This window comes from Kitasatospora phosalacinea (assembly GCF_000716545.1).
GTDB classification, from domain to species: Bacteria; Actinomycetota; Actinomycetes; order Streptomycetales; family Streptomycetaceae; genus Kitasatospora; species Kitasatospora phosalacinea.
On the sequence record NZ_JNWZ01000059.1, the window covers coordinates 1 to 56221 of the forward strand.

A 56221-nucleotide genomic window follows, 5' to 3' on the forward strand; every position below is an offset into this window, starting at 1 on the left:
CCCCACGCCCGCCCCCGCCCCTGCCGACGCCCGCGCCGAGCTGCTCGCCCGCCGCCTGCGCCGCGCCCGCACCGCCGCCCCCGCGACGGTCGTGCCGCGCCGCCCGGAGGGCACCGCGCCGCCGCTGTCCTTCGCGCAGGAACGCCTGTGGTTCATGGACCAGTTCGTCCCGGACAGCACCGCCTACACCGTGCCGCTGGTGGTGCGGCTGCGCGGCCCGCTCGACCCGGAGCGGCTGTCGGCGTCGCTGGAGCGGCTGGTGGCCCGGCACGAGAGCCTGCGGATGCGCTTCCCGGCGGCGCCCGACGGCACGCCGACCGTGGTGGTCGACCCACCTGGCGGCGTCCGGCTGGAGGTCAGGGCCGTCGCCCCCGACCTGGCCCCGGCCGACCGGGAGGCGCGACTCGACGCCTGGGTGCGGGAGGAGACCGGCCGGCCGTTCGACCTGGCGGCGGGCCCGGTGGTGCGGGCGGCCCTGCTGCGGGCCGGCGAGCGGGACCACGTGCTGGTGGTGGTGCAGCACCACATCGTCTCGGACGGCTGGTCCAGCGAGCTGTTCCTGCGCGAGCTGCTGGCCGGCTGCCAAGGCGGCGAGGACCGCCCTTTGCCCGAACTGGCGGTGCAGTACGGCGACTTCGCCGCCTGGCAGCGCGCCCGCTACCGGGGCGAGGTGCGCCGGGCCGACCTGGACCACTGGCGCGGACGGCTGGCCGGCGTCCCTCCGCTGGACCTGCCCGCCGACCGCCCGCGCCCGGCCGTCCCGACGCTGCGCGGCGCGGGCCACGGCATCGCGCTGGACGCGGAGACCAGCCGGGCGGTGCTGGCGCTGGGCGCGGCGCACGGCGCGACGCCGTACATGACGCTGCTGGCCGCCTACCAGGCGCTGCTGGGCCGCTGGTGCGGGCAGGACGACTTCGCGGTCGGCTCCACCGTCGCGGGCCGGACGCTGCCCGAACTTGAGCCGCTGGTGGGCCTGTTCGCGAACGTGCTGGCGCTGCGCGCGGACCTGTCGGGCGATCCGGGGTTCACCGCCCTGCTGGCGGACGTCCGGGAGCGGTTCGTCGCCGACCTTGCGCACCAGGAGATGCCGTTCGAGCAGCTGGTCGAGGAGCTGGCACTGCCGCGCGACCCGAGCCGGACGCCGGTGTTCCAGACCTCGTTCACGCTGCTCAACTACGAGCGCGCCGAGGCCGGTTCGGCGGACGGCGGCCCGGAGGTCGGCCACCAGCCGTTCACCACCGGCTCCACCCGCTTCGACCTGGAGCTGTACCTGCGGCACACCGACGAGGGCCTGCACGGCTACTTCACCTACAGCTCCGACCTGTTCGAGCCCGGCACGATCGCCCGCCTGGCCGAGCTGTTCCACCGCCTGCTGCGCCAGGTCGTCCTGCACCCCGAACTCCCGATCTCCCGGCTGGACTTGACCGACCCCGGAGAGCTGCGCACCACCCTGGAGGCGTGGAACGACACCGCCCTCCCCCTCGAACCCGGCACCCTGCACGGCCGCTTCGAGGCCCGGGCCGCCGCCACCCCGGACGCCGTCTGCCTGGCCGTCGACGCCACCGGCGAGCGCCTCACCTACCGCCAACTGGACCAGCGGGCCTCGGCGTTGGCCGCGCACCTGGCCGCCGCCGGGGTGGGCCCGGGCAGCGTGGTCGCGGTCTGCGCCGAGCGGTCGGCCGAGCTGGTGGCCGCCCTGCTGGGCGTGCTGAAGGCGGGCGGCGCGTACCTCCCGCTCGACCCGGACCACCCCGCCGAGCGGCTGTCCGGCATGCTCGCCGACGCCGCCCCCCGGGCGCTGCTGGCCCAGGACGCCCTGCGCGACCGCCTGCCGACCGAACTCCCGCGCGGCACCCGGCTGCTGTCCCTCGACGACGCCGCGCTGCGGCGGCCCCCCGCCGAACGCCGGCCGCCGCGCCCGGCCGGTCCGGACGACCCCGCGTACGTGATCTTCACCTCGGGTTCGACCGGCCGGCCCAAGGGCGTGCTCTGCTCGCACCGGGGCATCGACAACCGGCTGGACTGGATGCAGCGCGCCTACCCGATCGGCCCGGCGGACGCGGTGCTGCAGAAGACCCCGGCGGCGTTCGACGTCTCGGTGTGGGAGCTGTTCTGGCCGCTGCGCGAGGGCGCCCGCCTGGTGATGGCCCGCCCCGGCGGCCACCGCGACGGCGCCTACCTGCGCGACGCGATCCGCGAACACGCCGTCACCACCGCGCACTTCGTGCCGTCGATGCTCGCCGTCTTCCTCGCCGAGGAGGGCGTGGAGCGCTGCACGAGCCTGCGCACCCTGGTCTGCAGCGGCGAGGAGCTGCCCGCCGACCTGGCCCGGCAGGCCCTGGAGCGGCTGCCCGCCGCCGGCCTGCACAACCTGTACGGCCCGACCGAGGCGTCCGTCGACTGCACGGCCTGGACGTGCACCCCCGAGAACCTGGCGGGCGCGCGCCGCACCCCGATCGGCCGCCCGATCCAGAACATGCGGGTGTACGTGCTGGACCGGCACGGCCGCCCGGTGCCCGCCGGGCTGCCCGGCGAACTGCACATCGCCGGGCCCGGCGTCGCCCTCGGCTACCTGAACCGGCCCGAGCTGACCGCCGAGCGCTTCCGCGACGACCCGTGGGGCCCGCCCGGCTCCCGGATGTACGCCAGCGGCGACCTGGCCCGGCACCGGCCCGACGGCACGGTCGAGTACCTGGGCCGCACCGACCAGCAGGTCAAGCTGCACGGCCTGCGGATCGAGCCCGGCGAGATCGAGGCCGCGCTGCGCGCCCTGCCGGGCGTCCGGGAGGCGGCCGTGGCGGTCCGCGAGGACCGGCCGGGCGTGCGCCGCCTGGTCGCCTGGACCGTCCCGGACGGCAGCGGCGCCGACACCGCGCCCGCCGCCCTGCGCGCGGGCCTGCGCCGCACCCTGCCCGACTCGATGCTGCCCTCCGCGTACGTCGTCCTGGACGCCCTCCCGGTCGGCGCCACCGGCAAGCTCGACCGCACGGCGCTGCCCTCCCCGGCCCCGGCCGTCCCGGGCGCCGACCGCGCCGAACCGGCCACCGACGCCGAGCGGACCGTCGCCGGGGTCTGGTCCGAGGTGCTCGGCGTCCCGCTACCGGGCCGGGACGACGACTTCTTCGACCTGGGCGGCCACTCGCTGCTCGGCATCAAGGTCGTCGCCAGGCTGCGCACCGCGCTCCCGGACGCCGCCGGGCTGTCCCTGATGGACCTGTTCAAGCACCCCACCGTCCGCGCCCTGGCCGCGCTGGCCGCCACCCCCGCCGCCGACCGCGGCCCGGCCCGCGTCCTGCACGAGCTGACGCCCCGGCAGGCCGCCGACCCGGTGCTGACCCTGGTGTGCGTCCCGTACGGCGGCGGCAGCGCGGCCGTCTACCAGCCGCTCGCCGACGCCCTGCCGCCCGGCCACGCCCTGTTCGCGCTGGCGGGCACCGGCGAGGAGATGGGCCGGGCCGAGGGCCGGGCGGCCTTCCCGGAGCTGGTCGCCGCGGCCGTCGCCGAGATCCGCGAGCACGTCCGCGGCCCGGTCGCGGTGTACGGCCACTGCGGCGTCGGCGGGGCGCTGGCCGTCGCCCTGGCGCTCGCCCTGGAGGCCGACGGCCGGGCCGTCGAGGCGGTGTACACCGGCGCGATCTTCCCGTTCGCCCGCCCGCGCGGGCCCGTGGTGCGGCTGATGGCCCGGATGGAGCGCCTGGCCAGCGACCGCCGCTACCGCGACTGGCTGACCTCGCTGGGCCTGAGCCTGGACGACGTCGACCCGGCCACCGCCCGCCGCCTGGTGCGGGACATGCGCGCCGACAGCGAGCAGGCCGAGGAGTACTTCACCGGACTGCTGGACCGCGGCGTCACCCCGCTGTCGGCGCCGGTGATCTCGGTGGTCGGCGAACGCGACGACATCACCGACTACCACGGGGAGCGCTTCCGCGAGTGGCACTTCCTCTCCGGCACCACCGCCCTGGTGGTGCTCGCCGAGGCCGGCCACTACTTCCTCAAGTACCGCGCGGCGGAGGTCGCCGGGATCCTCACCACCGTCCACCGCGACCTGCCCGCCGGCACCCCGCCCGCCCCCGCCGGCGAGCCCACCTGGCACCTGGCCGACGTCTCCCGCTCCACCGCCGGCGCCCCGCCCGCCGCCGTCGGCCGCCGCTCGGCGCCCGCGCCCGGCATGCCGCGCTTCCTGGCGGTCGCCGCCGGCCAGCTGGTGTCGATGGCGGGCACCGCCACCACCGAGTTCGCGCTGCCGCTGTGGCTCTACCTGAGCAGTGACTCGCTGCTCCAGCTCGCCCTGCTCTCCTCGCTCGCCCTCGTCCCCGGCCTGCTGGTCGCCCCGCTCGCGGGCACCGTCGCCGACCGCTACAGCCGCCGGGCCGTGATGCTCGCCGCCGACACCGCCGCCGGCGCCACCCAGGCCGCGATGCTGGCCCTGCTGCTGGCCGGGGCGCTGCACCGCCCGGCGGTGTACGCCCTGATGACGGTGCTGTCCGTCGCCCTGACCTTCCAGCGGATCGCCTACTCCTCCGCCGTCCCGCAGCTCGTCCCCAAGCGCTTCCTCGGCCACGCCAACGGCCTGGTCCAGGCCGGCACCGGCGTGGTGCAGTTCGCGGTCCCGCTGCTCGCGACGACCGCCCTCGCCACGGTGGGCCTGCGCGGCATCCTGATCGCCGACGTGTGCAGCTACGCGGTGGCGATCGCCGTCACCGCCGCCCTGCGCTTCCCCCGCACTCTGGGCTGGCGCCGCCGGGAGAGCGTGGGCGCCGAGCTGCGGGCCGGGTTCCGCCTCGCCCTCGGCACGCCGGGGCTGCGCGCGATGCTGTTCTTCTTCGCGGGGACGAACCTGCTGGTCGGCCCGCTCTTCATCTTCTTCCAGCCGCTGGTCCTGGGTTTCGGCTCGCTCTCCGACGTCGCCCGGGTCTCCCTGGCGGGCGGCTTCGGCATCGTCCTGGGCGGCGTCCTGATGGCCGTCTGGGGCGGCCCGTCCCGGCACCGGATGCGCGGCGTGCTGGGCGCGTTCCTGCTGATGGCGGTGGGCTGCCTGGTCACCGGCCTGCGTCCGTCGACCGTCGTGGTCGGCGCGGGCGTGTTCGGCATGTTCCTGGGCCTGACCGTGATGAACACGGTGTACGCGACGATCGTGCAGGTCAAGGTCCCGGCGCGCTTCCACGGGCGGGCCTTCGCGGTGAACGCGGTGTTCGCCTGGTGCACGATGCCGATCGGCTTCGTCCTGCTCGGCCCCGGCACCGCGGCCCTGCTCCAGCCCGCCCTGGAACCCGGCGGGGCCCTCGCCCCGACCGTCGGCCACCTGATCGGCACCGGCCCGGGCCGCGGCCTCGGCCTGACCTACGTCCTGTTCGCGCTGGTCCTGATCGGCACCGGCCTGGTGCTGCGCCGCCTCCCGGTCTTCGCCGACTTCGACCAGCGCGTCCCGGACGCCCGCCCGGACGACCTCGTCGGCCTGGAGGCGCTCCACAACCGCGCCTAGGTCCCGTGCGGGTCCGGCGTGCCGTCGACCGGCGGGGCTACTCGGGCCGGTCGGGCCGCGCCGCCCCGTCCGCCGCCAGGCCGGCCAGTTGGTCGCGGAAGGTCGGGCACTCGACGATGTCCGGCTTGCCGCAGCGGAGGGCGTGGGTGAGCAGCTGGTGGGCGTGGTCGAGGTCGGCCCTGCGCCGTTCGATCTCGTCGAGCTTGGCGCGGATCATCACCTGCCGGTGCGGCTGCTCGCGCTGGAACTCCCCGACCTCGGCCAGGCTGAGCCCGGCCCGCTGGAACGTGCGCAGCAGGACGATCCGCTCGGCCGCCTGCGGCGGGTAGCGGCGCTGCCCGCCCTGCCGTTCGGGGGCGGGCAGCAGGCCGTGGCGTTCCCAGAACCGGATCGCGGACGCGGGGACGCCGGTGGCGGCGGCGAGTTGGCCGATCGTCAGGCGCACGGTGCGCTCCTTCCCCCGCCGGTGGACGGCGCTTGACTTGAACCTTAGTTCAAGTCGCAGAGTGGCCGTCAGCTGCGGCGGTGGCGGACCGGCCACCGCCATCGAGGAGTGGGGAGTCGGAAGCGATGGAGAGTACGACGCGGGCGGACGGGCTGGTCGAGGCGGCGCGGCAGCTCTTCGAGGCGGGGGTGATGTCGCACTCCGGGCACGCCAACCTGAGCGCCCGGCTCGACGGCGACCGCTTCCTGCTGACCCCGGGGTTCGTCCGCGGCCTGGCGGCCCACCAGTTGGCGACCGTCGGCCTCGACGGGCGGCTGCTGGAGGGCGAACTGCGGTCGGTCAGCACCGAGATCATCACCATGCACAGCACCGTCTACCGGGCCCGGCCGCAGGTGGGCGCGATCGTCCACACCCACTCGCCCGCCGCGACCGCCTTCGCGGTGGCGCACCGGCCGCTGCCCTGCCGCACCGAGCCGATGCTGCGCTTCGGGCAGCCCGAGGAGGTGCCGGTGGTGCCCTGGGGCCCGCGCGGGTCGGACGTGTCGGTGCGGGGCATCGCGGACGTGCTGGAGCGGCGTCCGACCACGTCCGCCGTGCTGCTGGCCAACCACGGGCTGCTGGTGTTCGGCCCGGACGCGGCGGCGGCCGGGCAGCTCCTGGTGGCGATCGAGGAGAGCGCCGGGGTGGAACTCGCCGCCGCTGCGATCGGCGGCGCGGTGGACTTCCCCCCGGGCGCCCTGGAGGCCGTCCGGGCCTCGATCGCGCGGGTCGCGTCGTGACCGGCCGTACCTCCGCCGAGCGTTCCGAAGCCCTGCGGGAGCGCTACCGGGCGACGCTCGGCACCGTCCCGCCCGCCGTGGAGGACCGGCTGCGGGTGGCCCAGGCGTACGGGCGGCTCCCCACCGAGGAGGCGTTCACGGCCCTGCGCCACGTCGTCCTGGCGGACAGCCCGCTCGGCGGCCGGGTGCAGCAACTGGTCCACTTCGGGCAGCTGCTGGCCCTCGGCCGGACGGAGCCCGCCCGGATCCACGCCCGGGGGGCGCTGCACGCGGGCGCCTCGCTCGCCGACCTGATCGGGGTCGCGGAGACCGCGCTCATCACCGCGGGCACGCCGTCGTACGCGCTCGGCCTGGAGATCGTCGTCGAACTCCTGCCGGACGACCCGGACGACCCGGGCGGCCCGGACGGCTCGGGCGGCCCGGACGGCTGAGCGATCCGCGCTCGTCGTGCCGACCGGGCGGGGAGGCCGGAGGATGGCAGGGTCCGGTGTCCCCGACGGGCCAGGAGGTTCCCGTGAAAGAGCTCGAGTTCACGCAGAAGCGGACGCTGTCGCGGACCGAGGCCGCCGACCAGCTGGAGGCGCTGGCGGCCGCGCTCAGGCGGGGCGGGCAGGCCGAGCTGGAGCTCGGGCCCGGCCGGCTGACCGTGCGCGTCCCCGACGAGCTGCGCACCGAGATCGAGGTCGAGCTGGACGGCGACGAGATCGAGCTGGAGATCGAGATGTCGTGGCGCACCGGGCAGCCGGAGGAGCCCGGGCAGTCGACGGGCTGAGCGCGGGCGGGAGGGGGCGGGCCCGCCCGCGCGGCCACCGCCGCCCGCCGAGCCACCACCGAGCCCTCGCCGACGGCCCCGCGGCCCCGGAGGGCCCCGCTCAGCCGCCGATCGCCGACATCGGCCGCTCCGGCTGGTGGAACTCGGGCTGGTCGATGCCCGCACCCGCCTTCTTGCCCCACATCGCCGCCCGCCACAGCTCGGCCAGTTCGGCGTCGTCCGCGCCGCCGCGCAGCGCGCCCCGCAGGTCGGTCTCCCCGGTCGCGAACAGGCAGTTGCGGACCTGTCCGTCGGCGGTGAGCCGGGTGCGGTCGCAGGCGCGGCAGAACGGGCGGGTGACGGAGGCGATCACGCCGACCGTCGCGGGGCCGCCGTCGACCAGCCAGCGTTCGGCGGGGGCGGCGCCCCGGGCGGCCGACGGTTCGGGGGTCAACTCGAAGCGGGCGCGGAGGAGTTCGAGGATCTCCTCGGCGGTGACCATCTGCGTCCGGTCCCAGCCGTGCTGGGCGTCCAGCGGCATCTGCTCGATGAAGCGCAGCTGGTAGCGGTGGTCGATCGCCCAGGCCAGCAGGTCGGCGGCCTCGTGGTCGTTGACGCCGCGCATCAGGACGGCGTTGAGCTTGACCGGCCGCAGCCCGGCGGCCTCGGCGGCGGCGAGGCCGTCCAGCACGTCCTGGTGGCGCTTGCGGCGGGTGAGCCGGGCGAAGGTGTCGGGGTCGAGGGTGTCCAGCGAGACGTTGACCCGGTCGACGCCGGCGTCCCGCAGCGCCGCCGCGACCCGGGCCAGCCCGATGCCGTTGGTGGTGAGCGAGATCTCGGGGCGGGGCTCCAGCGCGGCGCAGGCGGCGATGATCGGCACCAGCCCGGGCCGCAGCAGCGGCTCCCCGCCGGTGAAGCGGACTTCGCGCACGCCGAGCGTGCCGACCGCGAGGGAGACCAGTCGGACGATCTCCTCGTCGGTGAGCAGTTCGGGCTTGCCGAGCCAGTTCAGGCCCTCTTCGGGCATGCAGTAGGTGCAGCGCAGGTTGCACCGGTCGGTGAGCGAGACCCGCAGGTCGACGGCCTGCCGACCGTAGGTGTCGAGGAGCATCCCGGCCACCCGCCTTCCTGGAAGGAGCCTGCCGGCCCGGCCGCCGCTCGGCGGCCGGGCCAGCTTAGCGCCGCCCCCGGACACCGCCCGGGAGCGGTCCGCTCAGTGGGCGCCCAGACCGGTGAGCGAACGGACCTCCAGTTCAGCGTACTTCGCCGGGTCGGCCTTCTCCCTGGCCAGGTAGGTGCCGATCACGCCGGCCAGGAAGCCGACCGGGATGGAGATCAGGCCGGGGTTCTCCAGCGGGAACCAGTCGAAGGAGGCGCCGGGGACCAGCGCCTTGGCGTTGCCGGAGACCACCGGGGAGAAGACCACCAGGCCGACCGAGGTGATCAGGCCCGCGTAGGTGGAGGCGACCGCGCCGGTGGTGTTGAACCGCTTCCAGAACAGCGAGTACAGCAGGGTGGGCAGGTTGGCGGAGGCCGCGACCGCGAAGGCCAGGGCGACCAGCGCGGCGGCGTTCAGCTTGTCGGCGAAGATCGACAGCAGGATGGCGACCGCGCCGATCGCGACGGCGGCGAGCTTGGCGCTGGCCACCTCCTCCTTCTCGGTGGCCTTGCCGCGCCGGATCACGTTGGCGTACAGGTCGTGGGCGAAGGAGGACGAGGAGGCCAGGGTGAGCCCGGCGACCACGGCCAGGATGGTGGCGAAGGCGACCGCGGAGATCACCGCGAGCAGCACCGCGCCGCCGGTGGTGCCGGCGCCGCCGCCGAGGTGCTCGGCGAGCAGCGGGGCGGCGGTGTTGCCGGACTTGTCGGCGGCCAGCGCCGTGCGGCCGACCAGGGCGGCGGCGCCGAAGCCGAGGGCGAGCGTCATCAGGTAGAAGACGCCGATGATGCCGATCGACCAGAGCACGGACTTCCGGGCGGTGCGCGCGGTGGGCACGGTGTAGAAGCGCACCAGGATGTGCGGCAGCGCGGCGGTGCCGAGCACCAGGGCGATGCCGAGGCTGAGGAAGTTGAGCTTGGTGGTGCCGTTGGTGCCGTACTTGAGGCCCGGTTGCAGGAACTTGTCGCCGCTGCCGCTGGCCTTGGCGGCGGAGCCGAGCAGTTCGGACAGGTTGAAGTGGAACTTGGCGAGCACCAGGACGGTCATCAGCCCGGCGCCGGCGATCAGCAGCACCGCCTTGATGATCTGCACCCAGGTGGTGCCCTTCATGCCGCCGATGACGACGTACAGCACCATCAGCGCGCCGACCGCGACGATGGTCCAGCGCTTGGCGGCGTCGCTCTGCGCGCCGAGCAGCAGGGCGACCAGCGAGCCGGCGCCGACCATCTGCGCCAGCAGGTAGAAGATCGACACCACGATGGTGGAGATGCCGGCGGCGGTGCGGACGGGTCGCTGCCGCATCCGGAAGGCCAGCACGTCGGCCATGGTGTAGCGGCCGGAGTTGCGCAGCGGTTCGGCGACCAGCAGCAGGGCGACCAGCCAGGCGACCAGGAAGCCGATGGAGTAGAGGAAGCCGTCGTAGCCGGAGAGCGCGATGGCGCCGGTGATGCCCAGGAAGGACGCGGCGGACATGTAGTCGCCGGAGATCGCCAGGCCGTTCTGGAAGCCGGTGAAGCCGCGGCCGCCGGCGTAGAAGTCGGCGGCGTCGCGGGTGCTGCGGCCGGCCCACAGGGTGATGCCGAGGGTGGCGAGCACGAAGACCCCGAACAGGGACATGATCAGGGTGCGGTGGTCGCCCGCGGAGGTGGCCAGCTGCGTCATTCGGCGGCCTCCTCGGCCACGGCGGTGTGGTCGACGGACTGCGCGGGCAGCGTGGCGTCGGCGCGGCCCCGGATCACGGCGGCGCGCGGGTCCAGCTGCCGGTCGGCGAACCTGGCGTACCAGGCGGCGATCGCGAAGGTGCTGACGAACTGCAGGAGGCCGAGCACCAGCGCGACGTTGACGTTGCCGGCGACCTTGGTGCTCATGAAACCGGGGGCGTAGCAGCTGAGCAGGACGTACAGCAGGTACCAGAGCACGAATCCGGCCGTGACCGGGAATGCGAAGTTCCGGAAGGAGCTCCTCAGTTGCCGGAACTCTGCGGATTCCTCGATACGTTGGAACGATTCGGGGACTGTCTCGGGCGGGGGTGCCACGCGGGGTCTCCTGACGTCTTCGGTGCGACGGACGATCAGATGGACGTGAGTGACGTCACATTGAGTGCGCTGCATGCTAGATCCAGGAACGGACCCCGAGAAGCTTCCCCACACGATGTGGCCGAAAACTGACCAGAACACGCCACCGGGGCGGCCGCATCGCGGCCGCCCCGGTGTGATTTTCATCCGACCACCGCTGCCCGGCGGGCGGTTCAGAAGGCGATGCGCACCTTGAGCGCCGTGCGCTCGTCCATCGCCCGGTAGCCCTCGGGCACCTCGTCCAGCCCCACCGTGCGGTCGAACACCGCGCCCGGGTCGATCGCCCCGGAGAGCACGTCCGCCAGCAGCTCGGGGATGTACGCCCGGGCCGGGGCGACGCCGCCGCGCAGCTGCACGTTCCGGTTGAACATCTGGCCGATGTCCACGCCGGCGCTGCCGCCGTGCGGCACGCCCACGTAGCCGACCGCGCCGCCGTCCCGGGCGATCGAGATCGCGGTGCGCATCGACTCCTCGGTGCCGACCGCCTCCAGCACCGCGTGCGCGCCCTGCCCGCCGGTCAGCTCGCGCACCGCCTCGATCGCCGCCTCGCCGCGCTCGGGCACCACGTCGGTGGCGCCGAAGGAACGGGCGATCGCGGTGCGGCCCTCGTGCCGGCCGAGCGCGATGATCCGGCCCGCGCCGAGCCGGTGCGCGGCCAGCACCCCGCACAGCCCGACCGCGCCGTCGCCGACCACCGCGACCGTCGCCCCGGGCCGCACGCCGGCCGAGACCGCCGCGTGGTGGCCGGTGGACATCACGTCGGACAGCGCCAGCAGCCCGGGCAGCAGCTTCTCGTCCCCGGCCGCCTCCTTCGGCAGCTTCACCAGCGTCCCGTCCGCGAACGGCACCCGGACGGCCTCGCCCTGCCCGCCGTCCGACCCCGGGGTGCCCCAGAACCCGCCGTGCGGGCAGGAGGTCTGCAGGCCCTCGCGGCAGTACTCGCACACGCCGTCCGACCAGACGAACGGGGCCACCACCAGGTCGCCGACCGCGAAGCCGCGCACCTCGGCGCCGACCTCCTCGACGAAGCCCAGGAACTCGTGCCCGATCCGCTGCCCGGCCTGCCGCTTGGCCACGCCCCGGTACGCCCACAGGTCGCTGCCGCAGATGCAGGCGTTCAGCACCCGCACCACGGCGTCCCCGGGCCGTTCGATCCGCGGGTCCGGCACCTCCTCGATCCGGATGTCCTGGGGGCCGTGGATCACGGTGGCGCGCATGGGGAGAGTCCTTCGGTGTACGGGAGCCCGCGGGTGTCTGCACCCGCGCTTCCCACTGTAAGCCGCCCCTCACCGGTGCTGTTCCGTCCGGAACCGCCCGCCGCTCCCCGTAAAGTGGTGCGTTATGCACGCGCCATTCCCGACCCCGCCGCTCCCGGCACCGCGCACCGGCCCCGGCCAGGGCACCGGGCGCGGCTTCGCGGTCGTCGACGTGGAGACCACCGGTCTCGGCCGCTCCGACCGGGTCATCTCGGCGGGCGTCTACCAGCTCGACCCGGACGGTGAGGTCACCGACCACTGGTACACCCTGGTCAACCCCGAGCGGGATCCGGGACCGGTCTGGATCCACGGCCTGACCAGCGAGGTGCTGGCCGGCGCGCCGACCTTCCCGGAGGTCGCCGCCGAGTTCGCCGAGCGGCTGCGCGAGCGGGTGCTGGTCGCCCACAACGCGCTCTTCGACTGGAACATGATCTCCCGCGAGTTCTCCCGGGCCGGCCTGCGCGCCCCGGTCGAGCAGCGGCTGTGCACCATGGTGCTGGCCCGCGACCTGCGGCTGCCGCTGCCCAACGGCAAGCTCTCCTCGCTGGCCGCGCACTTCGGCGTGCACCAGCGCCAGGCCCACCACGCGCTGGACGACGCCCGGGTGCTGGCCGAGGTGTTCCGCCCCTCGCTGGAGCTGGCCCGCAGCGGCGGCGTCCCGCTGCCGCTGACCGCCTGCGTCGCCGTCACCGACCTCGGCGAGGAGGCCGCCGCCGCGGGCCCGGCCGCGGGACCGGCCCGCGGCTCCTGGAGCTCCTCGTACCGGCCCGGCCGCAAGCGCCCGCCCTGCCCGTACCCGAACCCGGGCCGCTGGACGGACGGCTCGCCGCTGGTGCAGGGCATGCGGGTGGCGATCACCGGCGACACCGCCACCGACCGCGAGCTGCTGGAGGACCGGGCCACCGAGGCCGGCCTGCACATCGCCTCCTCGGTGAGCCGGCTCACCAGCCTGCTGGTCACCAACGAGCCCGGCTCGTGGAGCGGCAAGGCCCGCAAGGCCCGCGAGTACGGCACCCCGGTGGTCGGCGAGGACGCCTTCCTGCAGCTGCTGCGCGAGGTCGCGCCGCACCCCGGTGCCTGACGCGGCGGTAAGGAGGGTTAGCGTGCCGGGTGTGTACCGATTCCTGCTGTCCGTTCGCTGGGCGGTCATCGTCCTGGTGGCCGCGGTGCTGGTCCCGACCATGATCAAGCTGGGCTTCTGGCAGTACCACCGGCACGAGGCCCGGGTGGCCCGCAACGACCTGGTGGCGCGGAACCTGGGCAGCACCCCGGTCGCCTTCGACTCGCTCTCCACCCCCGGCTGGTCCGTCCCGTCCGGCGAGGTGTGGCGCACCGTGACCGCCACCGGCAGCTACGACACCGGGCACGAGGTGGTCATCCGCGGCCGCACCGAGCCCGGCGGCTCCACCATCGGCTACTTCGTGGTCACCCCGCTGGTGCTCTCCGACGGCAAGGGCTCGGTCCTGGTCAACCGCGGCTGGGTGGAGTCCGCCGCGGACGCCGCCAGCATCCCGGAGATCCCCGCCCCGCCGTCCGGCGAGGTCACCGTCACCGGCCGGCTGCGCGCCGACGAGACGTACGCCTCGCTGGGCGTGAAGAACCGCGGCGGCCTGCCGGACCGGATGTTCAAGGTGATCAACACCGCCGAGCAGGCCAAGTACGCGAACGCCACCGTGCTCGGCGGCTACCTGGAACTCGCCTCCTCCCGGCCCGCCGCCGGCCCCTCCCCCGAGCTGCTCGCCGAGCCCGGCCACTCCGACATCGGCCCGCACATGGCGTACGCCGTCCAGTGGTGGCTGTTCACCGCGCTGATCCCGGCCGGGCTGGTGGTGATGGCCCGCCGCGAGGCCGGGCAGAACGCGGCGGAGCGGAAGGCGGCGGTGGCGGCGGAGCCGGTGGGCGCTACCAGCTGAGCGGCGGCGGGTCGAGCGACTGCTCGGCCCAGATGGTCTTGCCGTTGCGGGTGTAGCGGCTGCCCCAGCGCTGGGTCAGCTGGGCGACCAGGTACAGGCCGCGGCCGCCCTCGTCGGTGAGCCGGGCCCGGCGCATCCGCGGCTGGGTGGAGCTGGGGTCGGAGACCTCGCAGGTCAGCACCGAGGAGCGGATCAGCCGCACCATCACCGGCCCGCCCGCGTACCGGATCGCGTTGGTGACCAGTTCGCTCAGCACCAGCTCGGTGGTGAACACCAGCGCGTCCAGCCCCCACTCCTCCAGCATCCGGGTGGCGGCCTCGCGCACCCCGGCGACGGCGGACGGGTCGGCGTCGATGGTCCACGCGGCGGTGTCGGCGGGCGGCACGGGGTGCAGCCGGGCCAGCAGCAGTGTCACGTCGTCGCTCAGCCCGGCGGTGGACATCTCCGCGACGATCGCCCGCCCGGCCGCCGCCAGGTCGCCGCCGAGGTCGGCCTCCCCGAGCCGGGCGGCGAGCTGCGCCATGCCCTCGTCCAGGTCGCCGCCGGTGCCGCCCTCGATCAGGCCGTCGGTGTACAGCGCGAGCACGCTGCCCGCGCGCAGCGCGCACTCGACCGCCTCGAACGGCAGCCCGCCGACGCCGAGCGGCGGCCCGGGATTGACCGGCAGGTACTCGACCCGCCCGTCGGGGTGCACCACCGCGGGCGGCGGGTGCCCGGCGCTGGCGGCCTGGCAGATCCCGGAGACCGGGTCGTAGACGGCGTACACGCAGGTCGCCCCGGACGGGTCGGCGACGCCGCGCTCGCGCTCCTCCTCGCTGCCCTCGACGACCAGCTGGGAGACCAGGTCGTCCAGGTGCACCAGCAGCTCGTCGGGCTCCAGGTCGAGGTCGGCCAGGGTGCGCACGGCGGTGCGCAGCCGGCCCATGGTGGCGCTGGCCTGCAGGCCGTGGCCGACCACGTCGCCGGCCACCAGGGCGACCCGGGCGCCGGAGAGCGGGATGACGTCGAACCAGTCGCCGCCGACGCCGGTCGCGGTGTCGGTGGGCCGGTAGACGCTGGCGGTGGTGGCGGCGGGCACCGCCGTCTCGGCGGGCGGCAGCAGCGAGCGCTGCAGGCCGACGGCGGCCCGGTGCTCGCGGGTGTAGCGGCGGGCGTTGTCCAGGGCGAGCGCGGCCCGGGCGGCGATCTCCCGCAGCAGTTCGAGGTCCTCGCCCCCGTACGGGCCCGCGGCCTCGCCGCGGCGGACGGTCACCCGGCCGAGCGGGCCGCCGCGGGCGTGCAGCGGGGCGCTCATCGACAGCGGTCCGGTGGCGGCGGGGCCGCCGAGCCGTTCGCGGCCGAGCGGTCCGAGCGGGCGGTCGTCGGGGCCGGGCGGCCCGGCGGTGGCGGTGCGGCGGACGGCCACCAGCCCGTCGGCGCCGGGCGCCGGCTCGTCGCCGGTGAAGACGGCTTCGGCGATGTCCACCTCGGCGCGCTCGCCGAGGCCCGGCACCAGGACGCCGGCCAGGTCCTCGGCGGTGCCGGCCACCGAGAGCGAGCCGCCGACGGCGGCGGTGGCCCGGTGCAGCACGTCGGCGCGCCGCCGGTAGCGGTGCAGTTCGGTGACGTCGCCGAACAGCGCGGTCACCCCGATCAGCGCCCCGTCGGGGGCCTGCAGGCGGAACGCCTGCACCTCCATGACCACGGCCGGCCCGGGGTCGTCCAGGGTGCGGATCGGCAGTTCGGCCCGGACCACCGGCTCCCCGGTGGCGATCACGTGCCGCAGGATCGCCTCGGCGGCCTCCGCCTCGGTCGGCTGCAGGAAGTCGCCGAGCCGGTGCCCGGCCAGGTCGGCGGGCAGGCCGGTGTACGGGAGCAGGTGGGTGTTGGTGCGCAGCAGCCGCAGGTCGGTGTCGAAGAAGGCCAGGCCGAGCCGGTCCTGCAGGAACAGCTCCCGGGTGAACGCCTCGTCCTGGCGGCGCCGGGCCACGGTGTCGGCGGGGGTGGCCAGCACCAGGGCGCGGACCTCCCCGTGCTCGCCGGCCAGCGGCAGCACCTGGTAGGCGACCTCCAGCGGGGCGCCGCCGGCGGTGCGCAGCCGGACTTCGCCGGTGCGCTTGCCCAGCGCGTCGGCGTCGGCCGGGCCGTCGACCAGCAGGTCGCGGACCGGGCGGCCGGTGACCTGGGCGGCGGCCAGGCCGAGCAGTTGCTCGGCCGCGGCGGTCCAGCCCACGACGCGTCCGTCGCCGTCGACCAGGGCCGCCGCGACGCCGTCGATGTTCGGCAACCGCCGACTGTTCATGCGTTGCACCTCGGGTGGGTGGTCCGGTCCCCCCATCTTCGGACGGTTCCCGGTCCGGCGCCATTGACGCCCGGTCGGTGCGCACCCATTGACGCCCCGTATTGGTCTAGTCCAAATTGGGCCTGCACCCGCCCCGAACCGCTCTTTCCCCCACCTTGGAGCGAACCTTCATGACGCACCGCATCCACCGCGGCGGCGCCGCGACCGCCGTCCTGGCCCTGGGCACCGCCGTCCTCGCCCTGCTGCCCGCCCGGGCCGGCGCGGCCACCGAACTCCTCGCGAACGGCGGCTTCGAGTCCGCCGCGCTCGCCCCCTGGAGCTGCGCCGGCACCGCCGCCACCACCACCTCGGCCCCGCACTCCGGCACCGCCGCGCTGTCCGCCGCCCCCGGCGCCGCGGACCTCGCCCCCTGCACCCAGAGCGTCACCGTCCAGCCGAACACCGACTACACCCTGACCGCCTGGGTGAAGGGCTCCTACGTCACCCTCGCCGCCTCCGGCACCGGCGTGTCCACCTCCACCTGGGTGAACGCCCCCGGCTGGACCCAGCTCACCCGCACCTTCACCACCGGCCCCGGCACCATCCGGGTCGCCGTCACGCTGAGCGGCTGGTACGGCAGCCCCTACCAGGCCGACGACGTCTCGCTGACCGCCGCCGGCACCGCCCCCGCCTCGCCGCCGCCCTCCTCCGTCCCGCCCGCCTCCGCCTCCCCCACGCCCTCGGCGCCCGTCAGCACCCCCGGCCAGAACGACGCCACCCTCTCCCCGCCCCCGGCGAACACCGTCCGGGTCTCCACCGCCAAGGAGCTCCAGGCCGCGCTGAGCGCCGCCGTCCCCGGGCGCACCATCCAGCTCGCCGACGGCACCTACACCGGCAACTTCAAGATCACCACGCCGGGCACGGCCGCCGCCCGGATCACCCTGACCGGCTCCCCCGGCGCCGTCCTGACCACCTCCACCGGCGGCGGCTACGGCCTCTCGCTGACCGCCGCCCCGTACTGGACCGTCCAGGGCATCACCGTCACCCACGCCCAGAAGGGCATCATGGTCGACGCCTCCGACCACGTGGTGCTCGACGGGGTGACGGTCCACCACACCACCATGGAGGGCGTGCACTTCCGCAACTCCTCCAGCTACGGCGTGCTGCGCGGCTCCACCGTCCACGACACCGGCACCGCCCACGACGGCAAGGGCGAGGGCGTGTACGTCGGCACCGCCAACACGCTCACCGACAGGAGCGACCACGTGCAGATCCTGGACAACACCATCGGCCCCAACATCGGCGGCGAGAACATCGACCTCAAGGAGGGCACCACCGGCGGCCTGGTCTCCGGCAACCGCTTCGACGGCAACGGCCTGACCGACGTCAACTACGACGACTCCTGGGTCGACGTGAAGGGCAACGGCTACGTCATCGAGAACAACACCGGCACGCGCACCATGAACGACGGCTACCAGACCCACACCCAGGTCGCCGGCTGGGGCTGCGGCACCGTCTTCCGCCACAACGCCTCCGACCTGACCGGCGCCACCGGCACCAACCCCGCCAAGTACGCGATCGACGTCACCAACTACGACGCCGCCACCTGCCCCGTCACCGTCACCGCCGACAACACCGTCATCGGCCCCGCCGCCCTCACCAACCCCGGTGTCCCGGTGGGCTGACCCTCCGTCCGGGATCCGTGCCGACCGGCGAGAATGGTCGGCATGGATCTCGGACTCAAGGACAAGGTGTACGTGGTCACCGGCGCGACCCGGGGGCTCGGCCACGCCACCGCACGACAACTCGTCGACGAAGGCGCCAAGGTGGTCGTCACCGGCCGCGCCGGGGCCGCGGCCACCGCCGCCGCGGCCGACCTCGGCGCCAACGCCCACGGCGTCGGCGCGGACAACGCCGACCCGGCCACCCCGCAGCGCCTGATCGACGCCGCCCGCGAGCGCTTCGGCGGCTTCGACGGCATCCTGATCAGCGTCGGCGGCCCCGCCGCCGGGCCGGTCGCCACCACCACCGACGAGGCCTGGCGCACCGCGTTCGACTCGGTCTTCCTCGGCGCCCTGCGCCTGGCCCGCACCGCCGCCGAACAGCTCCCCGCCGGGGGCGTCATCGCCTTCGTGCTGTCCACCTCGGTCCGCCAGCCCATCGCCGGCCTCGGCATCTCCAACGGCCTGCGCCCCGGCCTCGCCATGGCCGCCAAGTCCCTCGCCGACGAACTCGGCCCGCGCGGCATCCGCGTCCTCGGCCTGCTCCCCGGCCGCATCGACACCGACCGCGTCCGCGAACTCGACGCCCTCGCCCCCGACCCCGCCGCCGCCCGCGAGAGCGCCGCCGCCGGCATCCCGCTGCGCCGCTACGGCACCCCCGAGGAGTTCGGCCGCACCGCCGCCTTCCTCCTCTCCCCCGCCGCCTCCTACCTCACCGGCCTGATGCTCCCCGTCGACGGCGGCGCCACCCGCGGCCTGTAACCGCCCGGCGAACGCGGTACCGGGGCCCGGAGGAGAACCTCCGGGCCCCGGTACCGCGCCGTTGCGCTAGCGCACCCGCGGGGCGTTCTTCCGGTTCCGCTCCCGTCGCGGCTTCGCGCCGCGCAGCCGCAGCTGGGCGGGCAGGACGGCCAGGCCCAGCGAGCGGCGGGCGTGTTCGACGGGGCCGGCCCGGTAGGCGGTGACCAGCGCGGCGGTGTCGGCGCCCGGGGCGAGCCGCACGGCGGTGCGCACCTCGGGGCGGCGGGCCGCGCCGGTGACCTTGGCGGTGGCCCGTTCGACGTCCGGGAGGGCGACCGTCTCGGACTCGATCGCCTCCTCGACGGCCCGGCTGCGCACGTGCAGGGCGAAGTGCGCCTGGCCGGACGCGGCGGGCGAGGGCAGGTCGACGCCGGCCGGGCCGCCGCGCCGCAGCTGGGAGAACAGCCACCACAGGCAGCCGGCGACCACCAGCGCGGGGACGCCGATGGCCACCGGCCACCACCAGTCGCGGTCGGTCCAGCGGGTGCGGCTGGCCGTGCTGAGCACGGGCTGGTCGGGCGAGGTGAGCGGCCACCGGTGCGGCGGGGTGACGCCGAAGTGCCGGTAGGCGTCGAGGCCGCCGAGCAGCACCAGCGCCCCACCGGCCAGCAGGACCAGCCCGACGAGGGCCAGGAGGGTGCGGTTGACGACGCGTCGACTCATCGGGGCGGCTCCAACTCGGCGAGTACCCGGCGGTGGTGGCGTTCGTGCACCGGCTTGGTGCGGACGTCCAGCCGGTGCGGTTCGGCCAGCGGGATCCGGGCGAGTTCGGCCCGCAGTTCGCGTTCCGCGCCGGCCGGGTCGGCGGTGCCGGTCAGGGTGACCCGGGTGCGCCGCCGCTTGACCTTCACCCGCCAGGAGTGCACGTCGGAGCGCTGCTGGGCGCGCCGGGCGATCAGCGCGGCGACGGTGCCCCGGTGGATCGCGGCGCCGCGCGGCTCCAGCGCGAGCCAGCCGCGCAGGCCGCGGGCGAGGGCCAGCCAGAGCAGCAGCAGGCCGAGCACGACGGCGCCGCCGGCGATGCCGAGCACCCACGGGTCGTCCAGGTGCCGGGTCGCCAACTGCCGCGACAGCTCCTGCCGCCAGGGCCTGGCCTCGCCGCCGGCCCGCACCGCGATCACGTCGTACAGCAGCGTTCCGGCCGCCACCACCAGCACGGCCACCACCAGCGCGGTCGGCACCGCGCGCTCCGAGCGCAGCCAGCGCCCGGCCCGGCGCCGCCGGGCGTGCACCGGGGTGGCCCCGGCCGGCCCGGCCGACGCCGCGGACTCCGGTTCGACGCCCGTCCCGGGCTCCGGCCCGGTCATCCGGCGGCCGCCGGGTGCAGGCGGTCCACGATCACGTCCGCCCCGGTCACCGGCGTGCCGGTCAGCTCGGCGACGGTGCGGCAGGCGGCGTCGCGCGCCGTCCGGGCCAGCGTGCCGACGTCGGACGGGAACGGCAGTTCCAGGTGCAGCGTGAGCCTGATCCGGCCGTGCGAGAGCAGGGCCGAGACCTTCGGGTACGGGCCCCGGCCGGGCCGGTCCTGCCAGGCCGGGGCGAGCGCGTCGGCGGCGGCCCGGGCCGCGATCCGCCGGTACACCCGGTCCGCGACGCGCTCTCCGCCGCGCTGTGCGATCACCCCCGGATCCGTCATCAGCGCCGCCGGTCCCGGCCGCGCAGCAGGTCGCCGAGGTCACCGAGTTCGATGTCCCCCTCGATCAGCCGCCCGACCACGAAGCCCACCGCCCCGAGCGCCGCCACCAGCAGGAACGCACCGAACCCGCCGAAGTAGCCGGCGAAGCCGAGGGCCATGCCCGCGACCATGCCCATCAACGCCAGGTTCATCCACTGCTCCTTCGCGATCCTGCTCGGCACTCGGGACGGTCACGACTCACTGCCACGATTCACTGCCACGGCTCACTGCACGTCACTGCACGCGGGGGCGCTTGCCGGAGGACTGGGACTCCTCGTCCTCGTCCTCGTCCGGGTCGTCGGGCAGGTGGACGTCGTTCACGGCGATGTTCACCTCGACCACCTCCAGGCCGGTCATCCGCTCGACCGACTCGATGATGTTCGCCCGCACCTCGGCGGCCAGCCTGGGGATCACCACCCCGTACTCGACCACCAGCGCGATGTCGATGGCGGCCTGCTTCTCGCCGACCTCCGCCTTGATCCCGCGCGAGACACCGGACTTCGAGCTCGAACCCGGCACCCGGTCCCGCATCGCGCCGAACGTCCGGGAGAACCCGGACCCCAGGGCGTGGATGCCCGAGACCTCCCGGGCGGCCATGCCGGCGATCTTCTCCACCACTCCGTCGGCGAGGGAGGTGCTCCCGCGCTCGCCGGGCGACCGCTTCTCCGGCGCGTCCTTCTGCAGGTCCGCGGAGGTGGGGGTGTGGGGCTGCGTCATCTCGGTTCTCCTGACGTTCGACACCAGCTATATCGCAAACCATCCCAACCCTGACATTTCGCCACGCGCACCGCACCACAGGCGCGTACAAGCAGGGGGTGCGGCGGAACCCGCCGCACCCCCGTCCGGAATCTCCCGGCTACATCCCCGCGAGGTCGCGGAGCCGGCGCGCCTGCGCCTCGCGCTCGGCGGCGCGCTGCTGGTCGTAGGTGCGGTCGGCGGCGCCGCGCAGGAGCGCCTTGGTCTCGATGACGGCGCCGCGCGGGGCGGCGAGCAGGGCGGCGGCCAGGTCGGCGGCGGCTGCGCCCAGGTCGGCGGCGGGGACGGCGAGGTTGGCGAGGCCGGTGGCGACGGCCTCCTCGGCGCCGACCCGGCGACCGGTGGCGCAGATCTCCAGGGCGCGGGCGTAGCCGACGAGTTCGGTGAGCGGCTTGGTGCCGGCGAGGTCGGGGACCAGGCCGAGCGAGGTCTCCTTCATGGCGAACTGGACGTCCTCGGCGACGATCCGCAGGTCGCAGGCGAGGGCGAGCTGGAAGCCGGCGCCGACCGCGTGGCCCTGGACGGCGGCGATGCTGATCAGGTCGTTGCGGCGCCACCAGGTGAACGCCTCCTGGTAGGAGGCGATGGCGGCGTCGAGTTCGGCGTCGGCGGAGGCGGCGAGCCGCAGGAAGCCGGTCTCGCCGGGGATGCCCTCGGGGGTGAACATGGCGCGGTCGAGGCCGGCCGAGAAGGAACTGCCCTCGCCCCGGAGCAGGACGACCCGGACGCTGCCGGGCAGGGCGCGGCCGACCGCGGCGAGGGCGCGCCACATCGCGGGGGTCTGGGCGTTGCGGCGGCTCGGGTCACAGAGGGTGACGGTGGCGAGTTCGCCGTCCAGGTCGAGGCGGACGCCGGCCTTCTCCCACGCGGTGCGGTCGACGTCGGGGGTGTCGGTGGTCATGGCGGAGCTACCTTCCAGCGGCGGGGCGTGGGACACCCGTCGACCCCGACGGGCTACTGGAGGGTAACAAAGCCCCCGGCGCGCGTACAGCACGTGCGGCCGGGCCGGAAACGGCGGACGGCGGCGCGGGAGGGACCCGGCCGCCGATCCGTGGTGGAACGTCGTGCGTGGCGAGCAGCGCAGTGGTGAAGCGCGGGCGGACGGGGCTGCTCGGGTGCCGCCCGCCCGGATTGACGGACCGTCAGGAACCGGCTGCGGCAGCGGCCTTGCCCTTGCCGCGGGTGGCGCCGCCCCGGCCCCGGAGGTTGACCCCGGACTCGCTGAGCATCCGGTGGACGAAGCCGTAGGACCGGCCCGTCTCCTCCGCGAGGGCGCGGATGCTCGCCCCGGAGTCGTACTTCTTCTTGAGATCGGCCGCGAGCTTCTCACGCGCGGCACCTGTTACCCGGCTGCCCTTTTTCAGAGTCTCGGCCACCCGTGCCTCCTCGTAGAGGTGATCGGTCAGATTCCCATGATCACCCATTGCCCCGTTCCTGGCCACCCATTCGACAAGGTCCGTCACGGGAAAGCGGGCTCGAGTGGTGGTGCGCGCTCCGCACCAGGGCGCTCACGGAGGGTGCGCACGCCCCTCCGGGATTCGCGCCGGTGAGCGAATCCGCTGATCAGCCCGGACCGTCAGCGGGCAAACCGCGCACTCCGGGACGGGGAACGGCGGGCGTCCTCCCGGTGCCCCCGGCGTCGACGCGGGACGAGTTCCCCTCGTACCGGAAACGGACCCCGCGTCTACGCGCGAGGTCCGTGCGGCGGCCCGGAGCGGGCCGGCGGGCGGCCGGACGGGGTCAGGCCAGCGACACCAGGTCGTGGTAGGCGGGGCTCCACAGGTCCTCGACGCCGTCGGGCAGCAGGATGATCCGCTCCGGCTGGAGCGCCTCGACCGCGCCCTCGTCGTGGGTGACCAGGACGACCGCGCCGCTGAACGAGTGCAGCGCGCCGAGGATCTCCTCGCGGCTGGCCGGGTCCAGGTTGTTGGTCGGCTCGTCGAGCAGCAGCACGTTGGCGCTGGAGACCACCAGGGTGGCCAGCGCGAGCCTGGTCTTCTCGCCGCCGGAGAGCACGCCGGCCGGCTTGTCCACGTCGTCCCCGGAGAACAGGAAGGAGCCGAGGATCTTGCGGATCTGCACCAGGTCGGTGTCCGGCGCGGCGGAGCGCATGTTCTCCAGCACGCTGCGCTCGGGGTCGAGCGTCTCGTGCTCCTGCGCGTAGTAGCCGATCTTCAGGCCGTGGCCCGGGATCACCTCGCCGGTGTCCGGCTTCTCCACGCCCGCCAGCATCCGCAGCAGGGTGGTCTTGCCCGCGCCGTTCAGGCCCAGCACCACGACTCGGGAACCGCGGTCGATCGCCAGGTCGACGTCGGTGAAGATCTCCAGCGAGCCGTACGACTTGGACAGGCCGGCCGCCGTCAGCGGGGTCTTGCCGCACGGGGCCGGGTCCGGGAAGCGCAGCTTGGCGACGCGGTCGGACTGGCGGACCTGCTCCAGGCCGGAGAGCAGCTTCTCGGCGCGGCGGGCCATGTTCTGCGCGGCGACCGTCTTGGTCGCCTTGGCGCGCATCTTGTCGGCCTGCGCGTTCAGCGTGGCGGCCTTCTTCTCGGCGTTGGCCCGCTCGCGCTTGCGGCGCTTCTCGTCGTCCTCGCGCTGCTGCTGGTACTGCTTCCAGCCCATGTTGTAGATGTCGATGGCGGAGCGGTTGGCGTCCAGGTAGAAGACCTTGTTGACGACCGTCTCGACCAGGTCGACGTCGTGCGAGATGACGATGAAGCCGCCCTTGTAGGTCTTGAGGAAGTCCCGCAGCCAGGCGATCGAGTCGGCGTCGAGGTGGTTGGTGGGCTCGTCGAGCAGCAGGATGTCGGCGTCCGAGAAGAGGATCCGGGCCAGCTCGACCCGGCGGCGCTGGCCGCCGGAGAGGGTGTGCAGCGGCTGGCCGAGGATGCGGTCGGGCAGGCCGAGCGCGGCGGCGATGGTGGCGGCCTCGGCCTCGGCGGCGTACCCGCCCTTGGTGAGGAACTCGGTCTCCAGCCGGGCGTACTTCTTCATCGCGTTGTCCCGGGTGGCGCCCTGGCCGTTGGCCATCCGGTCCTCGTTCTCGCGCATCTTCTTCAGCACGGTGTCGAGGCCGCGGGCGGACAGGATGCGGTCCCGGGCCAGGACGTCGAGGTCTCCGGTGCGCGGGTCCTGCGGGAGGTAGCCGACCTCGCCGGAGGAGGTGACCGTGCCGCCGGCCGGGAGGCCTTCGCCGGCCAGCACCTTCGTCAGCGTGGTCTTGCCCGCGCCGTTGCGGCCGACCAGGCCGATCCGGTCGCCCGGGGCGATGCGGAAGCTGGCGGACTCGATCAGGATGCGGGCACCGGCACGAAGCTCCAGGGCGTTCGCGGAAATCATGGCTGGGGTCTCTCCTCGACGTGGGTATGGCACTCAGCCATTGGGTCCAAGTCTACGGGAGGGCCGGAAAGCCTTTTCTCGACCCGGGGCGCGGCACCGGACCCCGCCGGACCGGGCCCGGCGGCGGTGCCGGCCGGGCCCGGGACGGTCACTTGTCGCAGGCCGGGCGGGCCGCGGCGAACGGGGCGGCGGTGCCGCAGGCGGCCTCCCGGCTGCCCTGCGCGGTGTCGTACACCCAACTGCCGATCACCGGGCCGTCCTCGATCGAGACCCGGTGGCCGCCCAGCGGGCGCATCACCACGTCGGGGCCGGTGTTGAGGAAGTTGCCGTGGTCGGCGAGCGAGAACACCATCACGCCGCCGGGCAGTTGCCGGGAGCCGGCGCCGCTGCCGGGCGGGCACAGCCGCGGGACGAGCACCGCGTCGTCGGTCTCCGCGGCGCGGGCCGGGTCGAAGTCGCAGCCCGCCGGGGGGCGGGAGTTGAAGCGCAGGTCGCCGTCGCGCTCGCGGAAGCCCATCAGCAGGTCGGGGGTGACCACCGTCACGAACGCGTCGTTGACCCGGTCCGGGGACGGGTGCAGGGCCGCGGCGGCGCGCTCGGCCATCAGCTTCTTGCGCTGCCCCTCGGTGCGGTCGTCCGCGCCCGGCTCGCCGTCGGCGCGCAGCCAGTCGGCCAGGCCGGGGACGCCGCGGTGCCAGCGCACCGAGTGGTCGCCGGTGTTGACCGCGGTGACCATGCCGTCGTCCCAGACCACCACGGCATCCTCGCCGACCAGCGCGAGGTGCAGCGCGGTCGCGCCCTCGCGGCGGTAGGACCACAGGCGCTCGCCGTTGGTCTTCGAGTAGGCCTCCACGCCGGGGCCCACCTCGAAGTCGGTCTGCTCCGCGCTGGTCGACTGCGCGCTCACCGGGCTGGCGTCCGAAGCGCCCGGGACCACCCGGTCGCCGAAGGGCTCGGGACGGTTGGCGTGGGCCGCCGCACCGGCCGCGAGGACCAGCAGGACGGCGGCGGCGGGCAGGACCGATCGGGGGGACAGGCTTCTCAGCGGGTTGAAGGACACGGCGGGAGTTTATCCGGCGGGCACCGACAGAACCCTCGGGTTTAACGACCCCCGGGCCCTGGCGTGTCACCGCCGACGGGCTTTATCCGGGCCTGACGCGACCTGGGCCGACCTGCGTCGCAGTGGGCCCCGCGCATGCTCCTGGGCGGTCGGGGTACGCCTTCGACAGGCCCACGGACTGTTACACAGGTGAGACGGAATGCAGTTTGACGACGACGCGCAGCTCGACACCTCGCAGGTGCAGGACCGGCGGGGCATCCCCGGCGGGGGGCTGACGATCGGCGGTGGCGCGCTCGGCATCCTCGGACTGCTGGCGGCACTGCTGTTCGGGGTGGACCCCGGCCTGTTCGGCTCCTCCGACCAGCCCGCCGCGCCGCCGGTCGGCAAGGCCACCAGCTCCGCGCAGCTGGACGCGGCCTGCCGGACCGGCGCGGACGCCAACGAGCGGCAGGACTGCCGGGCCCTGGCCGTGGTCAACAGCGTCCAGTCGTACTGGCAGGGCGAGTTCAAGGCCCGCGGCCGCGACTACGCCCCGGCGCAGAGCGTGCTGTTCACCGACCGGGTGGCCACCGCCTGCGGCACCGCGACCTCGGCGGTCGGCCCGTTCTACTGCCCCGGCGACCGCAAGGCCTACTTCGACCTGGGCTTCTTCGACGACATGGGCCGGCAGCTGGGCGCGCAGGGCGGGCCGTTCGCGGAGGCGTACGTGGTGGCGCACGAGTACGGGCACCACGTGCAGAACCTGCTGGGCACCACGGCCCGGGTGGGCGGCGACCGGCAGGGCGCCGACAGCGCCTCGGTGAAGCTGGAGCTGCAGGCCGACTGCTACGCGGGGGTGTGGGCGCACCACGCCACCACCACCCCGCAGCCGTCCACCGGGCGGCCGCTGATCACCCGGCTGACCGACCAGGACATCGCGCTGGCCCTGGACGCCGCCGAGTCGGTGGGCGACGACCGCATCCAGCAGCGGGCCACCGGGCGGACCAACCCGGAGACCTGGACGCACGGCTCCTCGGAGCAGCGCAAGCAGTGGTTCACCACCGGCTACCGCAGCGGCGACATGGCCCGGTGCGACACCTTCGGCTGACCGGCCGCCGGGTTGACCCGTTGGGGTGACATGCGACATTTATGACGTTCCGTCAGGCTAGGCTCCTGGGGCCGGAATCACCCCTGGACCCGTACGGAGAGCCCATGCGTCTCGGCCGCCTGACCCTGGCCGCCGCCGCGCTGCTGCTGGTCACCACCGCGAGCGTGCCCTCCGGCACCCCGCTCAGCCAGACCGAGCGCCACGCGGCGCTCTCCTCGGACGCGATCCAGCCGCGCGGGGCGGCGCCGCGGCCGGTGGTGCAGCGGGCGGTGCACGAGGTGCCGTTCGGCGCGTTCGTCGGCTCCTGGAGCGACTACATCCCGAACATCGCCCGGATGTCCTCCTGGCTGAGCAACGCCAACATGCAGGTCGGCCACACCTACCTGGCGGGCAACGGCTGGCAGGACGTCGAGGGCGAACCGGCCGTCCTCGGCCTGTGGTCGCAGTGGCGGCAGTCCGACCCGGGGCGGCGGCTGGTGCTCGGCGTGCCGATGCTCGTCCCCAACGAGGGCAACGTGCCGGACGCCGAGGTGGCCCGGCTGCTGGCCCGCGGCAACCAGGGCGAGTTCGACCAGCACTTCCTGCGCCTGGCCCGGAAGCTGGTGGCCTTCGGCGGCGGCGACACCGTCATCACCCTGGGCTGGGAGATGAACGGCGTCACCTACACCTCGCGCTGCAAGCCCGACCCGACGGCCTGGAAGGCGTACTGGCGGCGGATCGTGGGCGTGATGCGCTCGGTGCCCGGCCAGCACTTCTCCTTCGACTTCGTCCCCACCCGCGGGCTGGACGCCGTCCCCTGGACGCGCTGCTATCCCGGTGACGACGTGGTCGACATCATCGGCATGGACAACTACGACCAGCCCGCCGGCGGCACCTTCGACGAGTACGTCTCCGAGCCGTACGGGCTGCAGGACCAGGTGGAGTTCGCCGCCAAGCGCGGCAAGCCGGTGTCCTACCCGGAGTGGGGGCTGTTCCGCAACGGCGACAACCCGGAGTTCGTCCGGCGGATGGTGGAGTGGATGCGCACCCACGACACCGCCTACCAGACCGTCACCGACTACTGCCCGCACGGCTTCTGGCAGTGCAAGGACAACCCGAAGTCGGCAGCGGTGTACCGGCAGTTGATGTCGGGCTCCTCCGGGGCGGTCGGGCCGGTGAAGGCCTCACCGCAGTCTCCGCTGCGATAGCGCCTCCTTCAGCCGGGGCATCCGGGTGCGCAGCAGGTGCACGGCGGCGGTCCGGGCCCGGACCCGCAGCGCGCGGGCGGCCGCCCAGGGGGCGAGCCGGCCGGGGCCGAGCACCAGGCGCTGGTTGTGCAGCCGGTCCGGGCGCCAGCGCTGCTTGTAGGGCTCCTGGCCGCGCAGCAGGCTGAGCACCGGGATGCCGGCCGCGCGGATCTCGTCCAGGGCGGCGCCGAACAGCAGCCCGGCGATGTCCAGCTTCTCCCGGAGCTTCGGGTGCGCGCCGTACATGTACAGGCCGCCGAACGGGGCGCCGAGGATCACCACGTTCACCGCGACCACCTCGCCGTCCAGCTCGAAGCGGTGTATCACCGCCCGGCCGGTCGCCACCAGGCCGGTGGTCGACTCGGTCAGGTGCTCGGCGAAGCGCGCGGTGCGGTGCTCCGGGGTGACCCCGCGGTCCTGCCACTGCAGGATGTGCAGGCGCAGCAGCTCGCCGACGGCGTGCGGGACCTCCTCGGCGGTGGCGGAGTGCACCACGACGCCGGACTCGGCGATCTTGCGCAGCTTGACCCGGCTGCGCTGGGCGGTCTTGCCGGGCAGCCGCTTGAGCAGCTCGTCCATCGGGACGGCCGGCAGGTACTGGCAGAGCGAGTCGGTGTACCGGTGCCGGCGGCCACGCCAGTGCGCGTACACCCGCTGCACGGCGGCCGAGGGGTGCACCTCGCGCAGCTCCAGGCTGTGCCAGGGGCGGCGCAGCGGGAGGGCCGCGGCCAGTTCGGCGGCGGCCCGGTCCGCGCAGTCGTCGTCGAGCAGCACGTCGGTGAAGTCGACCAGCCCCGCGCCCAGGTTGGTCAGGCCGCCGAACGGGCCGCGGCGGAGCAGCGCGGCGGCGCCGACCAGCCGGCCGTCGCGGCGGACCAGCACCAGCACCAGCGCGCCCGGGCGGCCGTAGGCGTTCCACCAGGAGCGCAGCCAGGGCGCGGCCTGGAAGGCGGTGGCGGTCGAGCAGCGGCGGTGCAGGTCGTCCCAGTCGTCGGCGAACCGCTCCAGGGCGTCGTCGGCGCGCAGCACCTCGGCGGTCCAGCACTCGCGGTCGGCGGCGTCGCGGGCCGGCTGGGCGGGCACCCGGGGGCCGGCACCGAGCCGCTGGCGGAGCTTCACCGGGCCGCCGCCGGCTCGGCGGGCTCCGCCTTCGCGACCGGAGCGGCGGCGGGCTCGGCCTGGGCGGGCAGCGCGGCCTCCGGCGCGGCGGGGCCCCCCTTGCGGCGGGTGAGCATCGCCAGCGCGCCCAGCAGCACGCCGGCGGCCGCGCCGACCGCGGTGTCCAGGCTCGCCGACGGGGAGGACGGGGCGTCGGGTTCGGCGGCCGCGGCCAGCGGGACGAGCCGGACGCCGGTCTCCTTGCCGCTGCCGTTGCCGAACGCGATCAGCGACTTGGCGACCGCGTCGGCGTTCCGCACCGCGTCCTCGCCGCGGGCGCCGGTGCCGGTGATCTCGATCACCGGGGCGTCCGGCGAGGTGGTGCCGCGCACCAGCCCCGCCAGCGTGGTCACCGAGTGGCCGGTCTCGGCGGCCGCCCCGATCAGCACCTGCGGCTGGCCGGCCAGCCGGCCGTACGCCTGGGCGAAGTTGACGGCGGTGGAGCTCTCGCCGGGGTTGTTCGGGACGACCACCACGTAGGAACTGGCGGCGTAGCTGGGGTGCGAGACGGCGGCGTAGCCGGCGCCGGCCGCCGCACCGAGCGGCACGGCGACGGCCAGCGGCCACCAGCGGCGGGCCAGTGCGCGGACGCTGCGGCGTGGTTCGGGCATCGGTGACTCCAGGAGGGTCGTAGGGGTGAACGGTTCGGTGGGTGGCGGCGCGGCGCCGGGGCGCTAGGGCCGCCGACCGCCGGGGCGCCAGGGCCGCCCGCCCGGCTTCCGCCGCGAGGGCGGCTGCCCGGCGGCGCGCCGGGACGGCGGAACGGACGCCGACGGGACGGCGGGGGCACGGCGGGAGCCTCCGTCCGGGGCGCCCGCGGGCTTCCGGCCGGGGCGGCGGGGGCCGGGGCCGGGGAGCGACTGGCGGTAGAGGACGGCCAGTTCGGTGGCGATGCGGGCGATGTCGTAGTGGGCGACGGCCGGGGGGACCGGGAAGGGGCCGGGGCGGATGGTGGCGAGGAGGGCCAACTCGCGGGCGTAGGGCTCGGGTTCGGAGGGGAGCAGGCGGGCCTGGGGGGCGGCGTCCGGGGGGAGTTCGGCGAGGGCCGGGCAGGCCGAGTGCAGCAGGGGGAGGCCGGCGGCCAGGCCCTCCAGGGCGGCGAGGCCGAAGGTCTCCTCGCGGGAGGGGGAGACCAGCGCGTCCACGGCGGTGAGCAGTTCGGGCACGTCGTCGCGTTCACCGGTGAGCACCAGGCGGTCGCGGACGCCGAGTTCGGCGGCCCGGTCGAGCAGGGCGGCCCGTTCGGGGCCCTCGCCGATCAGCAGCAGCCGGGCGTCGGGGAGCCGGACCAGTGCCTCCAGCGGCACGTGGAAGCGTTTGCCCGGCACCAGCCGGCCGACCGCGCCGATCACGAACACACCGATCGGCAGGCCGAGTTGGGCGCGCAGCCGGCCGCGGTGGGCGGCCCGGACGGCGGGGGTGAAGCGGTAGCGGGCGGCGTCCACGCCGTTGGGCAGCAGACGGACGCGGTCGGCGGGCACGCCCCATTCGCCGAGGACGCCGGCGACCTGGCCGGAGACCGCGAGCGTGGTGGTGCCGAGCCGCTCGGCGCCCAGGTAGAGCGCCTTGACGCCGCGCGAGGTGGGGCGGCCCTCGATCACCCCGGACTGCAGCGAGTGCTCGGTGGCGATCACGGTGCGGACGCCGGCCAGCCGGGCGGCGAGGCGGCCGTACAGCATGGCCCGGTACAGGTGGGTGTGGACCAGGTCGTAGCGGCCGGCCCGGATCAGCCGGGTGAGCCGGGGCAGCACGCCGAGGTCGCGGTTGCCGCGCATGTCGAGGTGGTGGACGGTGAAGCCGTCGGCGCGCAGTTCGCGGGCGACCGCGCCCGGGTTGGTCAGGGCGGCCACCTCGTGCTCCTGGTCCTCGGGCAGGTGCCGCAGCAGGAGGGCGAGTTGGCGCTCGGCTCCGCCCGCGTGCAGGCCGGTGACCACGTGCAGGACTCTCATCGGGGCTCTCCCGCGGCGGCCTTCGGCAGCTGCTTCGGCGGGGCCCAGCGCAGCCCGGTCACGGCCTCCCGCCAGCGGTGCCGGCCGTGTTTGGCGCGCAGCCGCCAGGCACCGTCCCGGTCGCCGACGTAGCAGCGCGGCAGGGCGTGCCGGCCGGTCAGCCAGGAGTGGTCGATGGCGCAGGCGTAGTCGTACCCGGCGTCCTGGACGGCGCGGGTCGCGGGCAGGTCGACCGCGCCGTAGGGGTAGCAGAAGCCGGTGACCGGGCCGCCGAGCAGGTCCTCCAGGGCCCGCCGACTGTCCGCCGTCTGGCGTTCCAGGGCGGCCGGGGAGAGCCCGGGCAGGGCCTGGTGGCCGAGGCCGTGCGAGCCGATCTCCCAACCGGAGCCCGCGAGTTCGACCACCTGCTGGACGGTCAGCAGCTTCTTGCGCGGCCCCTCGGCGTCCCAGTCGTTCTCCCGGCCGAGCAGGTCGGGGACGACGTACGCGGTGGCGGTGAAGCCGTACTCGCGCAGCACCGGGACGGCGTGCCGGGCGAAGTCCGCGTAGCCGTCGTCGAAGGTCAGGCCGACCAGCCGGGACTCCCGGCCGCGGGCCTGCGCGGCCAGCAGTTCGCGGACGCTGACGCCGCGCCGGCCGGTGCGGTGCAGCCAGTCCATCTGCTCGGCGAAGCGGTCGGGGCTGACGGTGAGCAGGTACGGGTCCTCGTCCTCCTCGGCCACCGAGTGGTACATCAGGATCCAGGGCGCGAGCCTGGGGGTGAGCGCCTGGGCCGGCAGGCGGGGATCAGCGGCCATGCGGCTTCCCTTCGGCGACGGTGGACGGGACGTCGGCGGACGGAGCGTCCGCGAGCTGTGCGCCGGCGGGCCGCCGGCCGCGGGAGCGGGCCAGCAGGCCGAGCACCGGGCGGCGCACCTCGGCGGCGCCGAACAGCGCGCCGAGGACGGCGAAGACCAGCAGGACGGTGGCGCCGCCGAGCAGCGCGGCGGGCAGCGGCCCGTCCGCCGTCCGGGTGGCCAGCCAGCCGAGCGCGGCGGCGGCGACGGCGGCGGCCAGCAGCCTGGCCTGGCCGCCGAGGACCAGGGGCAGCCGGAGCGCGACGCCGCGCAGCATCAGGCCGCGCAGCAGCAGCGCCGCGGTGGTGGTGATGCCCGCGGCGTTGCCCGCGGCCAGGCCGAGCGCGCCGAAGTCCGGGGCGGCGCCGACGCCGACGGCGACGGTGACGGCCAGGCCGAGCAGCATCGCGCCGACCGGGTACCAGTCCGGCCAGGTGACCCGGTCGCCCTCGGCGCGCGGGGCGTCGGCGCGGCGCACCACCGGGCGGACGCAGAAGTACGGCCGGACCATCACGCCGATCATCGCCTGCGCGGGCAGCCCGAAGGAGTAGACCCGGATCAGGGCGGCGGTGGCGGAGGTGTCGGCCGGGCCGAACGCGCCGCGCTCGAACAGCAGGGCGACCAGCGCGGGGGCGCAGGCCATCAGGAAGGCGGTGCCGAGCAGCACCAGCGCGGTGGCCTGCCCGATGTCCTTCTCGACCCGGTCGCGGGCCGCCGTGAAGTCTCCGGCGGCCATCGCCCGGGCCACCACCGGGAAGGTCACGGTGACGATCAGGATCGCCGAGGTCATCGCCAACTGGCTGACCTTCGCCGCGTAGTTGAGGTGCGAGATGGTGCCGGGCGGCAGGCCGGAGCCGAGGTAGCGCTCGATGAACACCTGGGCCTGCCGGGTCAGCGTGAACGCGGCGACCGGCAGCAGCACCAGCGGGATCAGCACCAGCCGGCGGGCCGAGCCCCGGCGCAGCCCGCGCCGCCGCCCGCCGGAGCGCAGCCGGCGGGCGAACGGCAGTAGCAGCACGCCGGCCATCAGCGCGCTGCCGACCGCGACGCCGATCGCCGCGGAGCGCACCCCGAGCAACCGGTGGCCGCTGAGCAGCAGCGCCAGGATGCCCAGGTTGTACATCACGTAGATGACGGCGGGCGCGGTGAAGGAGTGCAGGGCGCGCAGCGCGGAGGCCAGGTACCCGGCGACGCCGAACGGCAGGATGGTGAGCGCGGTGATCCGGGTGCAGGCGACGGCGAGCCGCGGGTCGGCCAGGCCGGGGGCGAGCAGGTCGACCAGCCGGGGCGCGCCGAGGGCGACGGCGCCGGAGAGGGTGCACAGTGCGAGCAGCAGCCAGGGCAGCGTGGAGCGGGTCAACTGCCGCACCGGGTCCGGCCCGTGGGGGCGCTCCTCGCGCAGCACCAGGGCCAGGCTGAAGGCCGGGACCATCAGGAACGCCATCGCGTCCTCGATCAGCAGCGGCGCGGCGGTCTCCGGGACCGTCCAGGCGACCAGGAAGGCGTCGGTGCCCTGGTTGGCGCCGAAGTAGCGGGCCAGCAGCAGGTCGCGGAGCAGGCCGAGGGCGGAGCCGGCCGCGCTGAGCAGCGCGGTGACGCCGAACGCCTTGGCCAGGAAGCCGCGTCGGGCCGGTTCGTCGCTCGCGCGCGGGGCGGGGACGGCGACGGCGGAGGCCGCGGCGGGGGCGGTCTCGACGACGGCGGTCTCGACGGCGGTGGCGGGCCGGGCCACCGGCTGGTCTGTGGTCATGCGCCGTCCGCTTCGCGGGAGTCGGGGCGGGGGAAGGCGGTACGGGCGGCCAGGCCGAGCACCACGGAGGTCAGCACGGTGGTGGTGCCGCCGATGTCGGCGTAGAGGAAGTCCCAGAGCACCCAGCTGAGCAGGGCGAGCGCGGCCAGGCCGGGGCCGGCGGCGCGGCGCAGGCAGCCGAGCAGCAGGGCGAGGAACAGCGCGAGGTAGGCGATGACGCCGAGCAGGCCCTGCTCGCTGAGCACCAGGAAGTACATGTTGTGCGGGGAGAGCAGCGGTTCGCGCTGGAAGCCGATGGTGGGGTCGGCGGCGTCGCTGCCGGAGGAGAGCCGCAGCGGGGCGTGGCTGTCGCGCAGTTGCTGGAAGGCCTTCGGGCCGGCGCCGGTCATCGGGTGGTCCTGCCAGATCCGGCCGGCGGTGGCCCACAGGTCGTAGCGGTCGGAGACCGACTGGTCGGGGGCGGCGGAGACCGAGCCGATCGAGCCGAGCCGCTCGGTGACGCCGGAGGCGCCGAGGCCGAGCCCGCCGACCAGCACCACCGCCGCGGCGGCGGCGATCAGCACGCCCTTGACGGCGAGCCGGGCGTCGGCGCGCAGCAGCAGCACGCCGGCGGCGACGGCGGTGGCGATCCAGCTGCCCCGGCTGAAGGAGACCGCCAGCGGGAAGGCCAGGAACGCGGCGCTCGCCCACATCGCGCGGCGCAGCACCCGGCTGCCGCCGGGGCGGCGTTCGGCGAGCGCCAGTCCGAGGGCGGCCAGCACCCCGTACGAGACGACGGTGGACATCGCCATGACGTCGAGGGCGCCGAAGGTGCCGACGGCACGGATCGGCTGGCCGGTGTAGGAGGCGCCGGTGCGGGTGAGGTACTGGTTCGCGCCGACCGCGCCCTCGATCAGGGCGGCCAGTACGAAGGAGCCGAGCACCAGCCGCCGGTCGCGGGTGTCGCGGACGGCGAGCAGCACCGCGGCGGGGACGAGCACGAAGATCTGCACCAGCCGGACGAAGCCGGTGACGCTGCTCGCCGGGTCGATGGAGTGCAGGGTGGCGACGGCGGCGGCCAGCACGACGCCGCCGAGCAGCGCGCAGACGGCCGGGTCGAGCCGGGGCAGCCGGCCGCGCAGCAGGTCGAGGGCGATCAGCCCGACCAGGGCCAGCGAGGCGAGGTCGGCCGGGGTGACGTGCACGGACGCGGAGACGTCCTTCTCCCCCGCCGGCACGCACACCAGCAGCACGGTGGCCGCCGCGAGCCAGCTCGGCCGGGCCGGTACTATCCTGGCCAACCGCTGTGCCGGGTGCGGAAGTTGGAGTGCGATGGCCATGGGTTCAGCTCCCGTCCGGGCGGACCACCAGGGCGACGGTGCGGAGCAGGATCTTGGCGTCCCCCCACAGGCTCCAGCCCTCGATGTAGCGGTTGTCGAAGCGCGCCCGGTCCTCGATCGAGGTGTCCCCGCGCAGGCCGTTGACCTGGGCCAGGCCGGTCAGCCCGACCGGGACGCGGTGCCGGTCGGCGTACTCGGGGTACGCCTGGCCGAAGCGCATGACGAAGTACGGGCGTTCGGGGCGCGGGCCGACCAGGCTCATGTCGCCGCGCAGCACGTTCCACAGCTGCGGCAGCTCGTCCAGCGAGGTCTTGCGCAGGAACTTGCCGATGGCGCCCATCCGGTGGTCCTGCGCGATGTTCCAGCGGGTGGCCGACTCGTGCTCGCTGGAGGGGCGCAGGGTGCGGAACTTGAGGACGGTGAAGACCCGGCCGTCCAGGCCGGTGCGCTGCTGGCGGAAGAGCACGTCCGGGCCGGTGTCCCAGCGCACCGCGAGGGCGCAGGCGGCCAGCAACGGGGAGACCAGCAGCAGGCCGAGGCCGGCCGAGAGGATGTCGAAGCCGCGCTTGACGATCCAGCCGCCGCGCCGCATCGCGGGGGCGCCCAGGCGCAGGCAGGGGAAGCCCCACAGGTGGTCGCCCGCGCCCTGGACGGAGTCGAACTCGCGGGCGCCGGGCACCAGCCAGACCTGGCAGCCGAGCCGGGCGGCGTGCCGCAGCGCGGCCAGCGTCTCGGCCTCGTCGGCGGCGCCGGCGGTGGCCAGCACGTGGTGGATCCGGTAGCGGCGCAGCACCCGGCCGAGCACCTCGCGGCCGCCGAGCACCGGCAGCGGGTCGCCGGGCGGCAGCAGCACCGGGTCGGGGTCGAGGTAGCCGACCGGGCGCAGGCCGTACTCGGGGCGGGCGGTGAGCACCGCAGCGATCCGCTGGCCGAGTTCGCCGGCGCCGAGGATCAGCACCGGGCTGGGACGGCGGCGGCGGGAGCGGCGGGTGAGGTGGTGGACGAGGGTCCGGCCGAGGGCGGCCAGCGGCAGCACCAGCAGCAGCAGGGTGAGCAGCCGCAGCGGGCTGACCGGACCGAGGTCGGTCCAGCGGCCGGCCAGGCAGGCGTCGGCGGTGATCGCGAAGGCGGTGGCGACGGCGGCGCGGGCGGCCAGCGCGGGCAGTTCGTCGAGCGCGGACAGGCTGAGCCGGCTGCGGTAGAGGCCGCCGGCCAGGTTGAGCGGGAGCAGGGCGGGCAGCAGCAGGGCGGCGGTGGAGACCGGGCGGGCGTCGGCGGGGGTGGTGGCGGCCGCGGCCAGGGCGACGGCGAACGCGTCGGCGGTGGCCAGGGAGAGCGGCAGGGCGACCCGAGAGGGCAGTCGGCTGCGGTGCCGGCCGGCGCCGTACGAGGCCCGGGGCGCGGCGGCCCTGGGCTTCGGCCGGCTCTTCGGCCGGCTCTTCGGCCGGTCGAGCAGGCCGGTGCCGGGGCGGCCGTCCGGCCGGGTGGCGCGGCGGCCGGGGCCCGTCAGCGTTCTCCCCGGTCGCGGCACGCTCTCGTGGTCAATGGTCATCAGCGCACGAACTCCCCTGCTGTGTACCCGCCGCAACCGGGCAGCCGGACCGGACGCGCACCGGCTCGGCGCCCCGGCTCGGTGGACGCGGTCCAGGTAAGCACCTGCTGCCGTGAAAGGCGGTCGACCATTTCTCTACCGAAAATGGAGACGAAGCAGGCAAAATCAGACATTACCGAACGCCGACCGGCACGCAGGGGGCTGACATGCCATTTCATTCCACCCGCCCAATAATCAGACTTTCAGGAAAGAAGGCCGCACCTGCGCGGGCGGGCGTTCACGGCCTGACAAACGATCAGGACTGCTGCGGGACACGGCCCGCACGGCCCACCGGCACCGTCCCGCTCCGAACGATCGTCCGGTAGACCGCCGCCACCTGCTGGATCACGCCGCGAATATCGTGATGATCTGCCATGTGTGACCGGGCCAGGACCCCGCGCCTTTCGCACTCGATCCGGTCGCCCAGGAATTCGACCAGCCGTTCGGCCATCGCTCCGGGATTCTCCGGCGGCACCACCGCGCGCTCCCGCTCCCCCGGCGGCAGGCACTCCCGGGCCCCCGGCACGTCGGTCAGCAGCACCGGTCGGCCGCAGGCCATCGCCTCCAGCGGGGCCAGCGCCATCCCCTCCCAGCGCGAGGGCAGCACCGCCAGGTCGGCCGCCGCCAGCCACAGCCGCGGGTCCGCCACGTCGCCCACCATCCGCACCCGGGACGGGTCCGGCAGGGAGCGCACCCGCTCGGCCAGCGCCCCCGCGTCCGGGCCGCCGCCCACCAGCACCAGCCGGGCCGCCGGGAGGGCCGACTGCACCCTCGTCCAGGCGTCCAGCAGCACGTCCTGGCCCTTCTGCCGGCACAGCCGCCCCACGCACACCGCCAGCGGGTCGGCCTGGTCCAGGCCCAGGGTCATCCGGGCGGCCCGCCGGGACGCCGGGTCGGCGGGCGCGAAGTGCTCCAGGTCGACGCCGTTGGGCACCACCCGCCAGTCGGCGATCAGCCCGGCGTCCTCGCCGTCCCACCGCTCCCGCTCGCTGACGCACAGCACGGTGCGGGCCCAGCGGGTGGCGTGCCGCTCCCAGCGCAGGCTGGCCCGGGCCAGCGCGCCGTCCACCGCCGCGAACGACCAGGCGTGCGGCTGGAACACGGTCGGCGGGGTGCCGCGGGCCGCCAGCCGGCCGGCCAGCCCGGCCTTGGCGCTGTGCAGGTGCAGCACGTCCGGCGCGGCGCGGCGGATGATCCGGCGCAGCCGCCAGGCCTCCCGGGCGACACCCGCGCCGGGCGAGCGTTCGGCGGGCCAGTCCAGCACCCGGGCGCCGGCCGCGGCCGCCTCGCGGGCGAGCCGGCCACCGGGGGGGCACGCCACCAGGACCCGGCACCCGGCCGCGCGCTGCCCGCGCACCAGGTCCACCACCACCCGGGCCACCCCGCCGTCGACCGGCTGGGACACATGAAGGATCGTCATCTGCACGGCCCGGAGCCTAAGTTGACGACACCCCCCGCCCGGGCCCGCTTCACCCGTCCCGGGGAAGCCAAACACCCGTACGGATGACGCGCCGTACGGGTGTCCTAGTGCCTCGGGGGGCGATCAGCCGGTCAGCCGAGCGCCGTCGCCAGGTTGGCCAGCACCTGGTCGTGGATCCCGTTCAGGCCCTTGGGCGCGAACCTCCGCTCGAAGAAGCCGCCGATCCCGCCGGCGCCCGTCCAGCTCGCCTCCACGGTGACCCGGCTGCCGCCCTCGCCGGCCGACGACACCGTCCAGGTGATCACCATCGAGGAGTTGGCGTCCGTCTCCACCAGCTTCTCCGGGCTGGGCGCCGACACCGTGAACAGGCAGTCCCGCACCCGGCTCTCGGTCGCCCGCAGCTTCCAGTGCACCTGCGTCCCGGCCCCCCGGCCACCGGCCCGCACCTCGTACTCGCTGTACTGCGCGGGCAGCAACTTCGGCCGGGTCACCTCGTAGTCGGCCAGCGCCTCGTACACCCGCGCCGGGTCGGCCCCGTACGTCCGCTCGGTGGTGGCGTGCACCTTGCCCATCGCTTCACATCTCCTCGGTCGGCTGCTCGACGGTCGGCCCCACCCAATCACCGCCCCGACCGCCCGCCAAACCGGGGGCGGCGGCACCGCCTCCTACCAGGGGGCAGGAGGGCGGCCCGCTACAGCGCTGGTTGCAGCGGAAGACCGACCCGGGAGGGGACGGCGGCCCGCCGCGTCCGCACCAGCGTGGAGAGCGGGTCGGCCGGCGTCCGGGTCGCGGGCGCCCCGGCGCCGTTCCCGCGCCCCGGCTCCCCGGCCCCGCGTTAGGGTGGGCGGATGCTCGATGAGGTGAAGGCGCTGCGGTACGTCGACCCGCTGCGGGCGGGCGGGTCGGTGCCCGGGGTGGTGGAGGCGGACGACCTGGGGACGTACGTGGTGAAGTTCACCGGGGCCGCGCAGGGGGTGAAGGCGCTGGTGGCCGAGGTGGTGGTGGGTGAGCTGGCGCGGCGGCTGGGGTTGCGGGTGCCGCCGCTGGTGCTGGTGGACTTCGACCCGGCGGTGGCCGCGGACGAGCCGGACCAGGAGATCCAGGACCTGCTGCGGGCCAGTGCGGGGCGCAACCTCGGGATGGACCTGCTGCCGGGGGCGCGGGACTTCCGGCCGGGGATGATCGGGGTGTCGCCGGACGAGGCGGGCCGGGTGGTCTGGCTGGACGCGCTGACCGGGAACGTCGACCGCAGCGTGCACAACCCGAACCTGATGGTGTGGCACGGGCGGCTGTGGCTGATCGACAACGGCGCGGGCCTGGTCTTCCACCACCGCTGGGCGACCGCGCCCGCCTCGGTGCACAAGCGGTACGACCTGAGCGGCCACGCGCTGGGCGGCTACGCGCCCGACCTGGCCGCCGCCGACGCCGCGCTCGCCCCGCTGGTGACGCCGGAGCTGCTGCGCGAGGTCACCGCGCTGGTGCCGGACGCCTGGCTGGCCGACGAGCCGGGTTTCGACTCGCCGGCCGCGGTGCGGGAGGCGTACGTGGGGCACCTGGCCGCCCGGGTGGCGCACTCGGCGGCCTGGCTGCCGGAGGGCTTCGCCACGCCCGAGCAGATCCGGGCCGCCGAGGAGCGGGCCGCCGCGGCGCGGCTGGCGGCCCGTCCGGCCTGGTTGAAGCAGGTGCCGAACCGGGCCGGTCTGGCTCCGGTGGAGTCGGACTGGTCCCGGCACGTCGGCGGGGAGTGAGGGTGGTGGTGGCAGGTCAGTTGCGCCACCGGTCGGCCGCCTTGGCGGCGGAGACCACGCCCGCGCCGTAGAAGCCGTTGTCGTCCTCGGTGCCCTCGCAGGTGGCCTTGTACAGGCCGGTGCCGCCCGGGTCGAAGACGCCGCTCGGGCAGGCGTGCGGGTCGGCCTGCTCCACCAGCAGGGCGCGCAGCTGCTCGGGGCCGGCCCACGGGTGGGTGGAGGCGAGCAGTGCGGCGACGCCGGCCGCGTGCGGGGAGGCCATCGAGGTGCCGGAGCTGTAGCCGTACTTGTTGCCGGGGATGGTGGAGAGCACCGCGCCGCGGCCGTCGGGGGTGTCGGGCACCTGGTAGCGGCTGTCGCCGCCGGGGGCGGCGACGGTGACCTTGTTCAACCCGTAGCTGGAGTAGTACGACTTGTCGCCCTTGACGCCGATCGCGGAGACCGCGACCACGCCGGGCAGTTCGGCCGGCAGGTCGAGGCAACTGTCGTCGATCGGCCGGGTGGCCGGGTCGGTGTCGTCGGGGCTGGAGACGTCGACCGCCTTGTGCGCCAGGTCGATGTTCTCGTTGCCCGCGGCGGCGACGTTCAGCACCCCGTTGCGGCGCGAGTAGTCGACGGCCCGGCGGACGGCCTCGCTGACGGCCGCCTGGTCGGGGTCGCCCGCGCAGTTGAACATCCACGGGTCCACGTAGTAGCTGTTGTTGGTGACCTTGAAGTGGTGCTCGGCGGCCCAGACGAAGCCGCAGATCGCGTACTCGGGGTAGATGAAGCCGCCGTCGTCGACCACCTTGACCGCGGCCAGCCGGACGCCGGGGGCGATGCCCTCGACGCCCTTGCCGTTCTTGGCGGCGGCGATGGTGCCGGCCACGTGGGTGCCGTGGCTGCTGGTGGTGGGCTGCCAGGACTTCCAGCTGGTGTCGGGGCTGCCGCTGAGGCAGGACGCGGAGAGCTCGGGGTCGACGTTGGCGGCGAGGTCCTCGTGGGTGGCGTCGATGCCGGAGTCGAGCACGCCGACCACCACCGACCGGTCGCCGAGGGTGGTCCCGTGCGCCCGGTCGACGCCGATCTGCCGCATGTCCCACTGGTTGGCCCACAGCGGTTCGCTGCCGTCGGCGGGCGCGGTGGCGGGCACCTCGGCCTCCTGGACGGTCCCCTCCGCGCCGCCGGCCTGGATGCCCGCGGTGCGGCTGGCGCCGACCGAGTCGACGGTCTTCGACTTCCGGAGCTTGGCCGCGAAGCCGGGGTCCGCGGAGTGGGCGATCACCACGCCTATCCGCTCGTAGGAGGCGACCACGGTGCCGCCGGCCGCCCTGACCTCCCGCTCGGCCTTCTGGGTCTGGCCGTGGTTGGCCCTGGTGTTGACCACGTAGCTGAGCAGCGGGCCGTCGGCGGTCCCGGCCGCGGCCGCGGCGGTGGGCAGTGCCAGTGCTCCGGCCGTGGCGAGGGTGAGGCAGGCCGCGGTCGCGGTGAGTGCGGAACGGCGGATCCGGGGAACTCTCATAGGGGTTGACCCTCCCGAGTCTCGGCGGCGCGATCGTGGGTGATCGATTGCGTCCGAATGGCCGGGAGACTATTCACCAGATATGACAAAAATCAAGAGGCAGTAAAGCAATCTCCGCAGAACGGGCGAGTGCCCGGTCCGCTGTCGGTCGGACCGGGCACTCGCGCTCGGGTGACGGCGGGTCAGCCGCCGAACAGCTCGCCGTAGGTCGCCATCGCCGTGGCGATGTCGGCCTGCGCCCAGAACCGGTGGTACGTGAAGGTCGGCGCGGCGCCGCCGTTCAGGTACGACTGGACCTTGGCGAACGACGGGTCGTTCTTGTACCAGGACCGGATCGACAGGAAGGTCGAGGTGCTGTTGATCGGGTCGCCGTTGGGCATCGTGCCGGTCCAGCCGCTCGGCACCGAGACCGAGTCGTTGAAGCGGCTGTAGTCGGCGCGGGTCTCCGGGATGGAGATGCCCAGCGCGTCCTGGTTGTTGGTCCACATGCCGTCGAGCAGCTTCTGCGCCGCGGTCTTGGCCGCCGCGTTGCCCGACTTGGCCGCGTAGTAGGACAGCAGCTTGGCGTAGGAGCCGGCCACGCCGACATCGCTGGTGTAGTCGACGACGCTCACGTGCAGGCCGCTGTTGGCACCCGGGGAGGACGCGTTCCAGGTGTCCGGCTTGCCGCTCCAGGCCAGCGTGGACGGGATCCGGTAGCTGCCGTCCGCGTTGAAGGTGGTCTTGGACAGCGCCCAGGTCACCCACTTGTCCAGGATCGCCTTGGCCTTCGGGTCGTTGCTGGAGTAGTAGTACTCCGCCATCCGCTCCAGGCCCCAGGCCTGGAAGCCGAACCACTGGTTGGAGGCCGGGTCGTGGTAGACCGGCGCCTCGTCGTAGAACATCCCGTAGAAGGTCGGGGTGCCGGCCGGCGGCGTCCCGTAGTTGCCCTCCCAGCTGTTGGTGGCACCGCCGGCGATCGCGCCCTCGTTGGACTGCAGCCACTGGGTGAACTCGACCTGACGGGCCATCGAGGTGGTCCAGTCGGACTTGCCGGTGGTCGACTTGGGGGCCATCGCCGGGTCGTTGACCAGCGCGTACGCGGCCATCGGGTTCTGGTAGCCGCCGTGCGCCGCGCTGTCGCCGATCCGCCAGGACCAGCCGGCCGAGGTGTCGGTGGCACCGCCCCAGGCGTAGTACCAGGACAGCAGGTAGTGCTCGGAGGTCTTGCCGCTGCCGGGGGTGCAGGCGCTGGCGCCGACGCAGTTGCCGATCTGCTTGAAGTACTTGTCGAAGAACGAGTACCGCAGGTAGTCGCCCATCTTGCCGGCCTTGGCCACCGTGGTGGCGACCTTCGAGCCGTTGCCCTGCGCCTTGGCCCAGGTGTCGGCCCAGTACGCGGCCTGGATGGCGCGCGCGTCGGCGTCCGGCGCGTCGGTGTACTTCCACTGCTTGGCGTAGGAGTTGTCCTTGACGAACAGGTCCAGGTACCCGTTCTTGCCGCCGTACTTGAAGCTGTCGCAGGTGGGCTGCGGGATGGTCTCGAACACCGACTCCTGCGCGCCGCGCTGGTAGGTGTTGATGAAGGACGGGCCGGGCGAGGTCGGGCCGGCCTCGCACTTGCCCGGGCCGTTGCCGTAGCCGTAGACGTTGTCGACGTCCTGCAGCCAGTGCATGCCGTAGATGTCGTCGGTGCCGTACGCGCTCTTCAGCTCGCCGGCGATCGGGTCGTTGCCCGCGGTGACCGAGGTGTCCAGCGCCGCCGGGTAGTCGCTCGGCAGCGGGCGCTCGGGCGCGTAGGTGGCGGGCTTGGAGGCGTTGTAGAACGAGTTGGTGGGCTGGTCGGCGTGGCCCGGGATCATGTACGTCTCCATGAGCGTCCACGCCGCGTTGAACTTCGACCAGTCCTGGGTGACCCGCCCGTACTGGGCCTCCAGCCAGATCAGGTACGAGTACGCCTCCGAGGTGGTCTCGTGCCCCTGGTCGGGGGCCTCGACCAGCAGGGTCTCCACCGAGTGGTAGGGGATGCCCTCCGGCGAGAAGTAGCCGTTCGCCGGGTCCTTGATCTTGTTGTACAGCTGCAGGAACCGGTCGTTGTACACGCCCGAGGCGGCGGCCAGTTCGGTCACCGTCACCGCCGAGGAGGTGTACCCGGTGGCGGCGGAGGTGAAGGTGGCCGAGCCGGTGGAGGAGGCGTCGGCGGTGAGCGTGACGTTCTGCGCCGTCGACCAGTTGCTCGGGGTGAAGGTCAGCGTCGCGCCGGAGCTGATCGACAGGCCGGTGTTGCCCGAGGTCCGGGTGGTGGTGACGGTGACGTTCGAGCTCGGCTGGCTGGTGAGCTTCACCGCGAAGCTGCCGGTCTTGCCCTGGTTGACCGACAGGGTCAGCGGGGTGGCGCTGATCGCCGGACCGGTCGCCACCGTGACGCCCGCCGGGGTCGACTCGCTGCTCGCGCCCAGGCTGTCGTACGCCTTGGCGTAGATCGAGTGGTTGCCGCTCGCCGCGCCCGTCCAGCTGAAGGTGTACGGGGCGCTGGTGGCGGTGCCGATCAGCGTGGTGTTGTCGTAGAACTCGACCTTGCTGATGCTCGCGCCGTCCGCCGCCGTGGCCGTCGCCGAGAGCGGGATGGCCGCCCCCGCCTGGTAGTTGGCGCCCGGGGCCGGGCTGGTCAGCGTGGTGGTCGGGGCCGCGTGGGCGCCGGTGCAGCTGGTGCCGTTGACCGCGAACGAGGTCGGCGCGGTGTTGGTGCCGCTGTACGAGAAGTTGGCGCCCGCGGTGGCCGAGCCGCCCGCCGCGATGGTGCCGGCCCAGGCCGGGGCCGCGACGGTGACGTTCTTGCCGGACTGGCTCCAGGTGCCGTTCCAGCCGCTGCCCGTGAGACCGCGGTCGACAGGCCGGCGGCGAGCAGCGTGAGGGCGGCGGTGAGCGCCGAGACCCGGTTGCGGGACATCCGGCTGCGAGGCGGGGACGACATGACGGCTCCTCGGATGGGGGTGGGTGGGGGAGTCCGGGGACGGTGGTGCGCGGAGCGGATCCGGCAGGGGTCCTGCGAGGTCGTCCGGGAGCCTTGCGCGGAGGTTTGGGGCCTTCCGCGAAGTCCTCCCGGTGGGGTCCGTCGGGGTCCTGCCGACGTGGATCCGCCGGGGCCGTTCTGTGGGAGCGCTCCCAAATATCGGGAGGGGCATGCGCACTGTCAAGGGAGTGCGCACAGGAGTGTGCAGCCGACGCGTGTTGGCAACTGCCTTGCCCCTGGTTATGGTTCGGGACGGGCCTGTGGGAGCGCGCCCATTTCCCCCTCCTCCGAGGAGCCGGACATGTCCGTCCGCACCACCACCCTGGCGCTGGTCTCGGCGCTGGCCGCGACCGCTGCGGCCACCCTCGCGCTCACCGGTGCCGGCCCCGCGGCCGCCGCCGGCGTCCAGTGTTCCGTCGACTACACGACGAACGACTGGGGCACCGGCTTCACCGCGAACGTGAAACTTACCAACGCCGGCACCGCCCCGATCGACAACTGGAGCATCGGCTACTCCTACACCGGCAACCAGACGCTCACGGGCAGCGGCTGGAACGGCACCTGGAGCCAGTCCGGCAAGAACGTCACCGTCGCGGCCCCGGCCTGGGCCCTCACCCTCCCCGTCGGCCTCCGCCTCGGCCTCGCCGTCACCCTCGGCCTCCTCCTCCGGGGGCACCGGCAACAACGGCAAGGCCCCGGCGCTGCACGTCTCCGGCAACAAGCTGGTGGACGCCAACGGTTCGCAGGTGGTCCTGCGCGGCGTGAACCGTTCCGGCATGGAGTTCATGTGCGTCCAGGGCTACGGCTTCACCGACGGCCCGGTGGACGCCGCCTCGATCGCCGCGATCAAGAGCTGGAAGGCCAACGCCGTCCGCATCCCGGTCAACGAGGACTGCTGGAACGGCTACGCCAACGTCAAGCCGGAGTACGCGGGCGAGAACTACCGCACGGCGGTGAAGAACTTCGTCTACGCGCTGCGGGACGCCGGGCTCACCCCGATCATCGACCTGCACTGGACGCAGGGCCTCTACACCGGCAACTCCTCGGGCTGCTCGGACACCAACTCGACCTGCCAGAAGCCGATGCCCGGCGCCGGTGCCGCGACCTTCTGGTCCTCCGTCGCCACCACCTTCAAGAACGACCCCTCGGTGGTCTTCGACCTGCTCAACGAGCCCTACGCGGACCGCGCCGTCTCCGGCATCGACCAGGCCTGGAACTGCTGGCGGGACGGCGGCAGCGCCTGCCCCGGCATCAACTACCAGGTCAGCGGGATGCAGACGCTGGTGAACTCGGTCCGCACGGCCGGCGCGAACAACGTCATCCTGCTCGGCGGCCTGGCCTACTCCAACGACCTCGGCCAGTGGCTGGCCCACAAGCCCACCGACCCGGCGGGCAACCTGGCCGCCTCCTGGCACGTGTACAACTTCAACACCTGCTCCAGCCAGTCGTGCTGGAACTCGACCGTGGCGCCGCTGGCCGCCCAGGTCCCGGTGGTGGTCGGCGAGATCGGTGAGAACGACTGCGCCCACTCCTTCATCGACCAGGTGATGTCCTGGGCCGACGCCGCCAAGGTCTCCTACCTCGGCTGGACCTGGAACACCTGGGACTGCGGCCAGGGCCCGTCGCTGATCTCCGACTTCGACGGCACCCCCACCGCGTTCGGCCAGGGCCTCAAGAACCACCTGGCCGCCGTCAACTGACGCCCGCCCGGGGGCCGGTGAGGCCGCCGCTCCGCGCACCGGACCGGACCGGGGGGCGAAACCCGGTGCGCGGCGCGGCCCCGGCGCGTACCGTTCGTGACGCCCGGTCAGACAGGCGTCCAGGAGAGGTGACCACGTGTCGGAACGGCTTCGGCGCAACCAGTCGGTGATCGACGAGTTCCGTTCGGCCGGCGGGGTGGTGGGCGGCGACTTCGCAGGGGTCCCACTGCTCCTGCTCACCACCACCGGGGCCCGCAGCGGGGAGCCGCGCGTGATGCCGGTGACCTACCTGGAGGACGGCGGGCGGCTGGTGGTCTTCGGGGCCAACGGCGGCCGGCCGAACCATCCGGGCTGGTACCACAACCTGCTCGCCGACCCCGCCGCCCGCGTCGAGGTCGGCACCGAAGCCTTCGCCGTCACCGCGTCGGTGGCCGAGGGCGCGGAACGCGAGCGGCTCTGGGCGCGGCAGTTGCCGCACACCCCGTACTTCGCGGGGTTCCAGGAGCGGGCCGGTCGCCGGATCCCGGTCGTCGTGCTGACCCGGGACGCCCCGGCGCGCTGATCCGGGCGCGGTCCGCCCGGGCGCGCCGCCGTTCACCAGGCGTACGCCTCGGGTGCGGGCTTGGCCCCGTTGGGGGCCGGGGGCGGGAAGATCGCGTCCAGCCCCGCGAGCGTGTCGTCGTCGAGCTCGATCTCCAACGAGCGCAGTGCGCCGTCGAGTTGCTCGATCGTGCGCGGTCCGATGACGGGCCCGGTCACCCCGTCCCGGGCGAGCAGCCAGGCGAGTCCGACGTGCGCGGGATCCTCGCCGAGGCCGGCGCACAGTTCCTCGTACGCCTCGACGGCTTCGCGCCGTTCGGCGAGGGCGGCGGCCCAGATCCCCGAGCCGCTGCGGACGGCGCGGCCTTCGCGCTGCTTGCGCAAGACGCCGCTGAGCACTCCGCCGTGCAGCGGCGAGTACGGGATCACGCCCAGTCCGTAGTGCCGCGCGGCGGGGAGCACCTCCAGCTCGACCCAGCGGGTCATCAGGTTGTAGATCGACTGCTCGCCGACCAGGCCGAGGAAGTGCCGTGACCGGGCGGCCTCCTGGGCCTGCGCGATGTGCCAGCCGGCGAAGTTGGACGAGCCGAAGTAGAGGACCTTGCCCTGCTGCCGCAGGACGCCGAACGCCTCCCAGATCTCCTCCCAGGGCGTCCGCCGGTCGATGTGGTGCATCTGGTACAGGTCGATGCGGTCGGTCCGCAGCCGCTTCAGCGAGGCGTCGACCGCGCGCCGGATGTGCAGCGCGGACAGGCCGCCCTCGTTGGGCCACTCCCCCGTCGGGAGGTAGGCCTTGGTGGCGAGGACGGTGCGGTCGCGGCGGCCGCCGCCCCGGGCGAACCACCGGCCGATGATCTGCTCGGTGAGCCCTTCGCCCTGCCGCAGGCCGTAGGAGTCGGCCGTGTCGAAGAAGTTGACGCCGTGCTCGTGCGCGCGGTCCATGATCGCGTGGCTGTCCTCTTCGGAGGTCCGGGACCCGAAGTTCATGGTGCCGAGGACGAGCCGGGACACCGAGAGGCCGCTGCGTCCGAGGCGGGTGTACTCCATGTGCTCCAACCTTTCGGTGCTGGCTCGATCCACATCAGTGGGGACGCATGGAAGCTACAACTTGCAACACGGGTGATGCAAATAGCCGGTGAACCATGACACCGCCGTATGATTTCGCCATGGAGACGCAACCGCAGGCACAGCCGCACACGCCGGGGAAGGCGGGCGGGAAGTCGCACCGGAAGCCGCCCGGGAACCCGCAGGGGGGGCCGGCGGCCGGCGCCCGGCCGCTGCGGGCGGACGCCGAGCGGACGGTGGCGACGATCCTGGAGGCGGCCGAACGCACGCTCGGCCGGGATCCGGCGGCCACCATGGAGCAGATCGCCGAGGCGGCCGGCGTCGCCCGCACCACCGTGCACCGGCGCTTCGCCACCCGCGAGGCGCTGGTCGACGCCCTGGCCGTGTGGGCGACCCGGCGGTTCGCCGCGGCGGTGGAGGCCGCCCACCCCGAGACCGCGCCGCCGCTGGTCGCGCTCTACCAGACCACCGCGAACGTCCTTGCCATAAAGGCGGGTTGGGGGTTCGCGATGAGCCAGGCGAGCTCGTCCAACCCCGAAGTGGCGCACATCCACGCCGATGTGCGGAGCACCTGCGAACGGCTGTTCGCCCGCGCCCGGGACGCGGGCGTACTGCGCGCCGACGTCGACATCCCGTGGACGCGCGGCGTCTACTACGCCCTGATCCACCAGGCCGCCCAGCGCAAGGACGAGCAGGACCCGGACGCCCTGGCGACGCTCGTCGTGGACACCCTGCTCCGGGGCGCCGGGACCCCGCACCCCGACCGGCTCTGAGGCCGCCCGCCCCGGGGACGGCAGGGCGGCCCCGGCAGGGCGGCCCCGGCGGGGGTGGTCAGCGCGCCCGGCGGATCTCCAGGCCGGAGGCGGCGAGGCGCTCCAGGGTCGGGTGGTCGGGGGCCGCGTCGGTGATCAGGCCGGTGACGCGCTCCCAGGGCAGGACCCGGAACGGGGAGGCGGCGCCGATCTTCTCGGCGGAGGCGAGGATCCAGGTCTCGGCCGCGCGGGCGGCCAGGGCGCGCTTCATCGCGGCCTCGTCGGCGTCCCCGGTGGTGAGGCCGGCCTCGGGGTGGACGCCGGTGACGCCGAGCAGGCAGAGGTCGGCGGAGACGTTCTGCGCGGCCTCGACGGCGGCGGCGCCGCAGGCGACCGCGGAGTGCTTGAACACCCGGCCGCCGAGCAGGAACAGCTCGACCCGGGGGTGCTCCAGCAGGGCCGCCACCACCGTCGGGCTGTGGGTGATCACGGTGCAGTCGAGGTCGGGCGGGAGCAGGCCGGCGACGGCGAGCGCGGTGGTGCCGCCGTCCAGGATCAGCGTGCCGCCGGGACGGATCAGGTCGACGGCCGCGGCGGCGACCTTCCGCTTGCCGCCGGGCGTGACCGACTGCCGCTCGGCGTAACCCGCCACCGCCGGGGAGGCGGGCAGCGCCCCGCCGTAGACCCGCTGGCACAGCCCTTCGGCCGCGAGGTCGCGCAGGTCGCGGCGGACGCTGTCCTCGGAGATGCCGAGTTCGGCGGCGACGTCCTTGGCCACCACCTTGCCCTCCCGGGCGAGCAGTCCGAGCAGGTGGTCACGTCGTTCAGCAGCCAGCATCCGCATTCTCTCCTGTTCTTACATGTTTCTGCATGTATCGTAGCGCCCCATGACCTCGAAAGCCGCAGCACACCCCGAGACCGACTCCCCCGTGCTCGTCCTGATCGCCCCGCCGGCGCTCCGCTCGGCCGGCGCGGGCCAGGACGTCGCCACCGCCCGCCGCCGCGGCCGGCCGGTCTACCACGACGTCGCCGAACTCCCGGGCCGCGCACGGCGGGAGGAGGCGTGAGCGGCCGCCCGGGGATCGACCTCCCCGACCACCGCGGTCGCACCGGCCTGGACCGCGCCGGCCGCGACCTGCTCCGCAACCCGGACGTGCGGGTGCGCGAGGTCGAACTCACCTCGCAGGGCTGGCACGTGCTGCGCCGCACCACCTTCGACTACCGCCGCCGGGACGGCCGGTGGACCACCCAGCGGCGCGAGACCTACGACCGGGGCGACGGTGCCGCGGTCCTGCCGTACGACACCGCGCGCGGCACCGTCCTGCTGACCCGCCAGTTCCGCTACCCCGCCTACGTCAACGGGCACCCCGACGGGATGCTGATCGAGGTGGCGGCCGGGCTGATCGACGCGTCCGACCCGACCGGTCCGGACGGGCCCGCCGGCGCGGTGCGCCGCGAGGGCATGGAGGAACTGGGCGTGGAACTCGGCCCGTTGACGCACGTGCTGGACGCGTACATGAGCCCCGGCTCGGTCACCGAGCGGCTGCACTGCTACGCGGCGCCCTACCGGCGGGACGGCCTGACCGGGCGCGGCGGCGGCCTGGAGGAGGACGGCGAGGACATCGAGGTGCTCGAACTGCCCTTCGCCGAGGCGCTGGCGATGACCCGGGACGGCCGGATCGCCGACGGCAAGACCGTCCTCCTGCTCCAGTGGGCCGTGCTGGACGGCCCGTTCGCCGGGCGGCCGGCGGCCCGCCGGTAGCGGGCGCGGCGGCCGGCCCGGGCCGGGGCCGACCGCCGCCGCCTCGCGCGAGAACGTGCAGAAACGTGCAGGCGGTGTTCAGAGCTCGGTGGGGCCGCCGTGCCGGGCGAAGAACTCCTCGGCGAACATCGCGAACAGCGCCACGTCCCGGTGCTCGCCCGCGACGAAGAAGTGCCGGTGCAGGCGGCCCTCCTCGGTGAAGCCGAGCCGCCGCTGGAGGGCCAGCGAGGGCGCGTTGTGGGCGAACACCCGGGCGGTGGCCTTGTGGTGGCGGCGCTCCTCGAACTGGTGGCGCAGCACCAGCCGGACCGCCTCGGCCGCGTAGCCGCGGCGGCGGTGCTCGGCGCCGACGGTGATGCCGTACTCGAACAGGCCGCTGCGGTCGTCGGCCCGGTGCACGCCGATCACACCGACGGCCGCGCCGTCGGCGAGGGACTCGATGACCAGCTGGTAGGTGCCGGCGGTCGGGTCCGCGGCGGCCTTCTGCCGGGCGAAGGCCGTCCAGCCCTCGGCGGAGCGCGGCGGGTCGAGCGCGTCGCCGAGCCGTTCCTCCTGCGCGGAGAGCCCGGCGAGCAGCGGCCCGTCCTCCGGTTCGACCGCCCGCAGGCGCACCCGTTCACCCGTCCAGTAGCTCGTCATCCGATCTTCGTACCACGGTCGGCGCGGCCCGGTCCCGGGGTTTTCGCCCCGCCCGGCCGGTGCCGGGGCCGGGGTCGGCCGTCAGCCGCTCCAGGCCCCGTCCGGGACGGCGGGGAAGCGGGCCGCGACGGCCGTGCCGCCCGGAGTGCCGCCGAGCAGGCGGCGCAGCAGGCCGGCCAGGGCGCGGGCCTCGTACTCGTCCAGGCGGCCGTCCGACAGGTCGAGCGACGGGCCTGCGGCGTCGGTGAGTTCGGCGAGCTTGGCGAGGCCGCCGGGGGTGATGGCGAGCAGCACGGTGCGGCGGTCGGTGGAGCCGGGGGTGCGGGCCACCAGGCCGGCCTTGACCAGGGAGTCCACCAGCCGGCTGGGGCTGCCCGCCTCGCAGACCAGGCGGCGGCCGACCTCGGCGAGGGTGAGGCGCTCCCCGCCGGAGAGCACCTCCAGCACCTCGCTCTGCGCGGGGGTGACGCCGGACCTCCTGAACGCCCGGCCCAGCCGGCGGCCGCCCTCCCGCTGGGCGGCGAGCACCAGCAGGCGGATCTCGTTCAGCGTCCGGGCGTGTTCGGCCGTCTGCACCGGCTCGGGTCCTCTCCTCGGTCGACGCGCGGGGCCGGGGCCGGCTCCCCCTCGGCTCCTCCGCCGCGTTCGGTGACGTGGCGTCGTTGTCCGGCCGACGGCCTGGAGCGTACGCGACCCAATCGACGCGGCACACCCCTCCGCTCACCCGCTCGGCCCAACCGCCCGGCCCGGCCCCCGCCCCGCCCGCCGCCCCTCAGTACCGGTAGCGGACGGCCGCGGCAACCTCCTCGGGGCCGAGGCCGGCGAAGCGCTCGGCCTCGGCCTCCCGGACGTCGAGGACGGCCCGCCAGAGCGGTTCGCCCATCGCGGCGCGCAGCACCTCGGACTTGCGCAGCGCGTCGACGGCTTGGTCGAGGGTGGCGGGGAGGCGTTCGGCCGCGCCCTCGGGGTCGCCGGTGGTCTCGGCGGGCAGGCGGAGGGCGCCGCCGAGGCCGGCGAGCCCGGCGGCGAGGACGCCGCCGACGGCGAGGTAGGGGTTGGCGGCGGCGTCGAAGCACTTGATCTCGGCGTTGGCCTGCTCGGGCGCGGAGCCGGTGATCAGGCGGAGCGCGGCCTCCCGGTTCTCCAGGCCCCAGCAGCGGTAGGGGCCGGACCAGCGTCCGGGGGCCAGCCGCAGGTAGCTGGCGACGGACGGGGCTCCGAGGGCGAGCAGCGCGGGGAGTTCGGCGAGGACGCCGGCCAGGAACGCCTCGGCTTCACGGGTGAGCCCGTGCGGCCCGGTGCCGCCGTGGCCGAGGTTGCGGCCGTCGCGCCACAGGCTGAGGTGCAGGTGGCCGCCGTTGCCGACACCGCCGGGGTCGGTGACGGGGGCGAAGCTGGCGCGCAGTCCGTGCCGCAGCGAGACGGCCTGGACGGTGTGCCGCACCAGCAGGGCGGTGTCGGCGGCCTCGACGGGGCCGGTGGGGGCGACGGAGAGCTCGTACTGGCCCTCGGTGTACTCGGGGTGCAGTTGGAGGACGGTGAGTTCCTGTTCCCGCAGGGCGCGCAGCAGGTCGCGCAGGTAGTCGCTGTTGCCGATCAGGCGGCGCATGCCGTACGCGGGGCCGCTCCCGCCGCCGTCGACGATCCACTCGACCTCGATGCCGGCCCGGACGACCAGCCCGAGGTCGGCGAGCGCGTCGGCGGTGCGGCGGGCGAAGTGGCGCTGACAGCCGGGGTGGGGTTCGCCCTGCTGGGTCCACCGGTCGCCGGGGGCCCAGGCCCAGCCGGGCTGGGCGGCGAGGCGGTGCAGGCCGGCCAGGTCGGGGACCAGGCGCAGGTCGCCCGCCGGGCCGCCGGAGGGGGCGAGCGAGTCGTCGACCAGGAAGGCGTCGAAGCAGGGGGCGGCGCCGACACCCCAGCGGGCGGCGGATTCGAGGCCGCGGACGGGTACTGTCTTGACCCGGGTGACGCCGGCGTTGTCGACCCAGCTGACGATCACTCCGTCGACCCCCTCGGCCTCGATCCGGGTGGCGGCCACCCGGGCCTCGGCGGCGCGCTCGGCGCGTGGCTTGGCGGTGCTCATGGGCCCATCCTGGCCAGGGCTGCCGGACCGGCCGGGAGGAACGCGCCGGGGGCTCACTCGTCCGTGCGCAAGCGGGCGCACCGTCGATGTGACGCAGGTCACATGAAATGACGAAATTTCCGGGGACCAGTTCCCCGTTTAGACATCTGTCCGCAACGAAACGGGGAGATGATCCCCACTACCGGCCCCACCGCTCGAAAGGAGCGCACCATGACCGTCGTCACCACCGCCGCTCCCGTCCGGCGCGCGGACGCGGCCCGCAACCGGGCCCGCATCGTGGCCGCGGCCCGGGAAGCCTTCGTCGAGCACGGGGCGATGGCCTCGCTGGACGAGATCGCCCGTCGGGCCGGGGTGGGGAACGCCACGCTGTACCGGAACTTCGCCGACCGCCAGACCCTGATCCAGCAGGTCTCCATCGCCGTGATGGAGCGGATCGTGGCGCACGCGCACGCGGCCGCCGCGGAGGAGCCCGACTCCTTCGCCGCGTTCAGCCGCTTCGTGCACGCCGCGGCCGAGGAGCGGATCGGCGCGCTCTGCCCGCTGCTCTCCGACACCGTCGACCTCGTAGTACCCGAACTCGCCGAAGCGCGCGCCGAGATGAAGCAGGTCACCGAGGACCTGATCGCCCGCGCCCAGGCCGACGGCCTGCTCCGCACCGACGTCGGAGCCGGCGACATCGTGGTCGCCATGGCCCAGCTCACCCGACCGCTCCCCGGCTTCGGCTGCCTCGACCTGGACCCGCACGTCCGGCGTCACCTGCAGTTGCTCCTGGACGGCCTGCGGGCTCCCGCGCCGTCCGTGCTGCCCGGCCGTGCCGCGACCCTGGAGGACCTCACGCCCCGCGCCGCCTGACACCGCAACGGCACCCGGGGCGCCCGACTCCGCCCCTCACGACTTCCCGCAGGACGCCCGTCCACCGGGCGCGGTCCCGCACGCATCCGTACGCTCTCTCGCACACAAGTGGGTACCTCCATGTCTGACACCCTCCAGCCGGACCCGCGCCGGTGGAAGGCGCTCGTCTTCATCGCACTCGCGCAGCTGATGGTCGTCCTCGACGCGACCGTGGTGAACATCGCGCTCCCGCACGCCAAGGAAGACCTCGGCTTCGCCGACAGCACCACCCAGTGGGTGATCACCGCCTACGCCCTGGCCTTCGGCAGCCTGCTGCTGTTCGGCGGCCGGGTCGCCGACCTGTGGGGCCGCCGCCGGACCTTCATGGTCGGCCTGGTCGGCTTCGCCGCGGCCTCCGCGCTGGGCGGCGCCGCCGCCAACACCGCGATGCTGCTCGGCGCCCGCGCCCTGCAGGGCGTGTTCGGCGCGCTGCTGGCGCCCGCCGCGCTGTCGCTGCTGGCCGTGATGTTCACCGACGGCAAGGAGCGCGCCAAGGCGTTCGGCATCTACGGCGCCGTCGCCGGCGGTGGCGGTGCGATCGGCCTGATCCTGGGCGGCGCCCTCACCGAGTACCTGAACTGGCGCTGGACCTTCTACGTCAACATCCCGTTCGCCGCGGTCGCCATCGCCGGCGCGCTGCTGATCATCCGCGAGCCCGCCGTCGGCCTGAACCGCAACCGCCTGGACGTCCCGGGCGTGCTGCTGGTCACCACCGGCCTGGTCTCCCTGGTGTACGGCTTCACCCGGGCCGAGCAGAAGGGCTGGGGCGACACCAGCACCATCGGCCTGTTCGTCGCCGCCGCCGTGCTGCTCGCCACGTTCGCGGTCGTCGAGAACCGGGTCAAGGCCCCGCTGCTGCCGCTGCGCGTGGTCACCGACCGCAACCGCGGCGGTGTCTACCTCTCGCTCGGCATGGCCGTGATCGGCATGTTCGGCCTGTTCCTGTTCCTCACCCTGTACATGCAGAACGTGCTCGGCTACAAGCCGCTGGTCAACGGCTTCGCCTTCCTCCCGATGGTGGCCGGCATGATCACCGGCTCCACCCAGATCGGCGCCCGCCTGATGACCCGGGTCCCGGCCCGGTACCTGATGGCGCCCGGTTTCGTGGTCGCCTCGCTCGGCCTGCTGATCCTGACCCAGATCGAGGTCAACACCTCGTACTGGCAGATCCTCCCGGGCCTGGTCCTGATGGGCCTCGGCATGGGCACCGCGTTCATGCCCGCGATGAGCCTGGCCACCTACGGCGTCCAGCCGCGGGACGCCGGTGTCGCCTCCGCGATGGTCAACACCTCGCAGCAGGTCGGCGGCGCGATCGGCACCGCGCTGCTGAGCACCGTCGCCCACAGCGCGGGCACCTCGTGGGCCAAGACCCACGCGGCCACCGCCACCGACCCGAAGCTGTTCCAGCTCCAGGCCGCGGTGCACTCCTACTCCATCGCGATCTGGGCGGCCTTCGGCATCCTGCTGCTGGCGGGCCTGACCGCGGGCGTCCTGATCAACGCCGGCAAGCCGGAGCACCACACCGAGGGCGTCGAGGCCGAGGACGCCGTCCCGGTCATGGTGCACTGACGCACTGAACGCACCACGAACGAACGGCCCGCCCGGAGACCCTCCGGGCGGGCCGTTCGGCGTGTCAGCGCGCGTAGCGCTTGAGCTCCTCGGTGTCGAGGGTGACACCGATCGGGTCGGGGAGGACGACCTCGTGACCGTAGGCCAGCGTCGCGATGCTCTCGTAGCGCCCGTCGTTCGGCTCGCTGTGGACCGTCACCGCGCCCGCGTCACGGTCGATCAGCAGGTACACCGGAATACCGGCCTCGGCGTACGCCACGGGCTTCTCGATCCGGTCGCGCTGACGGGTGTCGGAGTCGTAGGACGTCACCTCCACCACCATCAGCACCGGCTCGGGGTCGGCCCACTCACCCTGCCCGGCGAATGCCCCGTCCCTGGCGAGCGCGCCGTCCGGCTTCGCGTGCCCGCCCCGGTAGCGATCGACTCGCAGCCCCTGCTCCGCGTACAACCACAGGTCCGGGCGGTGCTGCATGCAGCGCTTCGAAACCCAGCGGATGATCTCCCCGTGGTCGCCGTCGGGCACCGGCTTGACTCCGATCCTGCCGTTGATGAACTCGAGCACCACGTCCTCCCGTTCGGCCGCCATGGCGATCCCCCTGAACTGGTCGAGTTCCATCTGCGGGCGCTCAGTCGTCATGACAGCCATGGTGTCCTCCTTCGGCAGCTGCGGCCACAGTATGGGTCCGCCGACGGACCGCCGTGCCGCGTTCCCCCCCTTCCTACCCGCCGGTAGCTGGGCTACAGTGTCGGCACGCGTCAGCGCCGGGCTTCGGGAGCCGCACCGGCAGGCCGCGTTCTCTTCTCCTGTGTGCGCGTCGGCGTCGCTTCATGACCTGGTCGGAGCGCCTGAGCACCACGGCACAGCCCCCCGACGGAACCGGAGCGGACCGGTCCGTACGGCGGGGCGCCGCTGTTCTTCTTCCGTTCCCGTTTCTCCCGTGCCGTCGGCACACCCTCCCCCGTCACACCCTCCGTCCGGGTTCGCGCTGTCGCGCGGCCGGGCGGTGGCGGGGGCCGCGGCACGGGCCCATGACTAAGGAGTCAGGACAATGGAGCGTCCCTTCCCCACCGTCGCCGTGGTCGGCCTGGGCACCATGGGTGCCGGCGTGGCCGTGGCCCTCGCACGCAGCGGACGTCGGGTGATCGGCGTGGAGGCCGGTCCGACGCAGGC

51 protein-coding genes and 2 pseudogenes (1 of these 53 cut by a window edge) are annotated in these 56221 nt (G+C 74.4%); 21 read left to right on the forward strand and 32 right to left on the reverse strand.

Annotated features, from left to right (window positions below):
- Positions 1-5482, forward strand: a 5482-nt coding sequence (locus tag OO48_RS25545) for an amino acid adenylation domain-containing protein (RefSeq protein ID WP_033220314.1), incomplete at its 5' end; no start/stop codon positions are given.
- A gap of 37 nt (positions 5483-5519) precedes the next feature.
- Here OO48_RS25545 and OO48_RS25550 read toward each other — a convergent pair.
- Positions 5520-5927 carry a MerR family transcriptional regulator gene (locus OO48_RS25550; RefSeq protein ID WP_033220315.1) on the reverse strand — a complete coding sequence of 136 codons (408 nt, stop codon included), beginning with the start codon at positions 5925-5927 and terminating at the stop codon, positions 5520-5522.
- A 125-nt stretch (positions 5928-6052) separates the two neighbouring features.
- Here OO48_RS25550 and OO48_RS25555 point away from each other — a divergent pair, with 125 nt between their 5' ends.
- From OO48_RS25555 to OO48_RS25565, 3 genes are all read left to right on the forward strand, one after another.
- Positions 6053-6706 carry a class II aldolase/adducin family protein gene (locus tag OO48_RS25555; RefSeq protein WP_033220316.1) on the forward strand — a complete coding sequence of 218 codons (654 nt, stop codon included), beginning with the start codon at positions 6053-6055 and terminating at the stop codon, positions 6704-6706.
- Entirely contained in the window at positions 6703-7137 is a 435-nt protein-coding gene (locus tag OO48_RS25560) for a carboxymuconolactone decarboxylase family protein (protein WP_051732763.1), read from the forward strand. The genes OO48_RS25555 and OO48_RS25560 overlap by 4 nt, the downstream gene beginning before the upstream one ends.
- 83 nt (positions 7138-7220) lie before the next feature.
- Positions 7221-7478, forward strand: a complete 258-nt coding sequence (locus OO48_RS25565) for an amphi-Trp domain-containing protein (RefSeq protein ID WP_081952369.1) — start codon at positions 7221-7223, stop codon at positions 7476-7478.
- Between the two features lie 100 nt (positions 7479-7578).
- On the opposite strand, the gene moaA is transcribed toward OO48_RS25565, so the two are convergent.
- From moaA to OO48_RS25585, 4 genes are all read right to left on the reverse strand, one after another.
- Positions 7579-8568: a GTP 3',8-cyclase MoaA gene (moaA, locus tag OO48_RS25570; protein ID WP_033220413.1), complete on the reverse strand. Its 990-nt coding sequence runs from the start codon at positions 8566-8568 to the stop codon at positions 7579-7581.
- A 102-nt stretch (positions 8569-8670) separates the two neighbouring features.
- A complete protein-coding gene (locus OO48_RS25575; protein WP_033220317.1) occupies positions 8671-10278 on the reverse strand; it encodes a solute symporter family protein in 1608 nt (535 codons plus the stop codon).
- On the reverse strand, positions 10275-10652 hold the full coding sequence (locus OO48_RS25580) for a DUF485 domain-containing protein (RefSeq protein WP_033220319.1): 378 nt from the start codon (positions 10650-10652) through the stop codon (positions 10275-10277). The genes OO48_RS25575 and OO48_RS25580 overlap by 4 nt, the downstream gene beginning before the upstream one ends.
- A gap of 212 nt (positions 10653-10864) precedes the next feature.
- On the reverse strand, positions 10865-11908 hold the full coding sequence (locus OO48_RS25585) for a zinc-dependent alcohol dehydrogenase family protein (RefSeq protein WP_033220321.1): 1044 nt from the start codon (positions 11906-11908) through the stop codon (positions 10865-10867).
- A 124-nt stretch (positions 11909-12032) separates the two neighbouring features.
- On the opposite strand from OO48_RS25585, the gene OO48_RS25590 reads away from it, so the two are divergent.
- Both OO48_RS25590 and OO48_RS25595 read left to right on the forward strand, forming a co-directional pair.
- Entirely contained in the window at positions 12033-13028 is a 996-nt protein-coding gene (locus OO48_RS25590; protein ID WP_033220323.1) for a DEDDh family exonuclease, read from the forward strand.
- A gap of 22 nt (positions 13029-13050) precedes the next feature.
- Entirely contained in the window at positions 13051-13860 is an 810-nt protein-coding gene (locus OO48_RS25595; RefSeq protein WP_342449662.1) for an SURF1 family cytochrome oxidase biogenesis protein, read from the forward strand.
- Here the strand turns inward: OO48_RS25595 and OO48_RS25600 are convergent.
- On the reverse strand, positions 13850-16141 hold the full coding sequence (locus OO48_RS25600; protein ID WP_033220327.1) for a SpoIIE family protein phosphatase: 2292 nt from the start codon (positions 16139-16141) through the stop codon (positions 13850-13852). The genes OO48_RS25595 and OO48_RS25600 overlap by 11 nt on opposite strands.
- A 170-nt stretch (positions 16142-16311) precedes the next feature.
- Between OO48_RS25600 and OO48_RS40170 the strand changes: the two are divergent.
- The 3 genes and pseudogenes from OO48_RS40170 to OO48_RS25610 form a co-directional block, all read left to right on the forward strand.
- A pseudogene (locus tag OO48_RS40170) lies at positions 16312-16719 on the forward strand (carbohydrate binding domain-containing protein); the annotation flags it as partial.
- A gap of 66 nt (positions 16720-16785) precedes the next feature.
- The gene (locus OO48_RS40175; protein WP_051732789.1) at positions 16786-17805 is read left to right on the forward strand and encodes a right-handed parallel beta-helix repeat-containing protein; all 1020 of its coding nucleotides are present in this window, start codon (positions 16786-16788) and stop codon (positions 17803-17805) included.
- Positions 17806-17847: 42 nt separating this feature from the next.
- Entirely contained in the window at positions 17848-18603 is a 756-nt protein-coding gene (locus OO48_RS25610) for an SDR family oxidoreductase (protein WP_033220415.1), read from the forward strand.
- A gap of 66 nt (positions 18604-18669) precedes the next feature.
- Here OO48_RS25610 and OO48_RS25615 read toward each other — a convergent pair whose 3' ends face one another.
- The 9 genes from OO48_RS25615 to OO48_RS25655 form a co-directional block, all read right to left on the reverse strand.
- Positions 18670-19305 (reverse strand): Asp23/Gls24 family envelope stress response protein, encoded by a 636-nt coding sequence (locus tag OO48_RS25615; protein ID WP_033220329.1) that lies wholly within the window; start codon positions 19303-19305, stop codon positions 18670-18672.
- Positions 19302-19949, reverse strand: coding sequence for a DUF6286 domain-containing protein (locus tag OO48_RS25620; RefSeq protein WP_051732768.1), 648 nt, complete (start codon positions 19947-19949; stop codon positions 19302-19304). The genes OO48_RS25615 and OO48_RS25620 overlap by 4 nt, the downstream gene beginning before the upstream one ends.
- Positions 19946-20263: a hypothetical protein gene (locus OO48_RS25625; RefSeq protein WP_051732769.1), complete on the reverse strand. Its 318-nt coding sequence runs from the start codon at positions 20261-20263 to the stop codon at positions 19946-19948. Before OO48_RS25625 ends, OO48_RS25620 begins: the two co-directional genes overlap by 4 nt.
- A gap of 14 nt (positions 20264-20277) precedes the next feature.
- Positions 20278-20469 carry a hypothetical protein gene (locus OO48_RS25630; RefSeq protein ID WP_033220333.1) on the reverse strand — a complete coding sequence of 64 codons (192 nt, stop codon included), beginning with the start codon at positions 20467-20469 and terminating at the stop codon, positions 20278-20280.
- 82 nt (positions 20470-20551) lie between these two features.
- On the reverse strand, positions 20552-21034 hold the full coding sequence (locus OO48_RS25635) for an Asp23/Gls24 family envelope stress response protein (protein WP_033220335.1): 483 nt from the start codon (positions 21032-21034) through the stop codon (positions 20552-20554).
- Between the two features lie 139 nt (positions 21035-21173).
- Positions 21174-21974: an enoyl-CoA hydratase/isomerase family protein gene (locus tag OO48_RS25640; protein ID WP_033220337.1), complete on the reverse strand. Its 801-nt coding sequence runs from the start codon at positions 21972-21974 to the stop codon at positions 21174-21176.
- A 241-nt stretch (positions 21975-22215) separates the two neighbouring features.
- Complete coding sequence (locus tag OO48_RS25645) at positions 22216-22449, reverse strand: helix-turn-helix domain-containing protein (RefSeq protein ID WP_014138756.1); 234 nt, start codon at positions 22447-22449, stop codon at positions 22216-22218.
- 364 nt (positions 22450-22813) lie between these two features.
- Positions 22814-24412 (reverse strand): ABC-F family ATP-binding cassette domain-containing protein, encoded by a 1599-nt coding sequence (locus tag OO48_RS25650; protein ID WP_033220339.1) that lies wholly within the window; start codon positions 24410-24412, stop codon positions 22814-22816.
- A 148-nt stretch (positions 24413-24560) separates the two neighbouring features.
- On the reverse strand, positions 24561-25472 hold the full coding sequence (locus OO48_RS25655) for a PQQ-binding-like beta-propeller repeat protein (RefSeq protein ID WP_033220341.1): 912 nt from the start codon (positions 25470-25472) through the stop codon (positions 24561-24563).
- 199 nt (positions 25473-25671) lie between these two features.
- Between OO48_RS25655 and ypfJ the strand changes: the two genes are divergently transcribed.
- On the forward strand, positions 25672-26559 hold the full coding sequence (gene ypfJ, locus OO48_RS25660) for a KPN_02809 family neutral zinc metallopeptidase (protein ID WP_033220343.1): 888 nt from the start codon (positions 25672-25674) through the stop codon (positions 26557-26559).
- A 104-nt stretch (positions 26560-26663) separates the two neighbouring features.
- Positions 26664-27746: a glycoside hydrolase family 26 protein gene (locus OO48_RS25665; RefSeq protein WP_033220344.1), complete on the forward strand. Its 1083-nt coding sequence runs from the start codon at positions 26664-26666 to the stop codon at positions 27744-27746.
- Here the strand turns inward: OO48_RS25665 and OO48_RS25670 are convergent.
- The 9 genes from OO48_RS25670 to OO48_RS25710 all read right to left on the reverse strand — a co-directional run bounded on the left by OO48_RS25670 (position 27723) and on the right by OO48_RS25710 (position 38380).
- On the reverse strand, positions 27723-28904 hold the full coding sequence (locus tag OO48_RS25670) for a GNAT family N-acetyltransferase (protein WP_051732771.1): 1182 nt from the start codon (positions 28902-28904) through the stop codon (positions 27723-27725). The genes OO48_RS25665 and OO48_RS25670 overlap by 24 nt on opposite strands.
- Positions 28901-29554 (reverse strand): YveK family protein, encoded by a 654-nt coding sequence (locus OO48_RS25675; protein WP_051732773.1) that lies wholly within the window; start codon positions 29552-29554, stop codon positions 28901-28903. The genes OO48_RS25670 and OO48_RS25675 overlap by 4 nt, the downstream gene beginning before the upstream one ends.
- Before the next feature lie 63 nt (positions 29555-29617).
- A complete protein-coding gene (locus OO48_RS25680) occupies positions 29618-30892 on the reverse strand; it encodes a glycosyltransferase (protein WP_063830738.1) in 1275 nt (424 codons plus the stop codon).
- A complete protein-coding gene (locus tag OO48_RS25685; protein ID WP_033220345.1) occupies positions 30889-31689 on the reverse strand; it encodes a polysaccharide deacetylase family protein in 801 nt (266 codons plus the stop codon). Before OO48_RS25685 ends, OO48_RS25680 begins: the two co-directional genes overlap by 4 nt.
- Positions 31679-33478: a lipid II flippase MurJ gene (locus OO48_RS25690; protein WP_051732775.1), complete on the reverse strand. Its 1800-nt coding sequence runs from the start codon at positions 33476-33478 to the stop codon at positions 31679-31681. Before OO48_RS25690 ends, OO48_RS25685 begins: the two co-directional genes overlap by 11 nt.
- On the reverse strand, positions 33475-34797 hold the full coding sequence (locus OO48_RS25695; RefSeq protein ID WP_051732777.1) for an O-antigen ligase family protein: 1323 nt from the start codon (positions 34795-34797) through the stop codon (positions 33475-33477). The genes OO48_RS25690 and OO48_RS25695 overlap by 4 nt, the downstream gene beginning before the upstream one ends.
- A 4-nt stretch (positions 34798-34801) precedes the next feature.
- Positions 34802-36349 carry a sugar transferase gene (locus tag OO48_RS25700; protein ID WP_051732778.1) on the reverse strand — a complete coding sequence of 516 codons (1548 nt, stop codon included), beginning with the start codon at positions 36347-36349 and terminating at the stop codon, positions 34802-34804.
- 295 nt (positions 36350-36644) lie between these two features.
- Positions 36645-37808 carry a glycosyltransferase gene (locus OO48_RS25705; protein ID WP_033220346.1) on the reverse strand — a complete coding sequence of 388 codons (1164 nt, stop codon included), beginning with the start codon at positions 37806-37808 and terminating at the stop codon, positions 36645-36647.
- 131 nt (positions 37809-37939) lie between these two features.
- Entirely contained in the window at positions 37940-38380 is a 441-nt protein-coding gene (locus OO48_RS25710) for an SRPBCC family protein (protein WP_033220347.1), read from the reverse strand.
- Between the two features lie 276 nt (positions 38381-38656).
- Between OO48_RS25710 and OO48_RS25715 the strand changes: the two genes are divergently transcribed.
- Positions 38657-39556: a HipA family kinase gene (locus OO48_RS25715; protein ID WP_033220349.1), complete on the forward strand. Its 900-nt coding sequence runs from the start codon at positions 38657-38659 to the stop codon at positions 39554-39556.
- Between the two features lie 16 nt (positions 39557-39572).
- Here OO48_RS25715 and OO48_RS25720 read toward each other — a convergent pair whose 3' ends face one another.
- A complete protein-coding gene (locus OO48_RS25720; RefSeq protein ID WP_106970410.1) occupies positions 39573-41057 on the reverse strand; it encodes a S8 family peptidase in 1485 nt (494 codons plus the stop codon).
- Positions 41058-41239: 182 nt separating this feature from the next.
- Positions 41240-44221, reverse strand: a complete 2982-nt coding sequence (locus OO48_RS25725; protein WP_106970411.1) for a glycoside hydrolase family 48 protein — start codon at positions 44219-44221, stop codon at positions 41240-41242.
- Between the two features lie 129 nt (positions 44222-44350).
- Here OO48_RS25725 and OO48_RS41240 point away from each other — a divergent pair.
- The 3 genes and pseudogenes from OO48_RS41240 to OO48_RS25735 form a co-directional block, all read left to right on the forward strand.
- Positions 44351-44620: pseudogene (locus OO48_RS41240) on the forward strand (cellulose binding domain-containing protein); the annotation flags it as partial.
- 154 nt (positions 44621-44774) lie between these two features.
- Complete coding sequence (locus OO48_RS25730) at positions 44775-45749, forward strand: glycoside hydrolase family 5 protein (RefSeq protein ID WP_425338580.1); 975 nt, start codon at positions 44775-44777, stop codon at positions 45747-45749.
- Between the two features lie 136 nt (positions 45750-45885).
- Entirely contained in the window at positions 45886-46311 is a 426-nt protein-coding gene (locus OO48_RS25735) for a nitroreductase family deazaflavin-dependent oxidoreductase (RefSeq protein WP_033220355.1), read from the forward strand.
- Between the two features lie 32 nt (positions 46312-46343).
- Here the strand turns inward: OO48_RS25735 and OO48_RS25740 are convergent, their stop codons facing one another.
- Complete coding sequence (locus tag OO48_RS25740) at positions 46344-47336, reverse strand: aldo/keto reductase (protein WP_033220357.1); 993 nt, start codon at positions 47334-47336, stop codon at positions 46344-46346.
- 119 nt (positions 47337-47455) lie between these two features.
- Between OO48_RS25740 and OO48_RS25745 the strand changes: the two genes are divergently transcribed.
- Positions 47456-48127 carry a TetR/AcrR family transcriptional regulator gene (locus OO48_RS25745; RefSeq protein WP_081952372.1) on the forward strand — a complete coding sequence of 224 codons (672 nt, stop codon included), beginning with the start codon at positions 47456-47458 and terminating at the stop codon, positions 48125-48127.
- A 58-nt stretch (positions 48128-48185) separates the two neighbouring features.
- Here the strand turns inward: OO48_RS25745 and OO48_RS25750 are convergent, their stop codons facing one another.
- Complete coding sequence (locus OO48_RS25750; protein WP_033220432.1) at positions 48186-48944, reverse strand: DeoR/GlpR family DNA-binding transcription regulator; 759 nt, start codon at positions 48942-48944, stop codon at positions 48186-48188.
- Between the two features lie 49 nt (positions 48945-48993).
- Between OO48_RS25750 and OO48_RS41245 the strand changes: the two genes are divergently transcribed.
- Together OO48_RS41245 and OO48_RS25755 are read left to right on the forward strand one after the other, a co-directional pair.
- Positions 48994-49173, forward strand: a complete 180-nt coding sequence (locus OO48_RS41245; protein WP_425338581.1) for a hypothetical protein — start codon at positions 48994-48996, stop codon at positions 49171-49173.
- Positions 49170-49868, forward strand: a complete 699-nt coding sequence (locus tag OO48_RS25755) for an NUDIX domain-containing protein (RefSeq protein WP_033220359.1) — start codon at positions 49170-49172, stop codon at positions 49866-49868. The genes OO48_RS41245 and OO48_RS25755 overlap by 4 nt, the downstream gene beginning before the upstream one ends.
- A gap of 78 nt (positions 49869-49946) precedes the next feature.
- Here OO48_RS25755 and OO48_RS25760 read toward each other — a convergent pair whose 3' ends face one another.
- The 3 genes from OO48_RS25760 to OO48_RS25770 form a co-directional block, all read right to left on the reverse strand.
- The gene (locus tag OO48_RS25760; protein WP_033220361.1) at positions 49947-50507 is read right to left on the reverse strand and encodes a GNAT family N-acetyltransferase; all 561 of its coding nucleotides are present in this window, start codon (positions 50505-50507) and stop codon (positions 49947-49949) included.
- Positions 50508-50588: 81 nt separating this feature from the next.
- A complete protein-coding gene (locus OO48_RS25765; protein WP_051732780.1) occupies positions 50589-51083 on the reverse strand; it encodes a MarR family winged helix-turn-helix transcriptional regulator in 495 nt (164 codons plus the stop codon).
- A 196-nt stretch (positions 51084-51279) separates the two neighbouring features.
- Entirely contained in the window at positions 51280-52590 is a 1311-nt protein-coding gene (locus OO48_RS25770) for a type I glutamate--ammonia ligase (protein ID WP_081952373.1), read from the reverse strand.
- Between the two features lie 210 nt (positions 52591-52800).
- Here OO48_RS25770 and OO48_RS25775 point away from each other — a divergent pair, with 210 nt between their 5' ends.
- Together OO48_RS25775 and OO48_RS25780 are read left to right on the forward strand one after the other, a co-directional pair.
- A complete protein-coding gene (locus OO48_RS25775; protein ID WP_033220363.1) occupies positions 52801-53442 on the forward strand; it encodes a TetR/AcrR family transcriptional regulator in 642 nt (213 codons plus the stop codon).
- Positions 53443-53562: 120 nt separating this feature from the next.
- Positions 53563-55050 (forward strand): MFS transporter, encoded by a 1488-nt coding sequence (locus OO48_RS25780; protein WP_033220368.1) that lies wholly within the window; start codon positions 53563-53565, stop codon positions 55048-55050.
- A 64-nt stretch (positions 55051-55114) separates the two neighbouring features.
- Here OO48_RS25780 and OO48_RS25785 read toward each other — a convergent pair whose 3' ends face one another.
- Entirely contained in the window at positions 55115-55696 is a 582-nt protein-coding gene (locus OO48_RS25785) for a Uma2 family endonuclease (RefSeq protein WP_033220370.1), read from the reverse strand.
- Positions 55697-56099: 403 nt separating this feature from the next.
- On the opposite strand from OO48_RS25785, the gene OO48_RS25790 reads away from it, so the two are divergent.
- On the forward strand, positions 56100-56221 hold the start of the coding sequence (locus tag OO48_RS25790; RefSeq protein ID WP_033220371.1) for a 3-hydroxyacyl-CoA dehydrogenase family protein. It continues 1657 nt past the right edge of the window; only the first 122 of its 1779 coding nucleotides appear in the window; it begins with the start codon at positions 56100-56102; its stop codon lies beyond the right edge, outside the window.

Bases quoted from the DNA above. Each gene is read 5' to 3' on its own strand.
- OO48_RS25555 (WP_033220316.1), top strand. From the start codon at position 6,053: ATGGAGAGTACGACGCGGGCGGACGGGCTGGTCGAGGCGGCGCGGCAG.
- moaA (WP_033220413.1), bottom strand. From the start codon at position 8,568: ATGCTCCTCGACACCTACGGTCGGCAGGCCGTCGACCTGCGGGTCTCG.
- OO48_RS25575 (WP_033220317.1), bottom strand. From the start codon at position 10,278: ATGACGCAGCTGGCCACCTCCGCGGGCGACCACCGCACCCTGATCATG.
- OO48_RS25585 (WP_033220321.1), bottom strand. From the start codon at position 11,908: ATGCGCGCCACCGTGATCCACGGCCCCCAGGACATCCGGATCGAGGAG.
- OO48_RS25590 (WP_033220323.1), top strand. From the start codon at position 12,033: ATGCACGCGCCATTCCCGACCCCGCCGCTCCCGGCACCGCGCACCGGC.
- OO48_RS25600 (WP_033220327.1), bottom strand. From the start codon at position 16,141: ATGAACAGTCGGCGGTTGCCGAACATCGACGGCGTCGCGGCGGCCCTG.
- OO48_RS25610 (WP_033220415.1), top strand. From the start codon at position 17,848: ATGGATCTCGGACTCAAGGACAAGGTGTACGTGGTCACCGGCGCGACC.
- OO48_RS25615 (WP_033220329.1), bottom strand. From the start codon at position 19,305: ATGAGTCGACGCGTCGTCAACCGCACCCTCCTGGCCCTCGTCGGGCTG.
- OO48_RS25620 (WP_051732768.1), bottom strand. From the start codon at position 19,949: ATGACCGGGCCGGAGCCCGGGACGGGCGTCGAACCGGAGTCCGCGGCG.
- OO48_RS25630 (WP_033220333.1), bottom strand. From the start codon at position 20,469: ATGAACCTGGCGTTGATGGGCATGGTCGCGGGCATGGCCCTCGGCTTC.
- OO48_RS25635 (WP_033220335.1), bottom strand. From the start codon at position 21,034: ATGACGCAGCCCCACACCCCCACCTCCGCGGACCTGCAGAAGGACGCG.
- OO48_RS25640 (WP_033220337.1), bottom strand. From the start codon at position 21,974: ATGACCACCGACACCCCCGACGTCGACCGCACCGCGTGGGAGAAGGCC.
- OO48_RS25650 (WP_033220339.1), bottom strand. From the start codon at position 24,412: ATGATTTCCGCGAACGCCCTGGAGCTTCGTGCCGGTGCCCGCATCCTG.
- ypfJ (WP_033220343.1), top strand. From the start codon at position 25,672: ATGCAGTTTGACGACGACGCGCAGCTCGACACCTCGCAGGTGCAGGAC.
- OO48_RS25665 (WP_033220344.1), top strand. From the start codon at position 26,664: ATGCGTCTCGGCCGCCTGACCCTGGCCGCCGCCGCGCTGCTGCTGGTC.
- OO48_RS25675 (WP_051732773.1), bottom strand. From the start codon at position 29,554: ATGCCCGAACCACGCCGCAGCGTCCGCGCACTGGCCCGCCGCTGGTGG.
- OO48_RS25680 (WP_063830738.1), bottom strand. From the start codon at position 30,892: ATGAGAGTCCTGCACGTGGTCACCGGCCTGCACGCGGGCGGAGCCGAG.
- OO48_RS25685 (WP_033220345.1), bottom strand. From the start codon at position 31,689: ATGGCCGCTGATCCCCGCCTGCCGGCCCAGGCGCTCACCCCCAGGCTC.
- OO48_RS25690 (WP_051732775.1), bottom strand. From the start codon at position 33,478: ATGACCACAGACCAGCCGGTGGCCCGGCCCGCCACCGCCGTCGAGACC.
- OO48_RS25695 (WP_051732777.1), bottom strand. From the start codon at position 34,797: ATGGCCATCGCACTCCAACTTCCGCACCCGGCACAGCGGTTGGCCAGG.
- OO48_RS25700 (WP_051732778.1), bottom strand. From the start codon at position 36,349: ATGACCATTGACCACGAGAGCGTGCCGCGACCGGGGAGAACGCTGACG.
- OO48_RS25705 (WP_033220346.1), bottom strand. From the start codon at position 37,808: ATGACGATCCTTCATGTGTCCCAGCCGGTCGACGGCGGGGTGGCCCGG.
- OO48_RS25710 (WP_033220347.1), bottom strand. From the start codon at position 38,380: ATGGGCAAGGTGCACGCCACCACCGAGCGGACGTACGGGGCCGACCCG.
- OO48_RS25715 (WP_033220349.1), top strand. From the start codon at position 38,657: ATGCTCGATGAGGTGAAGGCGCTGCGGTACGTCGACCCGCTGCGGGCG.
- OO48_RS25720 (WP_106970410.1), bottom strand. From the start codon at position 41,057: ATGAGAGTTCCCCGGATCCGCCGTTCCGCACTCACCGCGACCGCGGCC.
- OO48_RS25725 (WP_106970411.1), bottom strand. From the start codon at position 44,221: ATGCCCCTCCCGATATTTGGGAGCGCTCCCACAGAACGGCCCCGGCGG.
- OO48_RS25740 (WP_033220357.1), bottom strand. From the start codon at position 47,336: ATGGAGTACACCCGCCTCGGACGCAGCGGCCTCTCGGTGTCCCGGCTC.
- OO48_RS25745 (WP_081952372.1), top strand. From the start codon at position 47,456: ATGGAGACGCAACCGCAGGCACAGCCGCACACGCCGGGGAAGGCGGGC.
- OO48_RS25750 (WP_033220432.1), bottom strand. From the start codon at position 48,944: ATGCTGGCTGCTGAACGACGTGACCACCTGCTCGGACTGCTCGCCCGG.
- OO48_RS41245 (WP_425338581.1), top strand. From the start codon at position 48,994: ATGACCTCGAAAGCCGCAGCACACCCCGAGACCGACTCCCCCGTGCTC.
- OO48_RS25760 (WP_033220361.1), bottom strand. From the start codon at position 50,507: ATGACGAGCTACTGGACGGGTGAACGGGTGCGCCTGCGGGCGGTCGAA.
- OO48_RS25770 (WP_081952373.1), bottom strand. From the start codon at position 52,590: ATGAGCACCGCCAAGCCACGCGCCGAGCGCGCCGCCGAGGCCCGGGTG.
- OO48_RS25775 (WP_033220363.1), top strand. From the start codon at position 52,801: ATGACCGTCGTCACCACCGCCGCTCCCGTCCGGCGCGCGGACGCGGCC.
- OO48_RS25780 (WP_033220368.1), top strand. From the start codon at position 53,563: ATGTCTGACACCCTCCAGCCGGACCCGCGCCGGTGGAAGGCGCTCGTC.
- OO48_RS25785 (WP_033220370.1), bottom strand. From the start codon at position 55,696: ATGGCTGTCATGACGACTGAGCGCCCGCAGATGGAACTCGACCAGTTC.